This window comes from Allorhizocola rhizosphaerae, assembly GCF_003426775.1.
Taxonomy (GTDB): domain Bacteria; phylum Actinomycetota; class Actinomycetes; order Mycobacteriales; family Micromonosporaceae; genus Allorhizocola; species Allorhizocola rhizosphaerae.
Genome location: NZ_QJUG01000040.1, coordinates 1 through 48,332 on the forward strand (window position 1 = coordinate 1; position 48,332 = coordinate 48,332).

Consider the following 48,332-nt stretch of genomic DNA (forward strand, 5'->3'; position numbering starts at 1 on the left):
GTGGGAGCACCTGGGCGGCTCGGCCAGCGCGGCCTGCGCCGGCCTGCCGAGGCTGACCGCCGCGCTCGACCAGCATGCCGCGGCGGTTCGTGACGCGATCGGCGCGGGAGCGGGAGCCCTCGGCCCGGCGGCGCTGGCCGGTTACGCCAAGGGCGTTGTCGCGGGCGCGCGATCGCACGCGTGGCAGGCCGCGACGGACGTCGACTGGTCCGCCGCGACCTGGCTGGAGCTGCGCCTGGCGGCCGTCGGGATGCTCGCGCACCAGCACGGCCACCTCACCACCTAGTCGGCGAGGCGCCCTATGCCTTGAGGGCGCCGATGAGCAGCCCGAGGCACATCTCGTCGCTGGTCCCGTCGCCCCACACGACATAGCGCGGCGGCAGCGGTTGTAGCTGCGGGATCAGCTTGCGCAGCCCGGCATCGTGGGTGCAGGTGACCCGGACGATGTCGCCCTTGTTCAGCTGGACGGGCGCGGCCAGCGGGCGGATGGCCTGGTCGTCGAAGTTGTACGCCGGGATGTCCAGAATGGTGTTGGCCTGCGGGGTACCCGGATTAATCTCCATCTTTATCGAACGGCCCAGCAGGTGCATGTGCCCGGCCACGGCGTGAATGGTGGCGGCCCCTTCCATCGGGATGTCGCATTGCTGCGTGGCCCCCGGCACGGGTTTTTCGTTGCTGCACCAGCGGAGCAGCCGCTCGGACATGCGGCCGACCTCCTCGCCGAAGCGCTTGGTGACGTCTTCGACCGCCGCGTTGCGGTCACACAGCGGTCCGCTCTCCTGCGCGGTGCAGGGCAACTCGACCGGCGCCGCGACCTGGAAGGTCTCCAGTGCGGTCAGGGATTTGCCTTCGGCCACCCGCAGCCTGATGCTCGACTGGTCGGTGCCGCCCGCCGATCCCTTGGCCGCCAGCAGGTTGTAGTGCACCTGCATCACGAGCCGGCTGCCCGGCGGCAGTTCGTATCCCAGGCCCGCGTCGAGCAGCACCTCATTCGCGCCCGGCGCCCAGTGGGCGACCCAAGCGTCGTCGCCGTCGATGCCGGAGCCGCTGAAGCACTGCCAGCCCTCACCGGGCGCACGCTGGTCGGCCTCGTGCGCCTTCGCCACGTCCTCCGGCTTGATGCGGAAGAAGATCGCGTGGTGCACAAGGTCCGCGTTTTGCGGCAGGAACTGGCTGCCGGTCAGGTATGCCCCGGTGGTCAGCTCCGGGTCCACCAGGAAGCAGCGGTATTCGTCGGTGCCACCGTTGGGCGCGGACGGGCTGTACGGCTGCGCCATCGTCAGCGTCACGAATCGTTCCCCGGCCCGCAACGGCGCAGGCGACGGTGGCACGAACTGGCCGTGGCCGTTGTGGCTGGGGCTGCTGGATCCCGCCTGCCCCGTCGGATTGACCGGATTGCCGCCGCACGCGGTGGCTGCCCCAGCCATGGCCAGGACAATCGCGGCGACCGTCAGCCGCCTTGCACGCTTCATGCTTTGTTCCTCCCCTGTGGTCGTCCCATCCCATCGACAATCGTGCCAGGAGAGGCAGTTGCGCACCCAATTTGATCCCCCCGAAAAACCCCCAAAAGGGGAAGGACGAAATATCAGGGCCGGATCCGGGGCAACCCCTGTATCAGCGCCGCGACATCTCCGCGGCCGGGCGGAGGCCCGGCCGCGGAAACTCTTTACTGATCCGGTTTTACTGATCCCGGTTTTGGGGCGGTGGCGGTGGCGCCTGCTGCACGTCGGCCGGGCGCATCCGCGTCGTCGGTGAACTGCTGCTGACCGGCCGAGCCGTGGCTTTCACGGTCTGTGCGGGGATGACCTGTGTTTCGTCGGCCGCAGCGGCCTCCTCCCGCGCCTGTGCCTGCGCGGCGGCGACGGCGTCGCGACGGCCGGCAGCATGCGCGGCAAGGTGTTCCTTGAGGTTCTCCGACTCCTGCTCGGCGCGGCCGAGCCAGTTCTCCCAGCGCGCCTGCATGGGCCGGACCAGTCCGCCACCGACACCGACGATGAGGATGCCGGCCACGGTGGCGAGCACCGCGATGAGCACCGGCATGGTGACCGTCGTGGCGATGCCGACCTGGTTGAGCGCGGCGATCACGCCGAGCCCGATGATGAACACGCTGGCCAGGTTGGCCAGCAGCTTCCCGTAGGACAGGCCGGCCAGCGCATTGGAGACGATGTCCTTCACAGCCGAGGCGAGCGCCGCCGCGACCACGACGATGACGATCGCCACCAGCGCCTTGGGCAGCCAGGCGATCACGCCCTGGATGAGTTCGGACACCGGGTTGGGTCCCCACAGGCCAAAGGCCAGCTGGAGCGTGAACAGCAGGACGGCGTAGTAAATGATGGCGGCCACAATGCCCGAAGCGTCATACTTTCCGCCCGCCAGCCACCTGCTCACCCCACCCCGCTGCACAGCCCGCTCGAAGCCGACCCGTTCCAGCAGTCGGTTGACCCACTTGCGCAGGAATCCGGCGACTAACCAGCCGACGACCAGGATCGCGATGAAGGCCAGCGCCTTTGGGACAACGATGAGTACCGATCGCCACATGTCGGCGAGCGCGGCACCTATGTCCATGGCATCCTCCTGAAGGATAGGTTGCTCAGCCAGGTCGTACCCAAACCCGCGCCCGCCGAACCGGGATGCGCCCAGGCACTAGGATCGGCGCGTGGCGGCGCGCACCCTCATCCGGCCGGCCGGATTCGTCATCGCGGGCATGTTCTTCCTGTTCCCGTTCATTGCCGTGTCTTGCGAAGTGCCGGGTGGGTACGGGCGGGCGGCACCCGGCGGCACGACCGTCTACACCGGGCTGGATCTGGCCGTGGGCGGCGAGCCCGACGTCGAGCCGGACAGCAAGGAGCGGGAGGGGCCGTCGCAGGCGCTCGACCCGCAGCCGTTGGCGATTCTCGCGCTGCTCGTGATCGCCGGTGGCATCGTGCTCACCCTGACCGTGAACGACACACTGCGCAGGCGGGCGGCCGCCGCGCTGACCGCGGGCGGTGCGGCGCTGCTCGTCGTGACCAATCAGCTGACCGTCCAAACGCTACTGCAGCACCGCGTACCCAGCGGAAAGGACTATGTAAACGGCGCTGAGGGGTTCGGTCTGTGCCTGTTTACGCTGCTCCTGACCATGGGATTGAACTCCATCGGCTGGATAAGGAGCGCCTCCCGTCGTTAGGATCCGGGCGTGGATCTTTTCGAACGCATGGGCATCGTGGTCAAGGAGGCGACCCGTGAGCGGGTTGTCGCGACGATGCCGGTCGAGGGCAACACCCAGCCGTTCGGCCTGCTGCATGGCGGCGCCTCGTGCGTTCTGGCCGAGTCGGTGGGCTCGATCGGCGCGGCGCTGCACGGCCAGGTCATCGGCAGGCCCCGCGCGGTGGGCGTCGACATCAACGCGACTCATCACAAGGCCGTGCATGAGGGCACGGTGATGGCGGTTGCGACGCCGCTGCGCCTGGGTATGAGGATCGCCAGTTACGACATCGTCATCACCGATGATGACGGCGATCGGGTGTGCACCGCCCGTTTGACCTGCATGCTGCTGAAGTCATGACGTATCTCGAACTGCTGGAGTGCCCGCGCTGCGGCACCACCCACGACCCGCATGTGCTGCAAAATCTCTGCGGCTGCGGGTCTCCCCTGCTGGCCCGCTACGACCTCGGTGCGGTGGGCAAGGCCGTGTCCAAAGACGACATCGCGGGGCGCCCGGCCGATCTGTGGCGCTACCGCGAACTGCTGCCCGTCGCGGGCGATCCGGTGACGCTGGGCGAGGGCTGGACTCCCCTGCTCCCGGCCGCCCGCTATGGTGTCCAAATCGGACTCCCGCGCCTGCTCATCAAGGACGAGGGCCTGATCCCGACCGGTTCGTTCAAGGCCCGAGGCGCGGCGGTGGGCGTGTCGCGCGCCCGTGAGCTGGGCGCCAAGCACGTGGCCATGCCGACCAACGGCAACGCCGGCGCGGCATGGGCGCTCTACGCCGCCCGTGCCGGGATCAAGGCGACGATCGCCATGCCCACCGCAGCCCCGGCCATCACCCGCGAGGAATGCGTTGCCGCAGGCGCCGACCTGCATCTCGTCGAGGGCACGATCTCCGACGCGGCCGGGGTGCTCGCGACCCTCGACGAGTTCTTCAACGTCTCCACGCTCAAGGAGCCCTATCGGCTTGAGGGCAAGAAGACCATGGGGTACGAGATCGCCGAGCAACTGGGCTGGCGCGTGCCCGATGTGATCGTCTATCCCACGGGCGGCGGTGTCGGTCTGATCGGCATCCACAAGGCTTTGACCGAGCTGCGGCAACTCGGCTGGATCGGGCCGCGCCTGCCCCGCCTGGTCGCCGTGCAGTCCACCGGCTGCGCGCCGATTGTCAAGGCGTTCTCCCAGGGGTTGCGCAAGGCATCGCCGTGGATCGACGCAGGGACGGTCGCGTTCGGCATCAACGTGCCCGCGCCGCTCGGCGACGAGCTCATGCTCGACGCACTCTACGAAACCGGCGGGACGGCTCTCGCCGTACCGGATGAAGAGATTTTAAAAGATCTCAAGGATTTTGCCGGTACCGAGGGAATGCTCCTGTGCCCGGAGGGTGCCGCATGCTTGACCGCGGCGCGGCAGCTGCGGGCGTCGGGCTGGCTCTCGCCACACGACGAGGTCGTCGTGCTCAACACGGGCACGGGCCTCAAATATCCAGGAATGTTTTCGCTGTCGGCGCACACCGAGCGGGCATCGAGCGCCGCACGTTGATGTTGTGGTTGGCATGACCGACCCCGAAACCGAGGCCTTGGACGCCTACAGCCGCATCGTCACCACCGTGGCCAAGAAGGTGCTGCCCAGCGTGGCGGCGCTGGCCGTGCGCACCAGGCGCGGCGCGGGCGCCGGCTCGGCGGTGACGTTCACCGATGACGGGTTCCTGCTGACCAGTGCGCACGTGGTGGCCGGGGCCGACGCGGGCACCGCGACGTTCGCCGAGGGAAGCGAGACACGCTTCGATGTCGTCGGCGCCGATCCGCTGTCAGACCTGGCGGTGCTGCGCGTGCGCTCGGCGGGAGTGTTCCCGGCGACCCTCGGCGACGCCGACAGGCTTCAGGTGGGTCAGCTGGTCGTGGCGGTCGGCAACCCGATGGGCCTGGCCGGCTCGGTCACGGCGGGCGTCATCTCGGCGCTCGGGCGGTCGCTGCCGACCCGCGACGGCAACCGCGTCCGGCTCGTCGACGACGTCATCCAGACCGATGCCGCGCTCAACCCCGGCAACTCGGGCGGCGCACTCGCCGATTCGCACGGGCACGTCATCGGCGTCAACACGGCCGTGGCCGGGATCGGGCTCGGGCTGGCCGTGCCGATCAACTCGACCACCCGGCAGATCATCAGCGAGCTGATCACGACCGGCCGGGTGCGCCGGGCCTGGGTCGGCATCGCGGGCCTGCCCGTGCCGCTGCCACCGCCGGTCGCCGCGAAATTGGGGCAGCGCAACGGTTTGCGCGTGGTCGAGGTGGTGCCGGGCAGCCCGGCCGGCACGGCGGGGGTCTATCTGGGCGACGTCATCATCTCGGCCGGTGGTCAGGCCGTGCAAAGCGTGCAAGCGTTGCAGCGCCTCATGCTCGGCCCGGCCATCGGCAGCCGCCTGCCGGTCACGCTGCTGCGCCGGGGTGCGTTCGTCGATGTCGTCATCACCCCCGCCGAGCTGGACTGAACCGTAACTCCTCCAGCACGTCCAGCCGAATCTGACGGGTCGTCGGGTGATCGGGGAAGCTGCGCATGAACATCTTGGTGAAGTGTGTGCCGTAGTGGATGGCGCCGTCGCCGTGCAGGGGACGGACGACGGTGTTGAAGTTGGGCTCGTGGAAGTAGGCCATGGAGAACCGCTCGCGGGTGTTGAGCTTTACCCGGTGCGGCGTGGCCCGCAACCGCCCATCGGTCAGGAACTGCAGCATGTCACCGGGGAACACGGCCAGCACACCGGGCTCGGGTTTGACGTAGGCCCACGTTTCGTTGCGGACGTGCAGCCCGCCGATCCCGTCCTGCGCCACCATCACCAGCAGGCCGTAGTCGGTGTGCGTGCCGAGGCCACGGGTCGTGTGCTCCGAAAGCCTCGGATAGCGCAGGGCCCGCAGGTAGTGCCAGCCGTCCTCGGTGAGCCGGGTCAGCGCGTCGATTTCGCCCAGCCCGAGACCCAAGGCGGTCAGGCGCAACAGCTTCTCGCCCATGCGGCCGAGATTGTCCATGAACTCCTGCATCCTCTGCTGGTATGCGAGGCTTGGCCACGGTACCGGCCCATGGCACGGCCATCGCTGCTCCACGCGCGGGTCGCCCAGGGACACGTCCTTGCAGATCGTGAAGATCTCCGACCGGTCCCGTTCACCCGCCGTGATCTCCTCACCGGGCGCGGCGTATCCGCTGTAGCTCAGGTCGCTGACGCACGCGGCCTTGATCTCGTCGGGCAGGTGGAAGAACCGGCGGCTCTCGGCGAAGGCCTCCTGGGTGATGCGATCCTGCACCGGGTCGGTGGCGATCTGGAAGATCCCATCGGCCTGCCACGCGGCCATCATCTCTTGGGCGAGCGAGACGTGCGATCCGGTCACGGTCGTTGGCAGGTGGAAGGTTCTCATGCCGGGATTAGAGCAACGCTTCGCAAAGATCGGCGCGCATCGACCCCATGATTGCGCCGAGCGGCACCCCATGAGCGGCCAACCAATCCCACCCGCCGGTAACCGGTCCCCGCCCCGTCCGGTTGATTATGAACTTACGTCCATGTTCGACGGTGTGTCGTGACAATAACTTCATGGTCGACATCAGCCGGCAACCGGTCATGGCCGGAAAGCCGACGGGAGCTGACCATCGGCACGGTCACCGACTACGGCTCGCACGCACCGCTTGCCACATCGTTCGGCTGATGAATCGCGGGATTCACGTGTGACTATGCGACAGTGTGTGCCATGCGAATTCTCCACAGCGCCAGGGCTTTCGGCGTGTCCCTGGCCGCGATCGTGCTCGCCGTGCCCGCCCCGGCTCAAGCCGCCGAGGAGCAGGTGCTCTGCCAACTCATGGAGGTCATCACCTGGGACCCGCCGCTGAAGAACGAGGCGCAGCGGGTCTCCTTCACCGCCACCGGTCAGCTCACCGGATGCAACGGGAAGTCGGCGACGGGGACGTACTTTGAGAGCGGCACCTATGCGAACATCAGCTGCAACCGCCTGGTGGGCAGCGGCGCGGGGACCCGGATCTGGGACTGGACCGCGACCGACGTGGAGTCGAGCGTGTTCTCCTACGTGATCGTCGTGGAGCGGGTGCTGGGTTCCTACGTGGCGACGGCCAACGGTCCGATCACCGCCGGCGAATACCTGGACTCGACGGCGCGTTCGGTCGGCGTGGCGCCCGCGCCGGACGTTCTCGCCTGCGCAAATGAGGGTGTCTCGCGGATGGTGGCGGTCGGGAGCGTGACGATCGGCGCTTAGTGTCACTTTACACATCCTCGCGAAGGTGTTAAGTAATACTGGACACCTTCGCGAGAGGGGCTCCCGTGGCCATTCGAACCTTCGGCGCCAACGCGGTCGACTGGGAGCAGCGGATCGACCTGAACCGGCTGCGCGACGAACGGCTGTCCCGCCTCAAGCAATCCCTGGAGCGCTCCGAGCTCGGATCGCTGCTGACCTTCGACTTCTCCAACATCCGGTACATGACGTCCACGCACATCGGCACGTGGGCCATGGACAAGCTGATCCGCTTCGCCCTGCTGCCGCGCGGCGGCGAGCCGCTGATCTGGGACTTCGGCTCCGCCGCACGGCACCACCAGCTCTACAACCCCTGGCTGGAGGGGGCCAAGCGCGCCCGCGCCGGGATCTCCACGCTGCGCGGCGCGTTCCACCCCGACGCCGGGATCGCCGGCGAGGTGGCCCGCAAGATTTACGAGGTGCTGGCCGAGCACGGTCTCGCGAGCGAGCCGATCGGGGTGGACCTGGTCGAGATGCCGATCCTCGCCGCGCTGCAGGCGCGCGAGCTGACCGTCGTGGATGGACAGCAGGTGTTCCTCGACGCCCGCCGGATCAAGACCGAGGACGAGATCGCACTGCTGACCCAGGCGTGCTCGATGGTCGACGCCGCCTATGAGGAGCTGTACTCGTTCCTGCGGCCGGGCGTGCGGGAGAACGAGTGCGTGGGCCTGGTCGCCAAGGTGCTCTATGACCTCGGCAGCGAATATGTGGAGGGGGTCAACGCGATCTCGGGCGAGCGCTGCTCGCCGCACCCGCACGTCTACAGTGACCGGCTGATCCGCCCCGGCGATCCGGCGTTCTTCGATATTTTGCATAGCCATATGGGGTACCGGACGTGCTACTACAGATGTTTCGCCGTCGGCAGCGCGTCACCGGCCATGCGTGACGCCTACGTCCGCTGCCGCGAATACATGGACCGGGCCATAGCACTGGTCAAGCCGGGAGCCACGACGGCCGACATCGTGTCGGTCTGGCCGACCGCGCAGGAGTTCGGCTTCCCCGACGAGGAGGCGGCGTTTGCCCTGCAATACGGCCACGGCGTGGGCCTGTCCATTTGGGAGAAGCCCATCTTCAGCCGGCTCGTGTCGCTGGACCACCCCGAGGTGCTGGAGGAGGGCATGGTGTTCGCCCTTGAAACCTATTGGCCCGCAACGGATGGCTGGTCCGCTGCGCGCATCGAGGAGGAGGTCGTCGTCACCTCCACCGGGTGCGAGGTCATCACCAAGTTCCCCGCCGAGAAGCTGCTGATCGCCGGGCGAAGGTACTACTCATGAACGACTTACTGCGCATGTACGAGTTGATGGCCGTCATCCGGCGCACGGAGAAGGCGGCCTACGACCTGTTCATGGCCGGGCTGGTGAAGGGCACCACACACCTGGCGTCCGGGCAGGAGGCGGTCGCGGTCGGGGCGAGCGAGGCGCTGCGCGACGACGATTACACGTTCGCCACCTATCGCGGGCACCATCACACGATCGCGCGGGGCGCGACACCGGAGGCGTGCCTGGCCGAGCTGATGAGCAAGGCGACCGGGCTGTGCGGGGGCAAGGGTGGGTCGATGCACCTGACCTACGCCGCGGGCAACATGCTGGGGTCGTATGCGATCGTCGGTTCGCACCTGCCGATGGCGGTCGGGGCGGCGTGGTCCGCTCAGTTGCGCGGCAGCGAGCAGATAGCGGTGGCGTTCTTCGGCGACGGCGCGACGAACATCGGCGCGTTCCACGAGGCGCTCAACCTCGCGGCGGTGTGGAAGCTGCCCGTGGTGTTCGTGTGCGAGAACAACCTCTACATGGAATACACGCCCATCGCATCCGTGACGGCCGTGGCCAATCCGGCCGCCGATCGGGCCTGCGCCTACAACCTGCCGGCGTCCATTGTGGACGGAAACGACGTGCTCGTGGTGCGGTCCGCTGTGCGGGAGGCGGCCGCACGGGCACGCGATGGCGGCGGGCCAACGGTTTTGGAGATGCAGACGTACCGCCACTTCGGGCACAGCCGCACCGATCCGGCGACCTATCGACCGTCCTGGGAGGTCGAGGAATGGCTCTCGCGAGATCCGCTCACCATCGCCGCGGCACAACTGTCCAAAGAGGATGTGGCCGCCGCCGACGCGCGGGCCGAAAAGGTCGTGGCGGAGGCGGTTGAGGCGGCGAAGGCGGCGCCGCCCGCCGAGGGTGCGCTCACCGACGTCTGGGCCGATGGGAGCTCGACGTGGCGGACATGACCTATCGGGAAGCCGTCGCCGAGGGCATCGCGCGCGAGATGCGGCTTGACCCGACAGTCGTGTGCCTGGGTGAGGACATCGGCGCGGCAGAGGGCGTGTTCAAGACGACCGTCGGGCTGTTCAAAGAGTTCGGCCCCACCCGGGTCTGGGACACGCCCATCTCCGAACAGGCCATCGTCGGCGCGGCGATGGGCGCGGCCATGACCGGACTGCGCCCGGTCGCCGAGATCATGTTCTCCGACTTCCTCGCCTGCTGCTGGGACTACCTGGCCAACGAGATCCCCAAGGTGCGCTACATGACCGGGGGCCAGGTGACCGTGCCGCTTGTCGTCCGCACGGCCAACGGCGGCGGGCTCGGCTTCGGCGCGCAACACTCGCAGGCCGTGGAGAACTGGGCGTTCACCGTGCCGGGGCTGAAGATCGCCGCGCCGTCCACTCCGGCAGATGTCATCGGGCTGTTGGCCGCGGCGATCCGCAGCGACGACCCGGTCGTGGTGTTCGAACACAAAGGACTGTTCGCCAGCAGGGGCCCGGCCCCGCCGGCCGGGCATGTCGTGCCGCTGGGCCAGGCGTCGATCGCGCGCCAGGGCCGTGACGTCACGCTCGTGGCCCTCGCCTCGACCGTGCCGATCGCACTGCAGGCGGCCGAAACCCTTGCCGCGGACGGCATCGAGGCCGAGGTGATCGACCTGCGCTGCCTCGTGCCGCTGGACATGCGCACCGTGCTGGAGTCGCTCGCGCGCACGTCGCGGCTCGTCGTGGTGGAGGAAAACCCGTATCAGGGCGGTTGGGGCGCGACCGTGGTCTCGATCGTCGCCGACGAGGGGTTCGAACTGCTCGACGCTCCCATCCGCAGGGTCGCGGGCGAGTGCGTGCCGCTGCCCTTCGCCGATTCGCTTGAGGCGCAGGTGATCCCGACCGCGGCGCGGGTCATCGACGTCGTTGGGCAGCTCGCTGCGTACTAGGAGAAGACAATGAGTGTCATCATCGTCGGCGGCACGGCCGGGATCGGCAAGGAACTGGCCCGGCACTATGCCGCGCGGGGACAGAAGGTCGTCATCACCGGACGCGACTCCATCCGGGCCACCGATGTCGCGGCCGAGGTGGGAGCCGCGACGGGGCTCGGGTTCGACCTCGCCGACCCGTCGGGGATCGCCGACGCGCTGTCGGTCGTCACCGGGCCGGTGGACCACCTCGTGCTCGCGGCGATCGACCGGGACGCCAACACCGCCGCGAAATACGACCTGTCCGCGGCGAGCTATCTGGTGACTTTGAAACTCATCGGGTACACGGAAGTCGTGCACGCACTGGCGGAGCGCATGTCGCCCGACGGCTCGATCCTCCTGTTTGGAGGAATGGCGCGGGTGCGGCCCTATCCCGGGTCCACGACCGTGACCACGGTCAACGCGGGCGTGATCGGCATGGTGCGCACGCTGTCGGTCGAGCTCGCCCCGATCCGGGTCAACTCCATCCATCCCGGCATCGTCGGCGACAGTCCATTCTGGAAGGGCAAACCCGCCGCTGTGCTGGAGGCGTTCCGGGCCGGCACGCTGACCGGCCGGCTCGCGAGCATGGACGAGGTCGTGTCGGCGGCCGCGTTCCTGCTCGAACATCGCTCGATCAACGGGGTGGACCTCGTGGTGGACGGCGGCTGGCGGTGACCGAGATAGCCGTCGTCGGAGCGGGCAACATGGGTGCGGCCATGGTTGCCAGGCTCCGCGAGGTCGGGCATGCGGTGACGGTGTACAACCGCACCGCGGCCCGTGCCGCCTCCCTTGCGGCCCGGACCGGTGCGCTGGCCGCCCGGACCGCGAGGGAGGCGGCCGAACAGGCCAGCCACGTCATCGTGTCGCTGGCCGACGACGCGGCGGTGCTGGCCACCTATCGCGGCGACGACGGGCTCGCCGCGGGCTTGCAAAAGCACGCGATCGTGCTGGAGACCAGCACCATCCACCCGTCCACGGTGCGCAGGCTGGCGTCCGATGTGGAAAGTCGCGGCGCGACCCTGCTCGACACGCCGGTCTCCGGCAGCGTGCCGGTCGTGCAGCGCGGTGAGCTCCTGGTGATGGCCGGTGGCCCGTCCGCCGCCGTGGCTCGGGCGGAGCCGGTGTTCGGGGCACTTGCCAAGCGGGTGATTCACGTTGGCGGGCAAGGATCCGGCGCCACCATGAAACTGGCCGTCAACGCGGTGGTGCACGCGCTCAACCTCGCGCTGTCGGAGGCGCTCGTGCTCGCGGAGCGGGCGGGCGTCGACCGGGCGCTCGCCTACGAGGTGTTCGCCTCAAGCGCGGTCGCGGCGCCGTTCGTGCAATACAAGCGGCCCGCCTTCCTCGCACCCGACGGCACGCCGGTCGCGTTCTCGCTCGATCTCGTGGCCAAGGATCTGGACCTCATCGACACGCTGGCCCACGACGTCGGCGCCCGCATGGACCAGCTCGCCACAACCCGTGACGTCGTAGCCCGCGCCCTTGCCGCAGGTCTTGGCGAGCACGACCTCAGCGCGCTCGCCGGACTGTTGCGCGAGCCCAACTAGCCCGGCGCAGTGCGACTTTCGGTAGGTCCGGCAATCAGCCCGCCACAGGCGTTCCCGAGCGCGGCCCGCCCAGCGGGACACGGCCCTGCCCCTGCACAACACACAGTGCAGCACCCGGGTAGTGGCCCGCAAGGGCGCCTTCGGCCTTTGCCGGATCCTGTGCTCCCACCTCGACACAGCTGCCGTCCTGCCGGATGGACAGCTCATGCAACACGATCCCGCGCCCGTTCCACTCCTCAGTGTCGGCTCGGAGGCGATCAAACGCGGGTTGCAACTCGGCTCTCGAATGGCGCGCATCCATCATCTTGACCGATGAGTGCCAGGGCTGCCCGGCAAGGTAGCCGTCGAATGCCGGCGAAGCCTTGCGCCACACCAGGACCGCATCCTGATCGGTATCCACCGCCACGCCGGCGAACGCGTCGGGAAACCGTTGTTCCCCTGCGGCCCTCACCGCTCCGGCGATCTCATTGAGCCTGCCCTGGTTGGCCGGAAACGGCGTCGCCTCCCCGGTGCTCGCGCCGTCGCCACGACCCGTGCCGCAGGCCGCCAGCACAACCAGCATGGCCGCGCCCCACATCACCGCGCTCACGCCACGTCTCATTTCGACCTCCTGGCGCGGGCCGGCCCATGTCGCGATGGACCGGGCAGACCCGCGCGAATAGTGTAAACGTCATCCCGTGATCAAAGTGGCGCCGTAATAGGCGAGCGTCTGGGTCACGTCGGCATACCAAACGCGGCTGTAGCAGGTCCGCGCCACCGGCATGCCGGTGCAGGGCACGACGTAGGCGGGCATGCCGGCGCTGAGGATTCCCTTGGCGATGACCTTGCCATTGTCGGGATTCGGCAGCTCGAACACCGGTCCTCCGCTGTCACCGCTGCCCGCGGCGTTGGTGCCGTCATTCTTGCGTGCAGCGACAAACGGCCCGTCGCCACTGATGTAGACATTGTTGTTAATCACCTGGATGCCGCAGCGAACCCCCGAGACCGCACCCGAGGTGCATAGCCAATTGCCGATTTCGCTGAACGACGCGCTCTGCACGAGTTTGTAGGCGGAGCTGTTGTATGGCCCATCAAACATTCGCGCCAGGCTCGGGCCATCGATGAGGGCGATGTCACGCGAATAGACATGGCTATATGCCCCGCCTATGAGGTCCATGCCACCGTCATAGACCGGCACAGACCAGGCGTAACAGTGTGCGGCGTGGAGCAGTTTGGCCCGGCCGGAATGGATCACGCCGAAACCCGTGGTGCATTGCCACACGCCGTCTTGTCGCCTGGTGAGGCCTCCCGAGTTGTAGGCCGGGCTGTCGTCTTGCCGCGATGCCATGAACTGCCGCCCAGCCCAGTCCTCGCCCATCTCCACCGCCACCGACGATGCCACGACGGCCTGGGCGGCCCGTTCGCTCACGCCGTGACCGGCCCGCCGGCTGATGCGCAGGCCCTGCGCACCCTCGATGGGAGCCACCTCGGCGAACTCGGGAAACTGGGACAGCCGTTGTGCTTCGGCGAGCAGGTCAGCCTGGGTGAATCTGGCCTGCACGACGGCTATCGGAACCTGCTCACGTCGCTTGTCGAGGACGGCCTGGATATCGCCCGGGACCGGCCCTCGCCAATAGACCCGCAGCTCGCGGTTTTCGGGAGCGGCCACAATCGCGCCGAAACCCGACGCGGCATCATGGCCGGCCATGGAGCGGATCTCTGCCGCCGCGTCATTCATCCTGCCCTGGAGTTCAAAGAGCTCGGTCCAGCTCGTGAATCCGCCGGGAACGGGCTCGGCGACCGACAACCGCGTCGTGCTGTCGCCGATCGGGGCGGCAGCTCCCGCGGAATGGGGCATAGCCAGGGTCATCGCCGCCACGGTGATCGCGGCGAGCTTCGCCTTTGTTTTCATGTGTTTTCCCCCATGTCAAAGTTGTCTGCGTGCCGGAGTGCGTCAGGTCCCACTCATGCCGCAGAGCGACTGTGCGAGAGAGGTTAGCGGCGAAGGCCGGGTTCGCGCTGTCCCGTTGTGCGCCGGGACAACGGTTGATCTACAGGGACGCACGTCAATGCGTGGGAGTGATCCGTGTCACACCCTCCACAGTGGACAGGCAACGGATTCCCGGCGGCCCCGCGGCTCAAAACCCGGGGCCGCAACGCTTCCGGCGCGGTGTGCAGACCCGGGTGGTCGGCGCGCGTTGGCGCCGTTCCATGAGGCGATGAAGCCGACAGTCACGCTCTGGCCCGGGTTGAGCAGGCCGGATCCACCCGGGTTTCGCCAGCGGATTCGGCGCAACACCCGCGGCGTTGGCGGGTCGCGCGTCAGCCGATCAGGGCCTGGCTGCCGCGCTCGGCGAGGGCTTTGGCACTCTGGTCGCCGGCGGCGATCACGACCGCATACCGGAAGCGGATGGTCGTGTCGGGTAGCACCGGCACCTCCTCGTCGAAGAACGGAGCCGGGCAGACGCAGGCGAACTCCTCGGTGCGGGTGAACCACTGCGGCGGGTGCTGCGGGTTGGCCGGGTGGTCCACCATCACGATCGTCGACCACGACCCGGTCTCGTCGTGCCGGCCGCGGAAGGCGAGCCAGGGCGAGCGCATCCCGCGCAGGTCGTTGCCGCTGCCCACCCTCTCGGGCGATTCGACGGTGCCGCCGGTGAACGATCGCGGGCCCCGCCAGAAGAGCCCGCCATAACCCGCGTTGGGCCGTCCCTTGGTCGTGGGCGAGCCGATGTCCAAAGTGGACCCGGACACGTTCGTCATGGCCGTGTCGAAGGTGAGCACCCAGGCGGTGTCGTCCAACACGGCCGCCGTCAGCGCGCGATGCTCCTCGATGACCGGCTCGCCGGTCTGAGAGCGCCAGTCGAGCCGGTGCGCGAGGTGCGCCCGGTCATCGGTGGCGGACAGCGCCGTCAGCTCCCGGTGCAGCGCGCTGCCGTTGTTGTCGAGCTGCACGTAGAACTGGCCGTGCACATATGTCGGGCCGCCCCAGAAGTTGTGCTCGCCGACGTGCGGCAGGGACCAGGCGATCCCCTTGTGCCACACGTGGTCGTGCGGCCGGTACAGCGAGACGACGTCGCCCGCCAGGGTGCGGATCGGGTGCAGATAGGGCTTCGGTGATTCGAGCGTCGGGGTGTCGGGCCGGTACACGTAGGTGAAAAGCTCGACACCCGCGGCCGTGACCGTTATCGAGTGGTCGAGGTGGTGATGCGCGTCCATGGGGCGCCGATTCCGTCCATTCGAGTGTAGAAGGGGTTTCCCGCCGTTATTTGTCCACTTTGGATGCGCTCGCCGAGGAACGCCGACGCGTAGAGGGCGGCGACGAACTCCATGGTGCGCCTCGCATCCGAGAGCGTGACCGGCGGCGGCTGGCCGGCGTCCAGGGCGTCGAGCACGGCCGCCAGTTGTGCGTGGTGGCCGCTGGGCACGCCCGACTCGCCCCGCCGCCAGAGGTCCGCCACGTCGTCGTATCCGTGGGCCGCGGTCAGGCTCCAGTTTTCATCCGAGTACCCGTAAAGGTGCTCGACCTCGACCGTCGCGCGTTCATAGTCGAACCTCAGCGCCGAGGTCTGCCGTGGCGAGACGAGCGAGTTGACGATCGAGGCGACGGCCCCGTTGGCGAACGTCACCAGGGCCATCGACACGTCTTCGGTCTGCGTGGGCCGGGCTTGGCGGACCGCCACCGCGGTCACCTCCTGCCACGGCCCCAGGACCGAAAACAGCAGATCGAACTGGTGGATGCCGTGCCCCATGGTCGGGCCGCCGCCCTCGGTCTCCCACGAGCCGCGCCAGGGCACCGAGAAATAGGCGTCGTCCCGGTACCACTGCGTGTCGCACGTCGCGATCAGCGGCCGGCCGAGCTCGCCGGCGGCCGCCATGCGGCGCAGGCGGGCGGCGGCCGATCCGAAGCGGTGCTGGAACACGGTCGCGACATGCCCCGTGGACTCGCGTTCCGCCGCGACCAGATCGTCCATTTCGGACACCGAGAGCGCCGTGGGCTTTTCCACGAGCGCCGTGACGCCCGCCTTGAGGCACTCCATCGCCAGGGGCGCGTGTTGGCGGGGCGGAGTGCAGAGGTGGACCAGGTCCACCTCTGCCTCCAGCAACAGCTCCGCGAGGCTCCCGTAGGTCCGTGGCACGTTGAAGGTCGCGGCGAACGTGCGCGCCCGATCGAGGTCCACGTCGACCGCCGCGACGAGGTGGGCACGCCCACCCGAGTCGCGTATGGCCTGGGCATGGGCATGAGCGATCGATCCGGTGCCGACGACCGCCGCGCGGTAGTTCCGTTGCGTCATGACTACTTTGCCGCGTCGATCTCGGACTGCAGCTCCTTGATGAACGATGCCGCGGCGGCGTCCGGCGTCAACCGTCCAAAGAGGACCTGCTCGGTGTGGCGCTTGAGGATCGCCTCGATACCGCTGGCACCCTTGGGCGTGACCCGGGGCGCGGGGCCGACCTTGATCGCGTCGAGGTACCCGGCCGCCGCCTTGTCGGTCTCCTTGAGCTGGCCGGCGATCGCCGTGCGGATCTTCTTGTTGGCCGGGACACCGCGGTCGGTCAACAGCACGTTGGCCGCCTCCTCGCTGTTGGCAAGGTAGTTCACGAACAACGCCGCCTCGGCCGGGTGCTTGGAGCGCGAGGAGACCGACCAGTACATGGACGGCTTGTAGTAGGCGCCCGGACTCTTCGCCTGAGCCTCACCGGGCAGCTTGAGCAACTTGAGCTTCTTCCCGCTGGCCGCGGTCAACGAGGTCAGCTGCGTGTTCCACCACGTGGCAAACGCCGACGTGTTGGTGGCGGTACCCGACTGGTCCAGACCCGCGCTGGCCCGCTCGATCGTCACCGACGGCGGCGGCGCGATGCCTTCCTTGGCCAGGTCGGCCAGGTAGGTCCAGTAGTTCGCCAGCACGCTGGGCGGGATGGACACGTTGCCCTTGTCGTCGTAGAGGGACGCGCCGGCCTGGCGGGCCCAAATGTTCAGGCCGCCGGCGTCGTTGAAGCCCCACGACTGCACGCCGGTGACCTTGCCGCCGCTCGCCTTGGACACCTGGGCGCCGGCTGCCTTGAGGTCCTGCCACGTCCACGTGTTGTCGTCGGGCATCGCGACGCCGTATTCCTTGAGCAGGTCCTCGTTCACCACCATCGAGTACGAGGAGAGCCCGACGGGGATGGCATACTGCTTGCCGTCGATCTGGCCGGTCTGCAGGGCGGCCGGGTCGAAGTCGTTGGTCTCCAGGTGCTTCTTGGCGGTGCCGAGGTCCAGCAGGGCGCCGCGTTCCGCATAGGACGCGATGTACAGCTCGTCCATCTGGATGATGTCCGGCGCGTCGTTGGCCGCGACCGTGGTCGCGAGACTGTCCCAGTAGCCGTTCCACTCCTTGAACTCACCCTTGACGGTGATGTTCGGGTATTTCTTCTGGAACAGCTCGATCACCTGCTGGGTGCGCTTATGCCGCGCGTCCGAACCCCACCAGGTGAAGCGCAGGGTCACCGGCTCCTTCGAAAGCTCCTGGCCGGCGTCCGAACCGCCGCCGCCGCACGCCGCGAGTGCAGCACCCAGGGTCACGGCTAACAGCGTCGTCCAGGCAACGCGTCGAGATTTCACAAATCGCATGGGTGGTTCCTTCCGGTGGGCGTGGTTATTTGATCCCCGTGGTGGCGATGCCCTTGATGAGGTATCGCTGTCCGAGGAGGAACGCGAGGATGATCGGGGCCAGCGACACGACGCTCATCGCGAACATCGACCCCCATGAGGTTTCGACGGTGGAGTCGACGAACGAGCGCAGGGCGACCGGCACGGTGTACATCTCCGGGTCGGTCAGATAGATCAGCTGGCTGAAGAAGTCGTTCCAGGTCCAGATGAACGTGAAGATGGCCGTGGTCGCCAGCGCTGGCATCATCAACGGCAGCACGATCCGCAGGAAGATGCGCGCATGGCCGCATCCGTCGATGCGCGCGGCCTCGTCCAGCTCGCGCGGCAGACCGCGGATGAACTGGACCATCAGGAAGATGAAGAAGGCGTCGGTCGCCAGCACCTTCGGCACGATGAGCGGCAGGAACGTATTGATCCAGTCCAGCTGGGAGAACAGGATGTACTGCGGCACAATGATCACGTGGATCGGCAGCATGATCGTGCCGAGCATGATCGCGAACCACAGGCGCTTGCCGGTGAAGTCCAGCCGTGCGAACGCGTAGGCGGCCATGGAACACGACACCAGGTTGCCCACGATGCAGCCGAGCACGACGATCGACGAGTTGACCATGTAGTGCCCGAACGGTGAGGCCAACGCGTTCCAGCCCTCGCCGTAGTTCTGCGTTTGCAGGTTGTCCAGCACCAGTCCCGGCCGGCGGAAGATCTCGTTGTTGGGCCGCAGCGAGCTGACGACCATCCACAGCACCGGATACAGCATCAGCAGCGCGAGCAGAAGCAGGCCAACGTGCCTCAGGAGTTTAGTCATCGTAGAAAACCCAATGCTTGGCGGCCCAGAAGTTGATGGCGGTGAACGCGGCGATGATCACGAGCAGCAGCCAGGCGAGTGCCGAGGCGTAGCCCATGTCGAAGTTGTTGAACCCACGCTGGTACAGATAAAGCGTGTAGAAGAGAGTCGAGTCCGACGGACCGCCCGTGCCGCCGGAAACCACGAACGCCTGCGTGAACGACTGGAAGGCGTGAATGATCTGGAGCACCAGGTTGAAGAAGATGATCGGCGACAGCAGCGGCAGCGTGATCCGCCAGAACTGGGTCCATCGCCCGGCGCCGTCGGTGGCCGCCGCCTCGTAGTACATCTCCGGTATCTGGCGCAGGCCCGCCAGGAAGATGATCATCGGCGCGCCGAACGTCCACACGTTCAGGACGATCAGCGTGGACAGGGCCGTGTCCGGATCCGAGATCCAGCCGCGGCCCTGGATCCCGGCGAACGCCAGCACCTGGTTGATCAGACCCTCGGCGCCGAAGATCTGCCGCCACAACACGGCGATGGCGACGCTCGATCCCAGCAGTGAGGGCAGATAGAAGGCCGAACGATAGAACGCCAACCCCCGCAATCCCTTGTCCAACAACAGAGCCAGGCCCAATGCGCAGGCCAGCTGCAGCGGCACCGACACCGCGACATACTTGAACGTCACGCCGAGCGCGTGGTGCAGCCGGGTGTCGTCCAGCATCCGGGTGAAGTTGTCCACGCCGTTGAATTCCGGCGGCTGGATGAGGTTGTACTCGGTGAAGCCGAGCACCAGAGACGCCGCGACCGGGCCGACCGTGATGAACAGCAGGCCCGCGAACCAGGGCAGCAGGAAGAAGAACGCGGCCTTGTTGTCCTTCTTGCCTTTCTGGGCGCTACTGCCGAGTCGTCGCATTTCTCCGAGTGCGCTCATCGGTCACGCCCGTCCATAAGCGACGGTGACATTGTCCACATAGGCCGATCCGTAGTTGGAGCTGTTGGCGTAGAAGGAGAGGCTTCCGATCGCCGGCATCGCGTTGCGGAACCGGCCGTCGTCGATGCGCGGTTGCCCGTCGATGGACAGGTCGAACCGCTGATTCACGGTGTCTATGACCAATTTGATCCGGTACCAGCGGCCGAGCTCATAGCTTTCGAGGATGCGCGATGTCGTGCCCTCGTACGCGACAATGTTTCCCTTGTCAAAGGCGAAGCTGACCGCCGGCGCGCCATTGGTGTTGTACACGTACGGCAGGCTGAACCAGTTGTTGCCGGAGACGTAGGGCTCACTGCGCATCACGCGGGCTTCGATCGTGACCAGGCCCTGCAGCGGCTGGGCGAACGGCAACGTCATGTTGGTGCCGGGCGTCCCGCCGGTGTTGGCCGTCCGGGTCAGGCGCACGCTCCGGTCAGTTTCGCTTGGCACCGCGACGACGTCGACGGCGTTGCCCGTGGAGGTCACCTGCCATCCGTTGGTGCCGCCGGCAAACGGCCCGACCGGCAGCGCGTCGAACGTGTGCTCCTGGATGGCCGTGGCGGTTTCCAGCGGGAGCAGCAGGCCGCCCGCGTCCGTGGTCTGACCCGGCGTGACGGACAGGCTCGCCTTCTGATCGCCGAGGCGGCCGTCCATCCGAGCCTGTACCGCGTAGCCCTCGCCCGCCGGGATTCCCGCCACGCTGAAGGTGCCGTCCACTGTGGACCTGGATGTGGCGACGGTGTTGCCACCGGAGAGCACGCTCACCAACGCCCCTTGCAGCGGTTGGGCCCGTTCGTCGAGCACCCGGCCCTGGATCGTGCCGTCGACTCGCGTCGTGACGAGGGTGACGTCGTGGCGGGTCGTGCCGCCGAGCGCGACCGTCACCGAGCCTGTGGCCGGCACGTAGTCGGCCTTGCTCAGGGTGAGGGTGCCGTGGCCGCCGAACCGCACACCGGCGATCCGGTAGAAGCCGTCGTGCTCGGTCGTGGTCGTGAAGGTCTTGCCGTGGGACTCGAGCACGACGTCGGCGGCGGGCACCGGGCGCCCGTACTGGTCGTGGACGAACCCGTTGATCGACTCCGACGCCTGGCCCGGCGGCGTGCGGTACTCGAACGCGCCGATGTCGGGGGGTCCGTTGTAGACAGTCGCTCCCGAGTAGTCCGCGCCGCCGTTGTTTTCGACGCTGATGCCGGTCCCGACCGCACGCGAGCCCGAGGCGACGCGCAGCGGCAAGGCCCTGTCCAACCGCGGGCCCGTCTCGGCCGTCCCGTAGGGGCCGGTCACCTGCCCGAGGAACATCGGATCGCCCACCACCGGCTTGGTGTCGGAGCTGGGGATGGTGAGCGCGGCACCACCGTACACATTGGACTCGTAGTCGATGGTCGGGCTCGTCGTCAGCGACGCGTTCGCCCGCGTGGAGTAGAAAATGTTGTTCCACAGGTGATATGTGGCCTGCAGGAAGTTGCCATAGCCGTAAACGAGGTGGTCGCTCACGTCGTTGACGATGGTGTTGTTGTAGATGTAAGCGGTGGCGCCGCGATTGGAGTGCAGGTAAATCTGGTACCGCGTATTGCTTTTAATAATGTTGTACCGGATCCAGGCGTCGCCGAAACCGCGGCCACACTGGCACAGCAGGATGCCGTCCCCGTTGTCGTGCACGAAGTTGTACTGCACGACGATGTTGGTGGTGCCGTTGTCCGGGTCGATGCCGTTGGAGTCGGCCCCGCCCGCCTTCTGCTCGGTCTCGTAAACCTCGTTGTGCTGGATCACGATGTCGTCGGCGTAGTAGGCCTCGATCCCGGATGTGCCGGTGCGATAGACCACGTTGCGCTCGACCAGACCACCGCGGATGCCGGTGAGGTACATGCCGTTGCAGCCGTAGTCGGTGCCTTCCTGGGTGATGAAGTTGCCACGGATCACCACGTTGGTGTGCGGCGCGAATCGGGGATCGTCGCGGCTTGCCCGCTCGCCCCATCCGGTGTGCACCGCGCCCGGGTTGGAACCGGTGTGCTGCTTGACGATGATGCCGGCGAACGACGTCCGCGACACGGTCGAGTTCTCGATGAGGATGTCGTTGAGCACGGTCGGCGAGCCCGGGTTGGCCGCGTCGGCGACGAGCCCGCGCAGCACGATCCCGCCCGTGTTCTTCGAGCGGTCCCAGCCGGTGCGGAAGGTGATGCCCGGCCTGTTGCCGGCCGGGTCCCCGCCGATCCAGTTGATCTCACCGGTGACGTCGTGCACGTCGACCGCGTCGATCCGGAAGTGGTTCAGCTGCCCGCCCATGTCCCCGCTGATCCCGATGCCGCGCAGGTCACGCAGGTTGGTGCCGGGCTGCCCACCACCGAGCGGGTTCGCGTTGCTGACCCGGAGGTTGCGGATCTCCCAGTGCTCCTGGTTGTGCAGCCGGACCGCGTCGGCGACCTGCCCGGCACCGTTGACCTCCGGCTTTTCGCCCTGCCCGTATCGGTCGATGACGATCGGCCGGCCCGGCTGCCCCGACCCTTTCGGCCAGAGTTGACCGGTCCAGCGCTGGCCCGCGCGCAGCAGGATCTCGTCGCCCGGCTGGAAGACGGTGGCGTTGACCCGGTCGAGGGTCCGCCACGCCGCGGCCGGCGTGGTGCCCGTGGCCGCGTCATCGCCGCCGGAAGCGTCCACGTAGTACTTCGCCCCACCGCCCCCGGCGGCGGCACCGCTCGTGGGCATGAGGCTCATCGGCGCTACCAGGAGCATGACTAACAGTGCCACGCGCTTGGGCACGGATGGGGTCACGGCGAGACCATCCTTCCTGCTCAGCCGTGGGCCGGCCGGGCAGTGGGTCGGAGTCGGTGGAGTCTAGGGGTGGGCGGGAAAACGCATTCCGCAGTTTGCCGCTCCCCCGACGCATACGTCAAGCGTTTCCGCAGATAACAAAAGGGAAACGGACTGCACAGCCCATTCAGAAACCCAACCTAATGCCCGACCGTTATCCCTTTTGCCCGCTTCCCCAGTTCCTGTCGATCATGAACTTCAGTCCATGTTCGACGGCGTGTCGCCGCGCCAACCTCATGGTCAATCTCGCCCGGTCGGCACCGCGTCACGAACCGGCGAGCGGCCGCGCCTTCGTGCTGTCGCGGACGACGAGGTGGCCGCGCACCGTCAGCCGGGCGGGCTCCATGCCGCGCTCGCTCGTGGCCAGGCGGATCGCCTCCGCCCCGGCGTGGGCCAACGGAAGCGCGATGGTGGTCAGCCGGGGCGTGACGTCGACCGCGAGCTGGACGTCGTCGAAACCGGTCACCGACACCCCGCCCGGCACCGCCACACCGGCGTCACGCAGGGCGGACATCGCGCCGATCGCGACGATGTCGTTGACCCCCAGCACCGCGTCGGTGTCGCCGAGCCCCTCGTCGATCAGCTGCCGCGCCGCGTCGAACCCGCCCTGGCGGCTCACTTCGCAGTTCACGAGCCGGATGTGCCGCGAGTCGACGCCGGCGGCGCGCAGTCCTTCGGCGAATCCCGAGGCACGTGCGGTGGCCGTGGCATGTCCGGGCGGCCCGGAGAGGATGACCACGCGCCGATGCCCGGACTCACCAACATGGGCGCCCACGAAGCGGGCGGACCCGAAGTTGTCGAAGCTGATCGAGTCGAACGGCATGTCGGTATCGCCCACCAGCACGACCCGGCCGCCCTCCCGCTCGTACGCGACCAGCTCGTTGAGCAGGCGACCCTGCAGGGCGCCGGCGTTGATCCGGCTCGACGTGAGCACCAGAGCACGGGGGCGCAGCGCACGCAGCCGCCGGACCGCTTCGAGCTGCCGCCGCGGGACGGCCCTCGTCGAGGACACCGTGACGAACGCGCCCGCCGTGCGGGCCTGCCGCTCCATCGCCGCCACGACGATGGCTATCGATGGCGTGGTGAGGTCGTCGGCAAGCAGCGTGATGGAGTCGCTCATGCGCCGCATGGCCCGGGCCGACGCGTCGGGCGTGTACCGCAGCGCGGCCGCGGCAGCGAGCACACGCTGCTCATACTCCGCCGCGACCGTGCGCGTGCTACCGCCGAGCACCCGCGACGCGGTCGACACCGAAACGCCTGCCGCCGCCGCCACGTCGTGCAAGGTGACGGTCGGCCTCGCTGCATGCGGCACTGGCCACACCCTCCCGCCGCTGGTCAAACTACTGTGGCAGGCACAATATCCGATATGCATCGGGGATCCAGGCCGCGCTCGGGCGACCGCCCGCCGGCCACGCTGCACGATGTGGCCCGCGAGGCGGGGGTCTCCGGCGCGACCGCATCGCGCGTGCTCAATGGCAGCACGCGAAATGTCAAACAGGACAACGTCTTCCGGGTGCTGGCCGCGGCGGCGAAACTCAATTACGCGCCGCACCTGTCGGCCCAGGCCGTCGCGCGGGGCTCGACGACGACCGCCGCCATGGTCGTGAGCGACATCGACGACCCCTACTTCTCCACCATCGCCGCCGGCGTTACGGAGGCGGCCGAGGCGGCCGGGCTCATCGTCACCATGGCGGTCTCGGGCCGGTCACCGGAACGCGAGTTGGAGATCGTCCGGGCGCTGCGCGGCCAGCGCCCGCGGGCCATCATCGTTGCGGGCAGTCGCATCGAAGGTGATCGCTCCCAACGGGCGCTGGCCGAGGAGCTTCTGGCGTATCAGACGGCGGGCGGGCGGGTCGTGGTCATCAGCCAGCCGGGCCTGCCGTTCAGCACGGTGAGCATCGACAACTTCGGCGGCGCGCGGCAGCTCGCCCGTACGCTCGTCCAATATGGATATCGGAAATTCGCCATCATCCATGCCAGGCGCGAGCTGCTCACCTCGCGCGACCGGCAGGACGGTTTCGAGAAGGGCCTGCGCGATGCCGGCGTCGGCGACCCTGTCCGGATTGAAACGGAGTTCACCCGCAACGGCGGCTACCGGGCCGCCGGCGAACTCGCCCGGCGCGGGGTGGAGGCGGTCTTCGCCGTCAACGACGTGATGGCGATCGGAGCCATGACGGCACTGCGCGAACTGGGCCTGGTGCCAGGGGAAGACATCGCCGTGGCCGGTTTCGACGACATCGCCTCGGCCGTCGACGTGGCGCCGGCGCTCACCTCCGTCGTGATACCGCTGCGCAAGGTCGGCCGCACCGCGATGAGGCTCGCCCTGCGCGGCGACACCGAGAAGGTCGTCACGATCACGACCGAGGTCGTGGTGCGGGAAAGCACGCCTGGCACTTAAACACCGCCGCAGCGCCCTGCCGCTTCGGCGTCAATCCCGGCAACAACACGGTCACCGCATGGATCGGCGACCGCGCCTCGGCCGGCAGCACCGAGCGTAACCTCTCGCTGGTTCCCTATCTGCGCCGACCGCGATGCGTTGCGGCCCCGCGGCGGCAAACCGCGGGGCCGCAACGCCTTTAGCGCGGTGTGCAGGTGAGGTTGCTCGGCGGCGCGTTGGTGCCGTTCCACGAGGCGATGAAGCCGAAGGTGATGCTCTGGCCCGGGTTGAGCTTGCCGTTCCAGCTCATGTGGTTGACCGTGACGTTCGCGCCCGACTGGGTCCAGGTTCCGTTCCACAGCTGCGAAATAACCTGTCCGTTCGGGAACGACCACGTGATGATCCAGCCGTCGATCGGGACCGTTCCCGTGTTGGTGACGGTGATCTCGCCCTGGTAGCCGCCGCCCCACTGGCCGGCGATGCGGTATGTGGCAGAGCACCGCTTGTTCGGTGCCGGGGTGGACGCGCTGGGCGAGGGCGAAGGCGAAGGCGAAACGGACGCAGTCGTGCTCGGCGAGGGCGAAGGCGACGGTGAGGGCGACGTGCCGTTGATGGCGGAAACCAGCGGTGGATACCACTTGTCGGACATCTTCTGGTCGCCGGACGCGTTCGGGTGCACGCCGTCGTAGGTGTCAGCACTGGTGGAGAAGCCGGTCCACTGGTCGACCACGGTGATCGGAGACTGTGCGGTGGACTTGCCCTGAGCCCACGCGGGGATGGCATTGTTGAAGTTGATCACGCGTTGGCCACAGTCGGGGCATTGCGACGGCGCCATCGGAATTATTTTGGCCACCAGGACTTTCATGCTCGCGTTGCTGGCCCGCATCTGGTCGACCAGCTTGCTGAACGCGGTGAGGATGGTCGCAGGTGCGATGTTGCTCCACACGTCGTTGGTGCCCAGGTGCATCACCACGATGTCCGGGCGGGTCGCCGACAGCCAGCCCGGAAGCTGGTTCTGATTGGCGATGTTGGTGGCCAGGAAGCCGCCGTGGCCCTCGTTGTCGCCGTCGTGCGCCACCCCGCAGCCCTGCGGCGGAAGGGTACCCACAAAATCAATGTTCGTTATGCCGTTGCTTTGCAAGCGATTCCAGAGCAGGGCCCGCCAGCAGCCGGGCGAACCGGTGATGGAGTCGCCGAGCGGCATGATGCGCACGGCGGCGGCCGTTGCGGCGGGGGCGGATTGGATGACGGCGAACGCGGTGGCAGCGGCGAATGCCGCAACCGCAGCGACAAGCGCCGCCCATGGGACGCGTCTTGGCATAGGTTTCTCAGTCCTTCCAGGAGCACACAGAAGTCGTCGCGTGACGCGTGACGCCCGGCTCCCAAACTGGACTGCATCGTCTCTGATGAATGATACGGTACGCCGCCACAGTGTCCGGATTGGAGAATCCCAGCGGATCAGCCCCCGGGCGCGCTCCGCAAATAGGCGAGCACGGCCAGCACGCGCCGGTTGGTGTCGTCGGTGGGCGGAAGGTTGAGCTTGGCCAGGATCTTGCCGACGTGTTTGCCGACGCCGGCCTCCGACATGACGAGCAGCTTGCCGATGGCCGCGTTGGAGTGCCCCTCCGCGACCAGCGCCAGGACCTCGCGCTCCCGCGCGCTCAGCGGCGAGAGCGGATCGGCGCGGCGGCGCAGCAGCTGCCGCACGACGTCGGGGTCGACCACCGTGCCGCCGTCGACGACCTGGCGCAGCGTCGCGACGAACTCCGCGACGTCGACCACCCGGTCTTTGAGCAGATATCCCACCCCGCGCCCGCCCGCTGAGTCGAGCAGGTCCGTGGCATAGCTGTGCTGCACGTATTGGCTGAGCGCGACCACCGCGAGGCCCGGGTTGGCGCGGCGCAGCTGCACCGCCGCCCGCAGCCCCTCGTCGCTGAACCCGGGTGGCATCCGGATGTCGGTGACCACGAGATCGGGCGCATGCTCGGCGACCGCCGCGTGCAGGCCCGGCGCGTCGCCCACCGCTGCGACCACCTCAAACCCAAACCGGCTCAGCAGCCCGGCCAGCCCCTCGCGCAGCAGGACGCCGTCCTCGGCGAGGACTACGCGGACTATTCGCTTGTCGTGCACGGCAACTCCACGTGGATGACGGTCGGCCCACCGGCCGGACTGGACAGGCGCATCGTGCCGTCACCGGCCGCGACCCGGTCGGCGAGCCCGGTCAGCCCAGTGCCGCCCGCAGGATCCGCACCGCCCCGGCCGTCGTCGACGACCTGAACGGTCAGCGTGTCGCCCACCCGGTGCACGGTGACCGACGCGGCCGTGGCGCCGCTGTGCTTGACCACATTGGTCAGAGCCTCGGCCACCACGAAGTATGCGGTCGCCTCGACGTGGCCGGACAGCCGCCCCGGCAGGTCGGCCCGCACCGTCACGGGGATCGGGCACCGGTCGGCGCGCTCGCGCAGGGCCACCGCGAGCCCCAGATCGGTGAGCACCTTGGGATGGATGCCCCGGATCAGCTCGCGCAGCTCGGCCATCAGCTGCTTGGCCTCGTCGTGCGCGACGGTGACGCTGCGCGCCGCCGGGGAGTCGTCGGGCAGATCGAGCCGGGCGAGCCCGAGCTTGAGCGTCAGGCTGACCAGCCGCTGCTGCGCACCGTCGTGCAGGTCACGCTCGATGCGGCGGCGCTCGGTCTCGAACGCGTCCACCAACCGGGCACGCGAGCGCGACACCTCGACCAGGGCCGCCTCCGCCTGCTCACCGCCCGATCGCCCGTCGAGCAGCGCCCGAGCCACTGCCGCGTGCCCACCCGCCAGCGCGGCGAACAGAAGGGCCAGCGCCGGAACCAGCCCCAGACCGACGATGGCGTAGGGCAGCGCCTCTTTGGGCGTGGACACCTCCACGACACCGAGCACGACCGGGCCTTCGCCGAGGCCGGCGATGAACGGCCCACATAACAGCACCACCACCAACAACACGACCGCCGCGAGTGCGGCATAGGCCACGGGCGCCACCACACCGAGCAGACACAGGTAGGCAAACTCGCGCCACGTGGCCGCCTCGGTGTATCGCGTGCGCAGCCAGGGCCAGACGCCTTGCGCGGGCGGGCGGCGATGCCCGGAGACCAGCGGGCGGGCGTCGACCAGCCGCACGCGCCACCGCTCGAATCCGCCGACCGCCATCGCCGCCAACGGCCCGAACACCGCCGCGAGCACCGACGTGAACACCGCCAGCACCACAAACAGGTCCGCGCCGCCGGTGCCCGCGCGCAACCGGCCGACGGTGACGATCCACGGCACGCCGACCATCGCCATCAACACCATCGCGGAAGCCACCAGCGGGGCGGACGTCAGCACAAACACCAGCGATCGCCACAGCCAACCGCTGCGCAGAAATCTTCGTCGCGTCGACGATTGCATTGTCACGCGGCCACGCTAGCCAACGGCCGGACACGTGCTCAATCCGTCCACGTGGAGTCTTGAGGTATACCTAGGCATACCTCGAACCACTCTTGACCCGCAGCTCCTCAGCATCCTGCCCGGCGCCTGTCTCGGCGCCTTCCAAGCCTCGGCGCACGCCCACGCCATCGCAGCGACCGCCGTCGCCGGCCGTTGCTGCTCTTTACGCGAGGGCGGCTTGGCTATAGCGCGGCGCGCACAATCTCGCCGGGCTGCGATCCGGCCTGCGCCACGAGTGCGCCGCCGGGTGCCCAGATGCCCGACCGGCCCGCGACGTTGTCGTAGCCACTGCCGGTGGAGCCCGCGAAGCTCGCCACCGCGACCCACACGTTGTGGTCGGTGGCGACCCGGCGGGCCCGACTGTCCTGAGTGGACCAGTCGTGCGCGTGGTTGACCGCGCCCGCCACGTAGACGTCCATGCCCACCGCGGCCGTGTCGGCGGCGTGCTGGGCGATGCCGGTGTCGCGGCAGATGGCCAGCCCCAACCGCAATCCGTCGACCTCGATGACCGACGGCTTGCCCCCCGGACGGAAGCGCTCCGCCTCTGCCGCGCCGACATAGATTTTCTGGTACGCCACACGGGCTCCCGCCGAGTCGACGGCGAGCATGGCGATGTGCTCCGCGACGGGCGCGCCCACCAGCGCGAGCGAGCCCGTCTCGGCACACGCCCGCACGATCGGCGCGAGCCGCGCGTCGTCGGGCGCGAGCGAGGGAGCGCCCAGCTCGTATCCCGTCAGCGAAAGCTCCGGGAACACGACCACCCGCGCCCCCGCCTCCCGCACCGCCGCGGCATGCGCGAGCGCGTTGGCCGCCACGTCAAGCGAGACCAGCGGGGGCTGCGCCACTGCAATGATCATGCAGGCAGTTTACCCGGGTTGAGTAAGCCCTTCGGATCGTTGGTGACGGCCGTCTCCCGGATCGCGGGCAGCGCCTGGCCGCCCAGCATCCAGGTGTGCGGATCGACCACGAACACGCCCATCTCCCGCAGTTGGTCGATCCCGTCGTACAGCGTGCGCGTGTCCTGGAACGACGACAGCAGGAGCCCACCGAACCCGTGCCGGAAGCCGTCCAGGTGCAGCAGCGAGCCGGGCAGCACCGAGCGCACCGCGTCCGGATCGCGCACCAGCACGTCTCCGCCGACCTGCAGATGGCACAGGTCCGGACGGACCTTCCTGGCCCGCAACGTGACGTGGTTGAACGCCAATGTGGACAGATAGCCGATCCCGTCCGGGTCAACCGAATCGACCCGGCCTCCGTCCGCCTCGACGGCCGCCCGGAAGTCGTCGACGGCCGAGTCGTCGACGGCGGCCCGCAGGCTGTAACGACCCTCGGTGGGAAGCGGATACAGCGCGGCAAGTCCCGGGTCGTCGATCGACACGAGCCGAGGCGCGGGCCGACGCTCCAAAAGCCGCTGTCCGGTGTGGACAGCGGCCTCAAACGACTCGTACGAAGCCATCACCGCCGTGCGCGAACGCAGCGGTGCCAACCGCACCGTCGCGACCGCGATGATTCCGTTGACGCCGTAGGCATGCAGATATGGCACGCATTGCGCCCCATGCAACGTCAACGGCCCCATGGGAGTCACCACATCCAGCGTGAGCGCGAATCCCTCCCACAGCCAGCCGTGCTCGATCGAACCCATGCCGCCCGCGCCGCCGGCCAGGAACCCGCCGATCGTGCTGCCGACGGTTGTCGGCAGCATCGCGACCTCCTGCCCGACCCGCTTGGCCGCCGCCTCCAGCGCCACGAACGACGTGCCCGCCTCCGCCCGGATCCAGCCCTCGCCCATCTCCAGCACACTGTCCATCCCGGACAGATCGATGACCAGCCCGGCCGCGAGCGGGACGGCCTGTCCGTAGTTTCCGGTGCCCTTTCCGCGAGGCACGATCGGTACCGCGTGCTCATAGGCAAGAGCCACCGCGGCGCGCAACTCTTCGGCGGACCGCGGATACACCACCACATCGGCGGCCTTCGCCGGAAGCACCGCCGACAGCACGGGCGACAGGTGCGCGTAGTCGTTGGACGCGGCCCGCCGCGCCGATTCCACCGTGGACACCCGGTCGGCGCCGAGTTCCCGGCGCAGATCGGCGGCCAGTGAGGCGACCGCGTGGGGTGGCGGCGCGAGCCGTGCCGCGCGCGCCGCCACCACCTCCAGCTGAGGAATCACAGGCCGATGGAGGTGTCGATGAACTCGTTGGTGAACAGGTCCTGCGGCACCAGGCCTGTCTTGACCTCCTTGCGCTGCCCGGTGTAGATCGGGCCCACGATGCTGATGACCTTGCGGACCCGCTCGGTGTCGAAATCGCCCAGCGTCGAGTTCGACCCGTTGCCCACGATCTTCAGTTTGAGCTGCTGCTCCACGCTGAACGCGGCCTGCTCCTTCGGGTACGGGAAGCCCTTGTACTCGGTGGCGAGCTTCACGATGAGGTCGGTGGTCGCGGCCGCGTTCTTCACGTACTCCACCTGCGAGCGCTGGATGATGGGTACCAGCTTCTTCAGGCACGCCGAGTGCTCGGCCTTCTTGTCGGCCCGCACGACGACCGCCTCCGGGTAGATCGGGTAGCCGGTGTCGTGGATCAGCTGGAACTTGACCGGCTTCTTCCACTGCGGCAACGCCTTCTCATAGATGAACGGCTCGTTGGTGGCGAACCCCTGCTGCGCGACCTTGCCCTGCTCGGACAGGAAGCGGGTGGGGCTGCCGTCATACGACCCGTCGATCTGGCCGCGCTTGAGGATGCCCGAGCCGACCAGGTACTCCATATAGTTGGCGCCGTTGAAGTACAGCACCTTGGTGTTCGTCTTTCCAATGTCGACGATCGAGTTGAAGCCCGGGTTGGTCGCCGGGTCCCACATGATCATGTAGGGTGCGATGTCGAACGGCGCCACCACGCCGATCACCGGCTGCTTGGCCGACAGGCCCACCGCGTCGTCGGTGGCCACCATGCCGAGCATGATGGAGGGATCGGCATACATCTGCGCGCCGGCGTTCTGGAAACCGATCGCCGGGCCGCCCGCCCGGATCTCAATCTTCACGCCGGTGTCCTTGCCCTGCGCCACCAGTGGGCCGGTGACCTTCTTCTTGTCGCCGTCGATGGTGTAGGTCTGGCCCAGCAGGTGGTACAGCGCGCCGTGCTCGGCCTGCGGGGTCCACGCGGCCTGCACGACGACGGTCGCGGGGCACACCGCGGCCAGGTCGAGCGCGCCCGAACCCGGGTCGAGGCTCGCACCCACGTTGGACGTCCCGGCCGCGGTCTGGCAACCGGCGGCGAACATCACCGCGACGGTCCCGACGGCCAGGCGTCTGATGGTACTCATCTGTTTCCTCCAAGGGGGTTATGAGGGTCGGCCAGTTGCGACTCGTGCCAGGCGGTCACTCGCTTGGCCACGAGACCGAACAGCCAAAACACAACGAGGCCAAACAGCGAAGCCAGGATCACGGCGGCAAACAGCATCTCGGACTGTAGCCGACGGGGATATATGTAAATGAGTTGGCCTATGCCGGCCTGGCCCTGCTGGAAGAAGAAGTCGCCCACGATCGCGCCGATGACCGACGCCCCGGCGGCGATGCGCAGCCCGGTGAAGATGCTCGGCAGCGCGGCGGGCAGCTGGAGTTTGAACAGGCGCGTCATCCGCCCGGCATTGTGCATCGAAAACAGGTCCTGCAGCGCCGGATCCACCGAGCGCAGGCCGAACAGCGTGTTGGCGACGACCGGGAACAGCGCGATCAGCACGCACGCGAGCACCCGGCTGGGGAACCCGAACCCGAACCAGTAGCCGAACAGCGGCACCAGCGCGAGGATCGGCACCGTCTGCAGGAGCACCGCGTACGGGTACAGCGAGCGCTCCAGCCAATTCGCCTGGCTCATGAGGATGGCCCAGGCCAGTCCAATCACGACAGCCAGCGCGAGGCCGGTGAGGGCCACGCGGGCGGAAAGCCCAAGGCCCGCAAGCAGTTCGGTCAGGTTGGCCGGGTCGAGGAAGCCCACCCGCACCACCGCGTCGGGCGTCGGCAGGAGAAAGCGCAGGCCGTCGTCGATCACGAGGGTGCTGACGGCGTACCAGATAATCAGGAAGGCGCCGAAGACGGCGGCCGGGGGAAGCAGGCGGCGCGCCATCACGCCACCCCCAGCAGGGCATAGACCCGCGACGTCAGCTCCGTGAACTCGGATTCGAAGCGCCACATAGGTTTTCGAGGATATTCATGTGGTACCGCGACCTCGCCCACGATGTGGCCGGGCCGGTCCGACATGACCAGCACACGGCTCGCCAGATAGACGGCCTCCGCGATGGAGTGGGTCACCAGCAGGGCGGCGAACCGGTCCGCGACGAACAGGTGCTGCAGATCGTCACACAGCCGGGAACGGGTGATTTCGTCCACCGCGCCAAAGGGTTCGTCGAACAGCAGCAGCTGCGGCTGGGTGAGCATGGTGCGCGCAAGGGAGACACGCATGCGCATGCCCCCGGAAAGCGTGCGCGGCCGGTGGTCGGCGAATTCCGTGAGGCCCACCCGAGACAATGCGTCCATGGCCCGGGTCCGTCTGGTCGTCCTGTCCATCTTGCGCAGCTCACCGATCAGCTCCACGTTGCGCAGGACGGTGCGCCACGGCAGCAGGGTCGGGTCCTGGAAGACAAATCCCAGGTGGTCGCTGGTGCTGTTGATGCTTCCGGCGGTGGGCGCCTGCAGGCCCGCGGCGGCACGCAGCAGCGTGCTCTTTCCGCAGCCTGACGGCCCAACCACCGCCACGAACTCTCCCGCTTTGAGTTCGAGGGACACGCCGTCGACGGCGAGTGTCCCGTTGGGATATCGGACCTGTAAGTCCTCGATGGTGATCATGTTGGCCAATCCGTCGTCAGGGTGGTCAAGGCAGCGACCCGCCCCGCGCGGACCACCACGCGGTCCGGGTGTGCCGTGGCAATGGCCTCACGCAGTGAGCCGGCGCGGATGGCGAGCAGATCGGCGGCCGCACCCACGCCGATCGGGTTCTCGCGCAATCCCAGGGCGCGCCGGGCACAGGTGCTCACCGCGTCATAGGCCTGTTGTGGGCTGTCATGCCCGGCCATCACGAGCAGCGCCGCTGTTTCCAGGGCGTCGGCGCGGCCCATGATGTTGAACGGGTCCTGCAGATTGTCGCCTCCCCCGGCGACGACCGCGCCCGCCTCGCGCAACAGCCGCATGGCCGTCAAACCGCGCGGCGGTGCCGCCTCGTGCATCCTGCCCTGCAGATACAGGTTCGTCTGGGGCAGACAGACGACCGCGATGCCGGCCTTCGCGACGCGCAGGGCGATCTCACGCGCTTGGGCGGGTGGCATCATGCCGAGGCTGACGCAATGGCTGGCGACCACGCCATGCTCGAATCCGGTGGCGAGCACGGCGTCGGCCAGCAGGGCAAGGGTGCAAGGATCGGGATCGAGCATCTCGTCGACGTGCAGATCGAGCGGCAGCCGCGCGTCCGCGGCCAGCTGGAGGCAAAACTCTATGCACGCCTTCGGGTCGGGGTCGAGCGCCGGGCAGGCGCCCACCACGTCCGCGCCCATGGCCACGGCCTCGCGCAGGAGGTCGCGGTTGCGCGCACCGTCCGATCCGGACAGTGGGTTGGACCCGAACGCCACGATCTGCGGGCGGATCGGAGCCTTGACGGCCAGGACGGCCTCGAGCCCGCGCAGCTCGATGCCGGGCCCGATGTCCACGTGCGTGCGGATCTGCGTCACGCCGTTGGCTACGTATGCCCGGATCGCGGCCTCGGCCCGGGCGGTGATGTCCCGCTGCGACATCGTGGTGCGGTGCGCCAGCCAGCCGCGCACGGCGCCCATCAGGTCGCCGTCGGGGTTGGGCACCTGGTCGGCTGAGTAGGCCTTGTCCAGGTGCGCGTGCGGCTCCACGGGCGCGGGCAGCAAAAGATATCCGGTCAGATCGAGCTCAACCGCGGGCGGCTCCGGCTCGCCCGCGTGCCGGCTCGCGTGGGTGGAGCGGTCCGCATGTGATGGCCCCGCCCCGCCCGGCTTGCCGATCGCCGCGATGACACCGTCGCGGATGAACACGTCCTCCTCGCGCCCGTCCGTCAGCGTCACATTGCGCAGCAATAAAGAACTCCAATGGCGCCCCTCCCCTGCGCTACGCGGCGCATGCTCCCTGATTCGCTCGGGCAGGCCCTCGCCGCCATGGTGTCCCTCCGCTCCGCTCCGCGGCGCATGCCTGTCGATTCGCTCGGGCAAGCCCTCGCTCATGACGCGCTCCGATGGACAACCCATGGGTGGGTCGCGCACCCTGCCCGGTCTCCCCCGCCCGGAAACGCGCTGACTTGTCGCATGTGGACAGTGCTATTTCTCACATGTCTCACAGGCGTTGCGACCGCCCGTTCGCGGCGACCGACCTTACTGGCCGTTGGCACGCAGTTCCCGGCGACAACCATGCACACGGCATTATTGGCGACGGCAACGCGCTCAGCGTCACTGGCGGCTGGAGTGGGCATGGGGGCGGCATGCCGCCCGACTCCTTGGCGGGCCCTGCCCTGCGGGGCGAGGTCCGTGGAGCCGGGTGACGGGCGGCCTTGGCGGAGGCTGCCGGCAACGGTCATGGTCTGGCTCCGGGCCATTTGATCGGGCGCGACGCGAGCTCCACCGGGTAAACGACATGAAAGCCGCTGCCGTCCCAGGCCTCCACGGCGGCGCCGGCCAGGGAGTTGTGGCCGTCGGAGGCGAAGCGCACGCCGTCCCACGGCATAATCATCTGAGTCGAGGACAGGGAGGTCTGGCGCAGCGCGGCGCGGATGGTGGCCGGGTCGCGGGAGGCGCTGGCGTCGATGGCGACCGCGAGCGTGATGACCGCGGTGAAGCTGGCCGCGGCCAGCCCGCTCATGCGGTGCCCGAACCGCTTCTCGTACAGCGCCATCACCGCCTGTGCGGCCGGGCTGCGCGTGGCCAGCTCGGCCGACCAGGGCACGGGCCGCAGCATGAGCGCCGGGCCCGACGGCGGCGCGGGCAGGCCGCGAAAACCCTTGCCCAATCCCACCATCGGGATGTTCGTGGGCACCAGGCGGCCCATGGATGTGGCGGCCTCGGGGGTGTGCGCCCACGCCAGCACCGCCTGCGCGCCGCTTTCCTTTAACCGGAACGCAACATCTCCCCCGGCAGAATCGGCTAGGGTCAATTCGTGCTGAAGCACGATCTGGCCACCGGACGCGCCGGCCAGCGCCTTGATGTGCGCTGCGCCGGCCGCGCTGTCCCCGCCGGGCTCCGTGAGCACAGCCAGGCGGCGCACGGACTGCCGCCGCAGCACGCCAAACGCGCTCTCGGTGAGCACCCGGTCGCCGGGCCCGGCCCGGAAGTACCAGTCCAGCCCGAGCTCGGTGAGGTAGTCGGCAGTGTTGCTGGCGTCGAGCAAGGGCGCGCGCAGCCGCTGCATCTCGCTGGCCGTGCCGGAGACGATATCCGCGGACTCGGCGACGACCACCCCGACGGCGCCTTGCGCGGTCACCAGATCGGCCGCCATCCGCACCGCTTGGTCGGGCTTGCCCTGGCTGTCGGCGCCGGCGAGGGCCAGCCTGGAGCCGCCCAGCGCCGGCAGACCGGTGCCCGCGCCCAGTGGCACGGACAGCGCGCCGTGGTCTTCGTTCACGATGTCGATGGCCAGCTGCGCACCGCGCCTGGCCTCATCGGCGGTGTCCGCGCCCGGGCCCGTGTGGGCCGAGAGCACCCCGATAACCAACGGAGAGGTGGGTGAGTCGGGTGCCGTGCAGCCCGCCGCCGCGATCACCGCGGCACTCAAACAGGCCGCTAGCCTGCACAAAGGGCTATATTTCAATCGACTATCGGCGTTCCCGGGCTCGCGCACCCGAGTATCTTTTCGTGCAAGGCTATGAGTTTCAACCCCTTGAGTCGCTTGTGGAGCGTTCTGTAGATTTGATGCCTCCAAGCGACTTGCTGCAACATTCACGCGCCGCTTAGATATATAGGGCACATCGGGGGCGGCGACTTCTTCGAAGGTAGGGCGTGGATGGCGAGCAAGGGGGGCGGGCCCAAGGGGCAGGCGGGCGGAAAAAGCAACAGCCGTCATCAGCGGCTCACCGTCGTGTCCCATCGGCGGCCCTCGGCGACCCGGCCACGCGACTGGCGGGTCCCCGTCAAGCTGGGCGCGGTGCTGCTGATTCCCCTGTTCAGCTTCCTGGTCATCGCGGGGATTCAGGTCGCCTCGTCGGTCGCCACGGCGTCCACATTGGACAAATTCGCGCGTCACGTCAGCCTGGGCCGCCAAGTCACTCATCTCGTACATGAGCTGCAACGCGAGCGCGACCGGACCACCGGCATGCTCGCGTCGCTGAGCGCCCATCCGGCCCCGGCGCGCGACGTTTCGAGCCTTAGTCCAGATTGGACAGCCGTCGACCGGGCCGCCGAAGACCTGCGCGCCGCCGTGCGCCCGCTGCTCGACGATCAAGCCATGGCCGGGGCGTTCGCGCAGGCCGAGGCGCTGCTCGCGCAGGTGCCGCAGATCCGCGCCGGCGCCACCCAGGGCTGGCTGCGCGCCCAGGCCGCGTTCGAGACATACACGCGTGCGATCGCAAGCCTGCAGGCGCTGCTGCCCGCCCCGCTGGAGGTGGGCGGCGACCCAACCGCCGCCCGCATGGTCCGCGGCTACACCTATCTGTCCCTGGCCAAGGAGCTGACCGCGCAGATCCGGGGCCACCTCTACATGGTGTGCAGCGTGGGCTCGTTCGCGCCGGGCGAGTTCGAGCGCATCGCCGACGTGCGCGCCGAGGCGCAGTCGGCGTTCGAGCGATTCCGCGAAGGGGCCGACCAGAGGCAGCTCGCCCGGTTCGACGACGAGGTCACCGGGCAGGCGGTCAGCAACGCCAGCCGGCTGCTGCAGACCATCATCGGCAACGCCCGCGCCGCCGAGCTCGGGGTGGACGCGCAGCAGTGGTGGCTGGCCAGCACCACCCAGCTGGAGCTGATGCGCGCGGTCGAGCAGACCCTGCTGGAAAACGCCACGGCCGGGGTGCTCGCGGCCAGCGAGAGCCAGTGGCGCAGCACCATCCTCGGCACCGTCGCGACCCTGACCCTGCTCATGGTGACCATGCTGGCCACTGTCGTGATTGGACGAGGCATGGCCACCAGCCTGCGCTCCCTGCGCGAGCAGGCGCTGCAGGTCGCACAGCAGAAACTGCCCAACGTCATCCAGCAGCTGCGGGCCTCCCCCACCACGGCCCCGCGGCTGCGCGTCGACCCGATCGTCGTCCACGCCCGCGATGAGGTGGGCGAGGTCGCCGAAGCCTTCACCGCCGTGCACCGCAGTGCGGTGCGCCTCGCAGCAGAGCAGGCCCTCATGCGCCGCAACGTCAACGACATCCTCATCAAGCTGGCCCGACGCAGCCAGACGCTGGTCGAGCGGCAGCTGCGGCTGCTGGACAAGATGGAGAGCACCGAGACCAATCCCGAGCAGCTGGCCAACCTGTTCCGGCTCGACCACCTGGCCACGCGCCTGCGGCGAAACGACGAGAACCTGCTCGTCCTCGCCGAGGGCGACAGCAGCCGTGGCCAGGATCAGCCTGTCGACCTCAGCACGGTGGTGCTGGCCGCGACGGCCGAGATCGAGCACTACCCACGGGTGCGGCAGGAAGTCCACGACTCAGTTTACATTGTTGGCTATGCCATCACGGACCTCGTGCACCTGATCGCCGAGCTGCTCGAAAACGCCACCAACTTCTCCCCGCCCGACACGACCGTGCAGCTGACCGCGCAGTCCGAACCGGACGGTGGGGCCGAGATCATCATCACCGACAGCGGCATCGGCATGGCGAGCGAGGCCATCGCGGACGCCAACCGGCAGCTGGCCGCGCCGATGAGCATCGACATCTCGTCGGCCGAGCGGATGGGCCTCGTCGTGGTCGGGCACCTGGCCAGGCGGCACGACATCCGGGTCACGCTCGCGGCGCGCACCCCCGGCGCCCACGCCGTCCCGGCGGACGACGCACCCGTCAAGGGCGTCATCGTGACCATCTGGATCCCACCGAAGCTGGTCACCGAGGCCTCGACCGAGCCGGCGCCGACCGTCGACGCGGTCCGCTGGCTGCAGCCCGACGGCTCGCCGAGCCAGGATCAACCGGCCGACGGGCAGGCACAGCCCGCACGGCCGGTGCGGGTGCGGGCAGAAGACCTGCTGCGCCCGGCAGGGGGTTCCAAGAAAAGCGTTTGGTGGTCAAGGGACGCGGAGGGTTCAAACGGCATGGCACAGCCGGCCCGGCCCGAGGAAACGCAGGCGGCGGCGGTCTTCACGGAGGCCGGGCTGCCCAAACGCACCCGCACAGAAAAGCGCACGGCGACGGTCGTGATCGAGGCGGTGGCCCCGGAGGCCGACCCCGATGCGACCGAGTCCATGCTCACCAGCTTTTATAGCGGTGTACGACGTGCGGACACCGAGAGCGCGAGAGGATAGAAAGTGGCAACTAGCAAGGCGGCAAGCGACTTCAATTGGCTGCTCAATGGCTTCGCCGAACGTGTGGCCGGGGTTGTGCACGCCGTGGTGGTCTCCTCCGACGGCCTGCTGGTCGCCGCGTCCGACCATCTGCCCCGCGACAGTGCCGACCACTTCGCGGCGGTGACGTCGAGCCTGGTGAGCGTGGTCAAGAGCGCGGCGCGCATGTTCGACGAGGACGAGGTGCGCCAGACGGTGGTCGAGATGGGGCGCGGCTACCTGCTCGTGATGTCCATTCGCGACGGTTCGTGCCTGGCGGCGCTCGCCACCCGCGACGCGGAGATCGGCGTGGTCGGCTACGAGATGGCCAAGCTGGCCAAGCAGGCCGGTGAGGTGCTCACACCCGCCCTGCGGGCCGAACTGCAGCGTGCGCTGCCGAGCTTCCAGCACGCTTAGTAGCTACTGGGCCAAGATTTCGTAACCTTCCGTAATCTTGGCCGGTTGTGCCGCATGTGAAGTGGTTTGCACCCGTGGCCGCGATCGGCGCGTTCCTCATCGGCACCTCCGCACCGCTTGCCCTCGCGGCACCGGACGGGCGGAGCAAGATCTGGTTTGCCGACGGGGTCGAATCCGAAGGCATCATCGTCAAGTACCGCCCGGGCTCCACCGTGGATCTCCCGCGTGATCTGGGGCTGACCGTGCAGCGGCAGCTCGCCAACAACCGCGTGCTGGTGGGCACGCAACCGGAGCGGCTCTCGGGCGGCGAGCTGCGCCGGCTCATGGTCGAGCTCGCCGCGGACCCCGACGTCGAACTGGTCGAGCCCAACGTGGTGATCCCGGCGCCCGACCCCACCGCCGCGACGAACGACACCGCGCAGGAGCCGGTGCCGTGGAACCTGCAGATGATCAGCGCGCCCGGTGCCTGGGACAGCGGCGCGTCCGGCGACGGCATCACCGTGGCCGTCATCGACACGGGCATCACCGACCATCCCGACCTCACAGACCAGACCGTTGCCGGGTACGACTTCCTGACGGACGTGACCCGGGCCAACGACGGGGACGGCCGGGACGCCGACGCCCATGACGCGGGCGACTGGATGGAGCGCGGCGCGTGTGGCAATGCACCCGACGGCTCCCCCATCCCGCCGCGCGACATCCCGAGCAGCTGGCACGGCACCCACGTGGCCGGCATCGTCGCCATGGTCGCGCCGAAGTCCCGGCTGTTGCCCGTGCGTATCCTGGGCCGCTGCGGCGGGGTGTCGGCCGACACCGCCGACGCGATCGTGTGGGCCGCGGGCGGCGCGGTGCCCGACGTCCCGCCAAACGCGACACCTGCACGCGTGTTGAACATGAGTTTCGGCGACCGGTCAATGTGCCCGCCCGCGATCCGCGATGCCCTCCAGACGGCGCATCAATACGGCGCGGTGTCCATCGCCGCAGCGGGCAACGACAACGCCGACGCCGCCAACTACTGGCTCACCAACTGCGCGGCGCCACGGATGTCGGTCGCTGCGCTCGACCGCTCCGGTAGCCGTGCCGCGTACTCCAACTACGGCATGTCCGTCGACATCGCCGCGCCCGGCTCGGAGATCATGTCCACGTACAACTCAGGCAAGACGCACCCGGCGGAGCCGACCCACGCCGAGCTGTCGGGGACGAGCATGGCCGCCCCACACGTGGCCGGCGTGGCGGCACTCGTCTTCGGCGTCGCGAACGGCTTGGGCCCCAAGGATGTCGACGCGACCCTGCGCCAGACGGCCCGGCCCATCCCCGGCACCGGCTGCGCGATCTTCGTGCAGGCGTGCGGCCGGGGCCTGGTCGATGCGGCTGCGGCCGTGGGCGCAAGCGCCTCACCGCAGTGAGACGCTTGCGCGTTCTGGTCAACAGTTGGGGCCGATCGTGTTGACTCCCGTGTAGGCGAATGCGTCGCTGAACCACGTGCCATCGGGCAGGCGATTCCAGACGGCTGTCGCGCCCCAGCGGCCGGTGTGCGTGGTGCCGTTGCGCCAGCAGGAGATGGTCACCGTGTCGCCGTCGTTCAAAGTGCCGACGATGGGGTACCCGGTGCCCGGCCCACCGCGCCGGTTGACCGTGCCGCCGCCGTTGGAGTCGACGATGCCCTGGTTGCCGCCCAGCGGACCGTAGTTGTACAGCCCCGTGCCCACGTTGCGTTGCGTGCTGCCGTGCAGGGCGTAGCCGCCATAGGCCGCGCCCTGCCAGAACACCCACTTGCCCGCCGAACGCCAGTGCCACGCGACCCGGGTCGTGCCGGACAGGATGCCCCAGTGCACGTGCCGGCCGGAAGCCGAGCCGCCGCCACACAGATTCGTGCCGGTGTTACCCAGCGCCGTGCCCGCCCCGATGCTCGCGCCGTTGCCGAGCCCGGTGAGGTTCCACAGGTGGTAGTAGTCGGTCGTGTACCCGTTGGCGTGGTAAACGCGGCGCCATCCGCCCGGTGTGCCGCCGTTGGAGCTGTCCGCGCACATGGTGTACACGGTCCCGGCGCCCGCCGCCCGCACGACGTGGTCGCCGCCGGACAGGTCCAGTGAGCTGTAGGGCGTGTCCGTGCCCGCCCACCCGTGTGGTCCGCCGGTCATGGTCCAGGTCGCGCCGACCGCGTACGGCAGTCCGAGTTCAGTGTTGTTGCCCGCCTGGATCATCATGTCTTCCCGCGCCATGAAGATCTGCTTCTCGGCCGGGCCGAGCACCGAGTCCGGCGCCTTCCCGGCCAGCCGGGCGAACGGCGACGTGCTGTCCAGCGCGACAGTCCACTCCGACGATTCGAGCCGGGCGAGGAACAGCCAGCCGCGCGCGTAGTCGCCCGGTTTGGCGCTCTGCAGCACCACCCCGAAGGCCCATTCACCCTCGCTGCGCTGGACCTCGACCCGCCCGACGTACAGGCCGGTGCGTTCGCCGACCGCCCGGACCACGGCCGGTTCGACCGGCGGTGACGCCCCGGCCCGCGCGGGCGCCACGAACAGACCCGCCGCCAGCAGGGTGACGGCGAGTGTGGCATTCATGCGTGTGAACATGGCTCCATAGACGCATGCCAAAGTTTGCTCGGCCCGAGGCGCCGAACAGTCAGAGAACACCCACAGAACAAACCGTGGGCCGGGAATTACGGCGATTGCGGGTTTCGCGCGGGATGTCGCAGCGGGCGCTGACCAAGCAGCTCGGGCTCAGCGCGCACAGCAACATCGCCGACTACGAGAGCGGCAGACGCATCCCGCCGCGCGACATCGTGCTCGAATGCGAGCGCGTGCTCGGCTCCAACACGCTGTCGCCGCTCCTGGAGGACGCGCTCGCGGCCCGCGCCGCCGCGGGCCCGCCGAAACGGCGGCGGTGGCCCTACGTCGCGGTCGGCGCCGCCATGGTGATCGCCGTCGTCGGGGCGGCGGTCTTGCTGCGGCGCGACAAACCGTCCATTTGGGACGGCAATGACCTCCAGGCCGGCCAACTCGGTGGTGGTGGTCGAGACGGTGCGCCCGGCCGACGGGATGAAAACGGTGTTCCACTATCACTCATTCACGCAGGTTTACGGCGACGGCGATCGTGAGTCTGCCCGATGGCCGGGCTGGAACCAGTACCACTAAATGTTTGAAAGGATGAGCAGCGCTCCCGGCCCGGCTGGCCCACCTGGAGGGGTGCGATCCATCCACTGTGGACTGCGGTGAACCGGGAGCGCCCTGAGAATGATTAGACAGGATGCGCTCTGAACACAGAAGGATTGTTCATGCGGAACGCCGTATCCTATGGGCATGCCCCAGCCGGCCTATCGGGACATCGCCGAGGCCATCCGGGCCGACATCGAGGCCCGTCGCCTGGTCGAGGGCGATCGCCTGCCAACGGTTCGCGAGCTCGCCGCCCAGCACGGTGTCCCGGTCGGGACCATCGCCCGCGCCCTTGACCTGCTGCGTGCCGAGGGGGTGGTGGTCAGCCGGCACGGCCGCGGCCTGTTCGTCCGCACGTTCAGCCGCATCATGCGCTCCTCCCCCGGCCGGCTCTCGCGCCAGCTCTGGGGCACCGGCCACGCCATACAGGACCATGACACGCTCGGCCGGCTGCGGGTGGTGCACATCGAGGTTACCGAGATCACCGCGCCGGAGGCGGTGGCGGGCGCGCTCGGGCTGCCGGCCGGCGCGGTCGTGCTGACCAGGGCCCGCAGGTTCGCAGTCGAGGATCGCATCGTGCAGACCGCCACCTCCTACCTGCCGCTTGACGTGGTGGCGAAGGCGCCCGCGATCGCCTACACCGGCCCCGGGCCGGGTGGCATCTACGCCCGCATGGCCGATGCCGGGCTCGCGCCCGAGACCTTCACCGAGACCATCGTGTGCCGGATGCCCTGCCCGCGCGAGACAGCCGACCTCGACCTGCCCGGTGGGACGCCGGTCATCGCCATCACCCGGCTCGCCCACATGGCCGGCGGGCGATGCATCGAGGTCAATGAGATGCTCCTCGATGCCTCCGCCTATGTTTTGGAGTACCGGTTCACGGCCGCAGGATGATCTCGTTGCGCAGCGCCCGCAGCCAGGCGGCGCTCGCGGGCATCGACCTGGCGCCGTAGAACAGGCCGACGCCCATGCTGCCGTGGTCGATCCAGGCGCAGACGACGATCGGCTTGTCCTTGTCGTCCTTGCCGTTGGCGCAGCTGATGCCCTCGTCGAATGGGGTCACCTCGGAGATGCTCTTGCCCGCGCCCGCGATGGCCTTCTTCAGCTCGCCGGGCGGGTCCAGGATCAGCAGGGTCGCGCCGAACACCAGCACCTGCCGGTCCTTCGACTTCGGGTCGCCGTACATCGCGGCGAACGCGTCGTCCACGATCTGCTCGTTGCGGATCTCCCGCTCGGCGGCGGCCGCGACCAGGTTCACGAGCGGGTCCCGCTCCCGCCTGAGCCCGGCGAGCTCATCGGGCATGGCCGCGATGCGGGCCGGCCACTGCTCGCGCAGCGGGATCGTCGCGGCCAGGCACAGCCCGCTGCACAGCACGCACAGTGTCCCGATGATGCCCAGCACCCACGGCCACTTCCGCTTGCGCGGCCGCTCAACGAAAACGATTTCCGGCATGATTTTCGTTGGCGGCGGAGTCACGGGCGCACGGCCCGCCCAAGGGTCCGACGGAGGTGGCGGCTGCGTCACGCAGGCAGGCTACAGGCTCGTGGTGTTGAATCGGGCCCGCAGTTTGGCCAGATCTTCCGGGGTCGGCATGTGCCCCGACACGACCATCTCGTGCACCTCGCGGAAGTATTGCTCGTAGCCCGCCGGGCGGAACAGCCCGATGAGCCGGGCCGGCTGCCCGGACGCGTTGCGGAATCCATGCGCTGCGCCCGGCGGCACCGATACCGTCCCGCCCGCGCCAACCACCTCCGTGCCCGGCGCGAGATCGAACGTGATCTCGCCCTCCGTGATGACGAACTCCTCGGTGTGCCCGTGATGGATGTGCGGCGCCGCTCCCATCGCCCCAGGCGGCATCGTGAACTCCACAATGGACAGTTGGCCGCCGGTGTCCTCTCCGGTCAGGCGGACAAAACATTGGCTGGTACCTACCATAAGTGGCCCGATGGGAGCGGTGTTCACGATGATCGAAGTCATATCCTTCTCCTGTGATGCTCGAACAGGCGGCCGAGCGGCTGCGGGGGCGGGTGCGGCGAACGCCCATTTTTCAGGTCGCGCCGGATCTGTGGTTCAAGTGTGAGTTCATGCAGCATACGGGCACGTTCAAGGCGCGTGGACTGCTCAACAAGGTGCTGGCCAGCCAACCCGACCCGGCCGTCGGCATCGTCACCGCGTCGGGCGGCAACGCCGGGCTCGCCGCCGCGTGGGCGGCCCGTTCGGCGGGCGTGCCGGCCGAGATCTTCGTGCCCACGACCACGCCTGCGGTGAAGCTGGGTCGGTTGCAGGCGCTGGGCGCGACCGTGGTGCAGGTCGGCAGCGAGTACGCCGAGGCTTACGAGGCCGCGCTGAAGCGGGCGGTCGAGACGGGCGCGGTGTACTGCCACGCCTACGACCAACCCGAGGTTGTCGCCGGCGCGGGCACCATCGGGCTGGAGTTGCGGGAGTTGCAGCCCGACACGGTGTTCGTGGCGTGCGGCGGGGGCGGGCTCATGGCAGGGATCGCTTCGGCCGTCGACGCGACGGTGGTCGCGGCCGAGCCGGAGCTGGCGCCCTCGTTGCACAGTGCACTCGCTCAGGGCAGGCCCGTTGACGTGCCCGTGTCGGGTGTTGCGGCCGACTCGCTGGGCGCGCGCCGCCTCGGCGACATCGCGTATGACGTTGCCGTGCGCACCGGGGTCCGTAGTGTGCTCGTGTCCGACGCCGATATCGTCGCCGCACGAGCTCAGCTTTGGCACGATTATCGGATCGTTGTCGAGCACGGAGCGGCCACGGCCTACGCCGCGTTGGTCGGCGGCGCCTATCGCCCCTCACCCGGCGAACGGGTCGTGATTGTCCTATGTGGATCCAACACGGACCCGAGCGATCTGATTCTCTAGCGCTCCTCTGACATGCGCTCTGCTTGACTGGCGGGCATGCCACTAGCAGATCAACCGGGCGGTCCGTATGTTGCCCATGAGAATGGGTCTATGACAAATGCCCCTAACCGGATAACCATGAGATCGTCGTTCGGCACAAACGTGTCGGCGATCCTCGCCGGTGGAGCGCAACGGCCGGCAGTCGTGCTGCTCCATGGGTTTCCCAGCTCGGCTCACACCTTTCGCGATGTCATTCCGGTGCTGGCTCGATCCTCCTATGTGATCGCCCCCGATCTGCCCGGCTATGGTCAATCCGAGATGTTGCCGGCCACGTCGTTCGACGCCTACACCACGGTGATTTCCGAACTGCTTGACCATCTCGGAGCCGGACCTCGCTTCATTTATCTTCACGATTACGGTGCGCCGGTAGGCCTTCGGATGGCAATGAACGCGCCGGATCTGGTCCTCGGCCTGATCATCCAAAACGCAAACGCTCACCGCACCGGTTTTGGGCCGGAGTGGAAAGATACGTTGGAGTTTTGGGATCATCCCAGTCCGCAAAACAAGGCTGCCGCGACGGCGCATTTGACCCTTGAGGGGGTTCGCGCTCAATACACCGCCGGTGTTCCGGCTGACGTCGCGAAACGCATCTCCCCGGCCATCTGGGAGGAAGATTGGCGAGTCATGTCCCTCCCGGGACACCTGGAGGTTCAGCGCAGCCTGATCGCCGATTACGCCAATCACGTGGCGCAGTTTGGTGCCATCGCCGATTATCTGCGAGTGCATCAGCCGCCCGCGCTCATGCTGTGGGGCCGGCATGACGCTTTCTTCAATATCGCAGAGACGATTTCCTGGATGGAAGACCTGCCGCGAATGGAAGCTCACATCTTCGACGCCGGGCACTTCCTTCTCGAAACGCATGCAGCACCCGCGGCAACGTTACTGCGCGACTTCGTGGAATCGGTGCAGCCTCAATAAAGCCATTCCCGATGGTCCCGTCGAAGCCATCATCCGGACGCCAGCGTTCGGATCTCCAGCTCGTGTCCGGCCCGAATATGGAGTTCGCCTTCCAGGTCGTGTAGACGAGTGAGTAGGTGGTCGTCCGGGTCGAGCACGTGCCGGGCGAGGCCGATCAGCGAGTCGTCGCTGTGCGACGTGGACCACTCGACCAGCAGGTCACAGAGTGCGTCGTAGGTCTCGGTTGGCTCTGGCGCACTGTGAAGGCCCAGCCACGGCCGGCTGACCCAGTAGTTCACAAGCGCGACGAATGTTGCGAGGCAATGCTCCTTGTCGTCGGTGCTGATATCGGACTTCAGCCTGGCGACCAGGTCGGCATATAGCTCCGGCATGCTCAGGCCCAGCACGCGGGCTCCCGCATAGGCCCAAAGACTCGACCCGGTGCCTGCGTCGTGGGCTTGCCACCACGGGTTCCACAGCAGCCGGATGAACTCGGACCGGGCGCGCTCGCCGTGCAGCGCGATGCCAAGGATCAGCCCGCCGTTGCAGTCTGTCGAGGCCTCACCGTCACCCCACTCGACCAGCTTGCCCAACCACGACGGGTCATCGGTCTTCGTGGCCAGCACCGGCAGGAACTCCGGAAACAGAGCAGCGCCCACGTGCCGCTGCAGCGCCCGGGCGATTTCGGTGCGCAGGCCACCACACGACAGGTGCAGCAGCCCCAGACATGCGTTCATCGACTCGTAATGCTCATATGGGCCTTCGGCAAGGGCCTTCCCCGTGACACTCCGCTCCGCTGCGCAGGCGTTGCCCTCGGCCGCGACATGCTCCCACAGCATCCGCTCGGCCGGCTCGTATCCCAGCAAGCCGATCGCGTGCAACACCTCCGGCGGCATGCCGTCACGCAACCGACCGGCCTGCACACACGCGGCCAGCAGAGGCTCAGCCATCGACAGGTCTCCGTGCTGGGCGAACACCGGAACCAGAAGCCGGCCTGCCTCAGGATCCTCCAGGAACACCGGGAGCAGGGCCTGCGCGTCTGATCGGGACCCGTGCCGCAGCACCACGTCGACGACCGTCGTCTCCCACCGCCAGGTCAGCGCCTGCGGTGCACCGCGGTATCTGTCAAGCAGTTCCCGCGTTATCGCCAACACCACGATTCACGCTCCTCGCCGATCGGCATCATGCTTCCGCCGCCGACGCCCGTGTCCGATTACGACACTGCACCACTGGATAGGCCGCGATCGACAGCGGTCGCTCCGGCCGCCCCACATTCATGTCCACCACCCTAGTATGCCCGTATGACAGTCTTGCGGATCCGCGGATTCGCCCTGCCCGAGGGCGAACCGATCGATCTTTACGCCGACGGCGACCGCTGGACCACCGATCCCGTCCCCCACGCCGAGTTGGTCGCGCAGGGCTGGGTGCTGCCGGGTCTGGTCGACGCGCACACCCATCCCGGCGCAGACGTTCGCGGTACCCCCTTGAATGAAAAGCTTTTAAGGGAAGACCTGCACGATCACGTTACCGCCGGGGTGACGATGATCCGCTCGCCGGGCCTGGCCGGAGAGCCGCCGGACTGGTTCGGCCACGACGACGACGTGCCACGCGCCGTGCATGCCGGGCCCTGGATCGCCCAGCACGACCAGTTTTTCGCAGGCTGGGGCCACCGCGCCACGCCCGAGGAGATGCCGCTGATCGCCGCCCAGCAGGCCGCACGCACCGGCTGGGCCAAACTTATCGGCGACTGGCTGCCCGACGATCCTCCAATCCCGACAGACGCGTTGCGCGCGGTGGTCGAGGCGGTGCATGCCGTCGGCGGCCGTGTCGCGGTCCACTCGCAGCATCCGCTGGGCGGGGCGGCGGCCGTCGCCGCGGGCGTCGACTCCGTCGAGCACGGCATGGGTCTCGATCCGGCCCTGCTGCCACGCATGGCCGAGCTCGGGATCGCTTTGACCCCAACGCTTTCGGTCATCAACTCCGGCCTCGAACGGATCCGCGACACACCCGACAGCCCGATAAAAGACTGGTATTTCCCGGCCGCCGCGGCCCATCCCGCCCTTGTGGCTGCGGCATGTGAGGAAGGAGTGACAATTTTGGCGGGTACGGATTCCCGCCCGCACGGCCGCGTCGCCGAAGAGGTGCGGGCCCTGGTCGCGGCCGGCGTGCCGGCACACCACGCGCTCGGCGCGGCCTCGTGGGCCGCCCGCGCCTACCTCGGCCTCGCCGGCCTGGTCGACGG

General features: G+C 68.4%; 46 protein-coding genes. 20 read left to right on the forward strand and 26 right to left on the reverse strand.

Annotated elements, in window-relative coordinates:
* The coding region (locus DM816_RS10905) for a DUF6401 family natural product biosynthesis protein (protein ID WP_246001848.1) at positions 1-286 on the forward strand (286 nt) is incomplete at its 5' end.
* Between the two features lie 13 nt (positions 287-299).
* Here the strand turns inward: DM816_RS10905 and DM816_RS10910 are convergent.
* Both DM816_RS10910 and DM816_RS10915 read right to left on the reverse strand, forming a co-directional pair.
* A complete protein-coding gene (locus DM816_RS10910; RefSeq protein ID WP_117210044.1) occupies positions 300-1,472 on the reverse strand; it encodes a monooxygenase in 1,173 nt (390 codons plus the stop codon).
* Positions 1,473-1,680: 208 nt separating this feature from the next.
* Complete coding sequence (locus DM816_RS10915; protein ID WP_246001850.1) at positions 1,681-2,565, reverse strand: mechanosensitive ion channel family protein; 885 nt, start codon at positions 2,563-2,565, stop codon at positions 1,681-1,683.
* Between the two features lie 91 nt (positions 2,566-2,656).
* Between DM816_RS10915 and DM816_RS10920 the strand changes: the two genes are divergently transcribed.
* The 4 genes from DM816_RS10920 to DM816_RS10935 are packed head-to-tail and all read left to right on the forward strand — an operon-like array spanning position 2,657 to position 5,674.
* Entirely contained in the window at positions 2,657-3,166 is a 510-nt protein-coding gene (locus DM816_RS10920; protein WP_117210045.1) for a hypothetical protein, read from the forward strand.
* Positions 3,167-3,193: 27 nt separating this feature from the next.
* Positions 3,194-3,544, forward strand: coding sequence for a hotdog fold thioesterase (locus tag DM816_RS10925; protein ID WP_117210085.1), 351 nt, complete (start codon positions 3,194-3,196; stop codon positions 3,542-3,544).
* Positions 3,541-4,728, forward strand: coding sequence for a threonine synthase (locus tag DM816_RS10930; RefSeq protein ID WP_117210046.1), 1,188 nt, complete (start codon positions 3,541-3,543; stop codon positions 4,726-4,728). Before DM816_RS10925 ends, DM816_RS10930 begins: the two co-directional genes overlap by 4 nt.
* Before the next feature lie 13 nt (positions 4,729-4,741).
* On the forward strand, positions 4,742-5,674 hold the full coding sequence (locus tag DM816_RS10935) for a S1C family serine protease (RefSeq protein ID WP_117210047.1): 933 nt from the start codon (positions 4,742-4,744) through the stop codon (positions 5,672-5,674).
* Here the strand turns inward: DM816_RS10935 and DM816_RS10940 are convergent.
* Complete coding sequence (locus DM816_RS10940; protein WP_117210048.1) at positions 5,652-6,590, reverse strand: isopenicillin N synthase family dioxygenase; 939 nt, start codon at positions 6,588-6,590, stop codon at positions 5,652-5,654. The two genes, DM816_RS10935 and DM816_RS10940, sit on opposite strands and share 23 nt — an antisense overlap.
* 327 nt (positions 6,591-6,917) lie before the next feature.
* On the opposite strand from DM816_RS10940, the gene DM816_RS10945 reads away from it, so the two are divergent.
* The 6 genes from DM816_RS10945 (at position 6,918) to DM816_RS10970 (ending at position 12,226) form a co-directional block, all read left to right on the forward strand.
* Positions 6,918-7,436: a hypothetical protein gene (locus DM816_RS10945; RefSeq protein ID WP_162907334.1), complete on the forward strand. Its 519-nt coding sequence runs from the start codon at positions 6,918-6,920 to the stop codon at positions 7,434-7,436.
* A 65-nt stretch (positions 7,437-7,501) separates the two neighbouring features.
* On the forward strand, positions 7,502-8,746 hold the full coding sequence (locus DM816_RS10950; RefSeq protein ID WP_117210050.1) for a M24 family metallopeptidase: 1,245 nt from the start codon (positions 7,502-7,504) through the stop codon (positions 8,744-8,746).
* The gene (locus tag DM816_RS10955) at positions 8,743-9,693 is read left to right on the forward strand and encodes a thiamine pyrophosphate-dependent dehydrogenase E1 component subunit alpha (RefSeq protein WP_117210051.1); all 951 of its coding nucleotides are present in this window, start codon (positions 8,743-8,745) and stop codon (positions 9,691-9,693) included. The genes DM816_RS10950 and DM816_RS10955 overlap by 4 nt, the downstream gene beginning before the upstream one ends.
* Positions 9,690-10,658, forward strand: a complete 969-nt coding sequence (locus DM816_RS10960) for an alpha-ketoacid dehydrogenase subunit beta (protein ID WP_246001852.1) — start codon at positions 9,690-9,692, stop codon at positions 10,656-10,658. The genes DM816_RS10955 and DM816_RS10960 overlap by 4 nt, the downstream gene beginning before the upstream one ends.
* A 9-nt stretch (positions 10,659-10,667) precedes the next feature.
* Complete coding sequence (locus DM816_RS10965; protein WP_117210053.1) at positions 10,668-11,354, forward strand: SDR family NAD(P)-dependent oxidoreductase; 687 nt, start codon at positions 10,668-10,670, stop codon at positions 11,352-11,354.
* Entirely contained in the window at positions 11,351-12,226 is an 876-nt protein-coding gene (locus DM816_RS10970) for an NAD(P)-dependent oxidoreductase (protein ID WP_211588637.1), read from the forward strand. Before DM816_RS10965 ends, DM816_RS10970 begins: the two co-directional genes overlap by 4 nt.
* A 34-nt stretch (positions 12,227-12,260) precedes the next feature.
* On the opposite strand, the gene DM816_RS10975 is transcribed toward DM816_RS10970, so the two are convergent.
* The 9 genes from DM816_RS10975 to DM816_RS11015 all read right to left on the reverse strand — a co-directional run bounded on the left by DM816_RS10975 (position 12,261) and on the right by DM816_RS11015 (position 23,735).
* Positions 12,261-12,827, reverse strand: a complete 567-nt coding sequence (locus DM816_RS10975; RefSeq protein WP_162907335.1) for a hypothetical protein — start codon at positions 12,825-12,827, stop codon at positions 12,261-12,263.
* A 69-nt stretch (positions 12,828-12,896) separates the two neighbouring features.
* Positions 12,897-14,117, reverse strand: coding sequence for a chymotrypsin family serine protease (locus DM816_RS10980; protein ID WP_117210055.1), 1,221 nt, complete (start codon positions 14,115-14,117; stop codon positions 12,897-12,899).
* 410 nt (positions 14,118-14,527) lie between these two features.
* A complete protein-coding gene (locus DM816_RS10985; protein WP_117210056.1) occupies positions 14,528-15,424 on the reverse strand; it encodes a DUF6807 domain-containing protein in 897 nt (298 codons plus the stop codon).
* Positions 15,391-16,500 carry a Gfo/Idh/MocA family protein gene (locus DM816_RS10990; RefSeq protein ID WP_117210057.1) on the reverse strand — a complete coding sequence of 370 codons (1,110 nt, stop codon included), beginning with the start codon at positions 16,498-16,500 and terminating at the stop codon, positions 15,391-15,393. Before DM816_RS10990 ends, DM816_RS10985 begins: the two co-directional genes overlap by 34 nt.
* A gap of 2 nt (positions 16,501-16,502) precedes the next feature.
* Complete coding sequence (locus DM816_RS10995) at positions 16,503-17,771, reverse strand: ABC transporter substrate-binding protein (RefSeq protein WP_211588638.1); 1,269 nt, start codon at positions 17,769-17,771, stop codon at positions 16,503-16,505.
* Between the two features lie 73 nt (positions 17,772-17,844).
* On the reverse strand, positions 17,845-18,663 hold the full coding sequence (locus DM816_RS11000; RefSeq protein ID WP_117210059.1) for a carbohydrate ABC transporter permease: 819 nt from the start codon (positions 18,661-18,663) through the stop codon (positions 17,845-17,847).
* A complete protein-coding gene (locus tag DM816_RS11005; protein WP_211588639.1) occupies positions 18,656-19,558 on the reverse strand; it encodes a carbohydrate ABC transporter permease in 903 nt (300 codons plus the stop codon). The genes DM816_RS11000 and DM816_RS11005 overlap by 8 nt, the downstream gene beginning before the upstream one ends.
* 21 nt (positions 19,559-19,579) lie before the next feature.
* Positions 19,580-22,384, reverse strand: coding sequence for a carboxypeptidase regulatory-like domain-containing protein (locus DM816_RS11010; RefSeq protein ID WP_162907336.1), 2,805 nt, complete (start codon positions 22,382-22,384; stop codon positions 19,580-19,582).
* A gap of 304 nt (positions 22,385-22,688) precedes the next feature.
* A complete protein-coding gene (locus tag DM816_RS11015) occupies positions 22,689-23,735 on the reverse strand; it encodes a LacI family DNA-binding transcriptional regulator (RefSeq protein WP_162907337.1) in 1,047 nt (348 codons plus the stop codon).
* Between the two features lie 54 nt (positions 23,736-23,789).
* Between DM816_RS11015 and DM816_RS11020 the strand changes: the two genes are divergently transcribed.
* Positions 23,790-24,821: a LacI family DNA-binding transcriptional regulator gene (locus DM816_RS11020; protein ID WP_117210063.1), complete on the forward strand. Its 1,032-nt coding sequence runs from the start codon at positions 23,790-23,792 to the stop codon at positions 24,819-24,821.
* A 178-nt stretch (positions 24,822-24,999) separates the two neighbouring features.
* Here DM816_RS11020 and DM816_RS11025 read toward each other — a convergent pair whose 3' ends face one another.
* From DM816_RS11025 to DM816_RS11070, 10 genes are all read right to left on the reverse strand, one after another.
* Positions 25,000-26,121, reverse strand: a complete 1,122-nt coding sequence (locus DM816_RS11025; protein WP_117210064.1) for a cellulose binding domain-containing protein — start codon at positions 26,119-26,121, stop codon at positions 25,000-25,002.
* Between the two features lie 137 nt (positions 26,122-26,258).
* Entirely contained in the window at positions 26,259-26,930 is a 672-nt protein-coding gene (locus DM816_RS11030; protein WP_246001854.1) for a response regulator transcription factor, read from the reverse strand.
* The gene (locus DM816_RS11035; protein ID WP_117210065.1) at positions 26,912-28,219 is read right to left on the reverse strand and encodes a sensor histidine kinase; all 1,308 of its coding nucleotides are present in this window, start codon (positions 28,217-28,219) and stop codon (positions 26,912-26,914) included. Before DM816_RS11035 ends, DM816_RS11030 begins: the two co-directional genes overlap by 19 nt.
* Positions 28,220-28,440: 221 nt before the next feature.
* Positions 28,441-29,115 carry a carbon-nitrogen hydrolase family protein gene (locus tag DM816_RS11040; protein ID WP_117210066.1) on the reverse strand — a complete coding sequence of 225 codons (675 nt, stop codon included), beginning with the start codon at positions 29,113-29,115 and terminating at the stop codon, positions 28,441-28,443.
* On the reverse strand, positions 29,112-30,425 hold the full coding sequence (locus tag DM816_RS11045; protein ID WP_117210067.1) for an FAD-binding oxidoreductase: 1,314 nt from the start codon (positions 30,423-30,425) through the stop codon (positions 29,112-29,114). The genes DM816_RS11040 and DM816_RS11045 overlap by 4 nt, the downstream gene beginning before the upstream one ends.
* A complete protein-coding gene (locus DM816_RS11050; RefSeq protein WP_117210068.1) occupies positions 30,422-31,573 on the reverse strand; it encodes a hypothetical protein in 1,152 nt (383 codons plus the stop codon). The genes DM816_RS11045 and DM816_RS11050 overlap by 4 nt, the downstream gene beginning before the upstream one ends.
* The gene (locus tag DM816_RS11055) at positions 31,570-32,373 is read right to left on the reverse strand and encodes an ABC transporter permease (protein WP_117210069.1); all 804 of its coding nucleotides are present in this window, start codon (positions 32,371-32,373) and stop codon (positions 31,570-31,572) included. The genes DM816_RS11050 and DM816_RS11055 overlap by 4 nt, the downstream gene beginning before the upstream one ends.
* Positions 32,373-33,092: an ABC transporter ATP-binding protein gene (locus tag DM816_RS11060; RefSeq protein WP_117210070.1), complete on the reverse strand. Its 720-nt coding sequence runs from the start codon at positions 33,090-33,092 to the stop codon at positions 32,373-32,375. Before DM816_RS11060 ends, DM816_RS11055 begins: the two co-directional genes overlap by 1 nt.
* Positions 33,089-34,339 (reverse strand): amidohydrolase family protein, encoded by a 1,251-nt coding sequence (locus DM816_RS11065; protein WP_162907338.1) that lies wholly within the window; start codon positions 34,337-34,339, stop codon positions 33,089-33,091. The genes DM816_RS11060 and DM816_RS11065 overlap by 4 nt, the downstream gene beginning before the upstream one ends.
* Before the next feature lie 490 nt (positions 34,340-34,829).
* On the reverse strand, positions 34,830-36,023 hold the full coding sequence (locus DM816_RS11070; protein ID WP_162907339.1) for an ABC transporter substrate-binding protein: 1,194 nt from the start codon (positions 36,021-36,023) through the stop codon (positions 34,830-34,832).
* Positions 36,024-36,251: 228 nt separating this feature from the next.
* Here DM816_RS11070 and DM816_RS11075 point away from each other — a divergent pair, with 228 nt between their 5' ends.
* The 3 genes from DM816_RS11075 to DM816_RS11085 are packed head-to-tail and all read left to right on the forward strand — an operon-like array spanning position 36,252 to position 40,528.
* Positions 36,252-38,687, forward strand: coding sequence for a sensor histidine kinase (locus DM816_RS11075; protein WP_117210072.1), 2,436 nt, complete (start codon positions 36,252-36,254; stop codon positions 38,685-38,687).
* Positions 38,688-38,690: 3 nt separating this feature from the next.
* Entirely contained in the window at positions 38,691-39,122 is a 432-nt protein-coding gene (locus DM816_RS11080; protein WP_117210073.1) for a roadblock/LC7 domain-containing protein, read from the forward strand.
* 56 nt (positions 39,123-39,178) lie between these two features.
* On the forward strand, positions 39,179-40,528 hold the full coding sequence (locus DM816_RS11085) for a S8 family serine peptidase (RefSeq protein ID WP_162907340.1): 1,350 nt from the start codon (positions 39,179-39,181) through the stop codon (positions 40,526-40,528).
* Positions 40,529-40,546: 18 nt separating this feature from the next.
* Here DM816_RS11085 and DM816_RS11090 read toward each other — a convergent pair whose 3' ends face one another.
* The gene (locus DM816_RS11090) at positions 40,547-41,686 is read right to left on the reverse strand and encodes a M23 family metallopeptidase (RefSeq protein ID WP_117210089.1); all 1,140 of its coding nucleotides are present in this window, start codon (positions 41,684-41,686) and stop codon (positions 40,547-40,549) included.
* An 86-nt stretch (positions 41,687-41,772) separates the two neighbouring features.
* Between DM816_RS11090 and DM816_RS11095 the strand changes: the two genes are divergently transcribed.
* Entirely contained in the window at positions 41,773-42,222 is a 450-nt protein-coding gene (locus DM816_RS11095) for a helix-turn-helix transcriptional regulator (RefSeq protein WP_162907341.1), read from the forward strand.
* Between the two features lie 202 nt (positions 42,223-42,424).
* Complete coding sequence (locus DM816_RS11100) at positions 42,425-43,171, forward strand: GntR family transcriptional regulator (RefSeq protein ID WP_162907342.1); 747 nt, start codon at positions 42,425-42,427, stop codon at positions 43,169-43,171.
* On the opposite strand, the gene DM816_RS11105 is transcribed toward DM816_RS11100, so the two are convergent.
* Both DM816_RS11105 and DM816_RS11110 read right to left on the reverse strand, forming a co-directional pair.
* Positions 43,155-43,730 carry a hypothetical protein gene (locus DM816_RS11105; RefSeq protein WP_117210077.1) on the reverse strand — a complete coding sequence of 192 codons (576 nt, stop codon included), beginning with the start codon at positions 43,728-43,730 and terminating at the stop codon, positions 43,155-43,157. The two genes, DM816_RS11100 and DM816_RS11105, sit on opposite strands and share 17 nt — an antisense overlap.
* Positions 43,731-43,811: 81 nt before the next feature.
* The gene (locus tag DM816_RS11110) at positions 43,812-44,255 is read right to left on the reverse strand and encodes a cupin domain-containing protein (protein ID WP_117210078.1); all 444 of its coding nucleotides are present in this window, start codon (positions 44,253-44,255) and stop codon (positions 43,812-43,814) included.
* Positions 44,256-44,269: 14 nt separating this feature from the next.
* On the opposite strand from DM816_RS11110, the gene DM816_RS11115 reads away from it, so the two are divergent.
* Both DM816_RS11115 and DM816_RS11120 read left to right on the forward strand, forming a co-directional pair.
* Positions 44,270-45,154, forward strand: a complete 885-nt coding sequence (locus DM816_RS11115; RefSeq protein ID WP_117210079.1) for a threonine/serine dehydratase — start codon at positions 44,270-44,272, stop codon at positions 45,152-45,154.
* A gap of 117 nt (positions 45,155-45,271) precedes the next feature.
* A complete protein-coding gene (locus tag DM816_RS11120; RefSeq protein ID WP_211588640.1) occupies positions 45,272-46,111 on the forward strand; it encodes an alpha/beta fold hydrolase in 840 nt (279 codons plus the stop codon).
* A 29-nt stretch (positions 46,112-46,140) separates the two neighbouring features.
* On the opposite strand, the gene DM816_RS11125 is transcribed toward DM816_RS11120, so the two are convergent.
* Complete coding sequence (locus DM816_RS11125) at positions 46,141-47,247, reverse strand: hypothetical protein (RefSeq protein ID WP_117210081.1); 1,107 nt, start codon at positions 47,245-47,247, stop codon at positions 46,141-46,143.
* 144 nt (positions 47,248-47,391) lie between these two features.
* Here DM816_RS11125 and DM816_RS11130 point away from each other — a divergent pair.
* The coding region (locus tag DM816_RS11130) for an amidohydrolase family protein (RefSeq protein ID WP_117210082.1) at positions 47,392-48,332 on the forward strand (941 nt) is incomplete at its 3' end.

Excerpts from the sequence above, each read along its gene's own strand:
- DM816_RS10910 (WP_117210044.1), bottom strand. The coding sequence starts at position 1,472 with ATGAAGCGTGCAAGGCGGCTGACGGTCGCCGCGATTGTCCTGGCCATG.
- DM816_RS10915 (WP_246001850.1), bottom strand. The coding sequence starts at position 2,565 with ATGGACATAGGTGCCGCGCTCGCCGACATGTGGCGATCGGTACTCATC.
- DM816_RS10925 (WP_117210085.1), top strand. The coding sequence starts at position 3,194 with ATGGGCATCGTGGTCAAGGAGGCGACCCGTGAGCGGGTTGTCGCGACG.
- DM816_RS10930 (WP_117210046.1), top strand. The coding sequence starts at position 3,541 with ATGACGTATCTCGAACTGCTGGAGTGCCCGCGCTGCGGCACCACCCAC.
- DM816_RS10935 (WP_117210047.1), top strand. The coding sequence starts at position 4,742 with ATGACCGACCCCGAAACCGAGGCCTTGGACGCCTACAGCCGCATCGTC.
- DM816_RS10940 (WP_117210048.1), bottom strand. The coding sequence starts at position 6,590 with ATGAGAACCTTCCACCTGCCAACGACCGTGACCGGATCGCACGTCTCG.
- DM816_RS10945 (WP_162907334.1), top strand. The coding sequence starts at position 6,918 with ATGCGAATTCTCCACAGCGCCAGGGCTTTCGGCGTGTCCCTGGCCGCG.
- DM816_RS10955 (WP_117210051.1), top strand. The coding sequence starts at position 8,743 with ATGAACGACTTACTGCGCATGTACGAGTTGATGGCCGTCATCCGGCGC.
- DM816_RS10960 (WP_246001852.1), top strand. The coding sequence starts at position 9,690 with ATGACCTATCGGGAAGCCGTCGCCGAGGGCATCGCGCGCGAGATGCGG.
- DM816_RS10965 (WP_117210053.1), top strand. The coding sequence starts at position 10,668 with ATGAGTGTCATCATCGTCGGCGGCACGGCCGGGATCGGCAAGGAACTG.
- DM816_RS10975 (WP_162907335.1), bottom strand. The coding sequence starts at position 12,827 with ATGAGACGTGGCGTGAGCGCGGTGATGTGGGGCGCGGCCATGCTGGTT.
- DM816_RS10980 (WP_117210055.1), bottom strand. The coding sequence starts at position 14,117 with ATGAAAACAAAGGCGAAGCTCGCCGCGATCACCGTGGCGGCGATGACC.
- DM816_RS10985 (WP_117210056.1), bottom strand. The coding sequence starts at position 15,424 with ATGGACGCGCATCACCACCTCGACCACTCGATAACGGTCACGGCCGCG.
- DM816_RS10990 (WP_117210057.1), bottom strand. The coding sequence starts at position 16,500 with ATGACGCAACGGAACTACCGCGCGGCGGTCGTCGGCACCGGATCGATC.
- DM816_RS11000 (WP_117210059.1), bottom strand. The coding sequence starts at position 18,663 with ATGACTAAACTCCTGAGGCACGTTGGCCTGCTTCTGCTCGCGCTGCTG.
- DM816_RS11005 (WP_211588639.1), bottom strand. The coding sequence starts at position 19,558 with ATGCGACGACTCGGCAGTAGCGCCCAGAAAGGCAAGAAGGACAACAAG.
- DM816_RS11020 (WP_117210063.1), top strand. The coding sequence starts at position 23,790 with ATGCATCGGGGATCCAGGCCGCGCTCGGGCGACCGCCCGCCGGCCACG.
- DM816_RS11025 (WP_117210064.1), bottom strand. The coding sequence starts at position 26,121 with ATGCCAAGACGCGTCCCATGGGCGGCGCTTGTCGCTGCGGTTGCGGCA.
- DM816_RS11035 (WP_117210065.1), bottom strand. The coding sequence starts at position 28,219 with ATGCAATCGTCGACGCGACGAAGATTTCTGCGCAGCGGTTGGCTGTGG.
- DM816_RS11040 (WP_117210066.1), bottom strand. The coding sequence starts at position 29,115 with ATGATCATTGCAGTGGCGCAGCCCCCGCTGGTCTCGCTTGACGTGGCG.
- DM816_RS11050 (WP_117210068.1), bottom strand. The coding sequence starts at position 31,573 with ATGAGTACCATCAGACGCCTGGCCGTCGGGACCGTCGCGGTGATGTTC.
- DM816_RS11055 (WP_117210069.1), bottom strand. The coding sequence starts at position 32,373 with ATGGCGCGCCGCCTGCTTCCCCCGGCCGCCGTCTTCGGCGCCTTCCTG.
- DM816_RS11060 (WP_117210070.1), bottom strand. The coding sequence starts at position 33,092 with ATGATCACCATCGAGGACTTACAGGTCCGATATCCCAACGGGACACTC.
- DM816_RS11075 (WP_117210072.1), top strand. The coding sequence starts at position 36,252 with ATGGCGAGCAAGGGGGGCGGGCCCAAGGGGCAGGCGGGCGGAAAAAGC.
- DM816_RS11090 (WP_117210089.1), bottom strand. The coding sequence starts at position 41,686 with ATGAATGCCACACTCGCCGTCACCCTGCTGGCGGCGGGTCTGTTCGTG.
- DM816_RS11100 (WP_162907342.1), top strand. The coding sequence starts at position 42,425 with ATGCCCCAGCCGGCCTATCGGGACATCGCCGAGGCCATCCGGGCCGAC.
- DM816_RS11105 (WP_117210077.1), bottom strand. The coding sequence starts at position 43,730 with ATGCCGGAAATCGTTTTCGTTGAGCGGCCGCGCAAGCGGAAGTGGCCG.
- DM816_RS11110 (WP_117210078.1), bottom strand. The coding sequence starts at position 44,255 with ATGACTTCGATCATCGTGAACACCGCTCCCATCGGGCCACTTATGGTA.
- DM816_RS11115 (WP_117210079.1), top strand. The coding sequence starts at position 44,270 with ATGCTCGAACAGGCGGCCGAGCGGCTGCGGGGGCGGGTGCGGCGAACG.
- DM816_RS11120 (WP_211588640.1), top strand. The coding sequence starts at position 45,272 with ATGAGATCGTCGTTCGGCACAAACGTGTCGGCGATCCTCGCCGGTGGA.